General features: G+C 70.5%; 59 protein-coding genes and 1 tRNA gene (1 of these 60 running past the window's edge). 28 read left to right on the top strand and 32 right to left on the bottom strand.

What is annotated here, in order from left to right; genetic code table 11:
- Positions 1-226 carry the 5' end (the start) of a hypothetical protein gene (locus ACFHVL_RS13860; RefSeq protein ID WP_416628138.1) on the bottom strand. 686 nt of this gene lie to the left of the window's left edge, so only the first 226 of its 912 coding nucleotides appear in the window; the start codon lies at positions 224-226; its stop codon lies beyond the left edge, outside the window.
- A gap of 118 nt (positions 227-344) precedes the next feature.
- Between ACFHVL_RS13860 and ACFHVL_RS13855 the strand changes: the two genes are divergently transcribed.
- On the top strand, positions 345-557 hold the full coding sequence (locus ACFHVL_RS13855; RefSeq protein WP_416628136.1) for a hypothetical protein: 213 nt from the start codon (positions 345-347) through the stop codon (positions 555-557).
- On the opposite strand, the gene ACFHVL_RS13850 is transcribed toward ACFHVL_RS13855, so the two are convergent.
- The 4 genes from ACFHVL_RS13850 to ACFHVL_RS13835 all read right to left on the bottom strand — a co-directional run bounded on the left by ACFHVL_RS13850 (position 558) and on the right by ACFHVL_RS13835 (position 4,033).
- Entirely contained in the window at positions 558-1,001 is a 444-nt protein-coding gene (locus ACFHVL_RS13850; protein WP_416628135.1) for a DUF3263 domain-containing protein, read from the bottom strand. It abuts the gene before it with no gap.
- A gap of 142 nt (positions 1,002-1,143) precedes the next feature.
- A complete protein-coding gene (locus ACFHVL_RS13845) occupies positions 1,144-2,154 on the bottom strand; it encodes an ABC transporter permease subunit (RefSeq protein ID WP_416628134.1) in 1,011 nt (336 codons plus the stop codon).
- The gene (locus ACFHVL_RS13840) at positions 2,151-3,122 is read right to left on the bottom strand and encodes an ABC transporter ATP-binding protein (RefSeq protein ID WP_416628133.1); all 972 of its coding nucleotides are present in this window, start codon (positions 3,120-3,122) and stop codon (positions 2,151-2,153) included. The genes ACFHVL_RS13845 and ACFHVL_RS13840 overlap by 4 nt, the downstream gene beginning before the upstream one ends.
- Before the next feature lie 125 nt (positions 3,123-3,247).
- Positions 3,248-4,033 (bottom strand): DeoR/GlpR family DNA-binding transcription regulator, encoded by a 786-nt coding sequence (locus ACFHVL_RS13835; RefSeq protein WP_416628131.1) that lies wholly within the window; start codon positions 4,031-4,033, stop codon positions 3,248-3,250.
- Positions 4,034-4,250: 217 nt separating this feature from the next.
- Between ACFHVL_RS13835 and ACFHVL_RS13830 the strand changes: the two genes are divergently transcribed.
- Genes ACFHVL_RS13830 through nagA form a run of 3 tightly spaced genes read left to right on the top strand, consistent with a single transcriptional unit; the run spans position 4,251 to position 7,287 of the window.
- On the top strand, positions 4,251-5,180 hold the full coding sequence (locus ACFHVL_RS13830; RefSeq protein WP_416628130.1) for an SIS domain-containing protein: 930 nt from the start codon (positions 4,251-4,253) through the stop codon (positions 5,178-5,180).
- The gene (locus tag ACFHVL_RS13825; protein ID WP_416628129.1) at positions 5,177-6,166 is read left to right on the top strand and encodes an ROK family protein; all 990 of its coding nucleotides are present in this window, start codon (positions 5,177-5,179) and stop codon (positions 6,164-6,166) included. Before ACFHVL_RS13830 ends, ACFHVL_RS13825 begins: the two co-directional genes overlap by 4 nt.
- Positions 6,160-7,287 carry an N-acetylglucosamine-6-phosphate deacetylase gene (gene nagA / locus ACFHVL_RS13820; protein WP_416628128.1) on the top strand — a complete coding sequence of 376 codons (1,128 nt, stop codon included), beginning with the start codon at positions 6,160-6,162 and terminating at the stop codon, positions 7,285-7,287. Before ACFHVL_RS13825 ends, nagA begins: the two co-directional genes overlap by 7 nt.
- A gap of 27 nt (positions 7,288-7,314) precedes the next feature.
- Here nagA and ACFHVL_RS13815 read toward each other — a convergent pair whose 3' ends face one another.
- Positions 7,315-8,112: a phosphatase PAP2 family protein gene (locus ACFHVL_RS13815; RefSeq protein ID WP_416628127.1), complete on the bottom strand. Its 798-nt coding sequence runs from the start codon at positions 8,110-8,112 to the stop codon at positions 7,315-7,317.
- A 164-nt stretch (positions 8,113-8,276) separates the two neighbouring features.
- On the opposite strand from ACFHVL_RS13815, the gene ACFHVL_RS13810 reads away from it, so the two are divergent.
- The gene (locus ACFHVL_RS13810; RefSeq protein ID WP_416628126.1) at positions 8,277-9,497 is read left to right on the top strand and encodes a DUF4032 domain-containing protein; all 1,221 of its coding nucleotides are present in this window, start codon (positions 8,277-8,279) and stop codon (positions 9,495-9,497) included.
- 9 nt (positions 9,498-9,506) lie between these two features.
- Here the strand turns inward: ACFHVL_RS13810 and ACFHVL_RS13805 are convergent, their stop codons facing one another.
- Positions 9,507-11,246, bottom strand: a complete 1,740-nt coding sequence (locus ACFHVL_RS13805) for an NAD-binding protein (RefSeq protein ID WP_416628125.1) — start codon at positions 11,244-11,246, stop codon at positions 9,507-9,509.
- A 128-nt stretch (positions 11,247-11,374) separates the two neighbouring features.
- Between ACFHVL_RS13805 and ACFHVL_RS13800 the strand changes: the two genes are divergently transcribed.
- The gene (locus tag ACFHVL_RS13800) at positions 11,375-12,913 is read left to right on the top strand and encodes an FAD-dependent oxidoreductase (RefSeq protein WP_416628123.1); all 1,539 of its coding nucleotides are present in this window, start codon (positions 11,375-11,377) and stop codon (positions 12,911-12,913) included.
- A 31-nt stretch (positions 12,914-12,944) separates the two neighbouring features.
- Here ACFHVL_RS13800 and ACFHVL_RS13795 read toward each other — a convergent pair whose 3' ends face one another.
- The 3 genes from ACFHVL_RS13795 to ACFHVL_RS13785 form a co-directional block, all read right to left on the bottom strand.
- Positions 12,945-13,649: a hypothetical protein gene (locus ACFHVL_RS13795; RefSeq protein WP_416628121.1), complete on the bottom strand. Its 705-nt coding sequence runs from the start codon at positions 13,647-13,649 to the stop codon at positions 12,945-12,947.
- Between the two features lie 224 nt (positions 13,650-13,873).
- A complete protein-coding gene (locus ACFHVL_RS13790; RefSeq protein ID WP_281551357.1) occupies positions 13,874-14,092 on the bottom strand; it encodes a winged helix-turn-helix domain-containing protein in 219 nt (72 codons plus the stop codon).
- Between the two features lie 138 nt (positions 14,093-14,230).
- Positions 14,231-14,506, bottom strand: a complete 276-nt coding sequence (locus tag ACFHVL_RS13785; protein ID WP_416628119.1) for a winged helix-turn-helix domain-containing protein — start codon at positions 14,504-14,506, stop codon at positions 14,231-14,233.
- Positions 14,507-14,859: 353 nt separating this feature from the next.
- Here ACFHVL_RS13785 and ACFHVL_RS13780 point away from each other — a divergent pair, with 353 nt between their 5' ends.
- From ACFHVL_RS13780 to ACFHVL_RS13770, 3 genes are all read left to right on the top strand, one after another.
- On the top strand, positions 14,860-15,264 hold the full coding sequence (locus ACFHVL_RS13780; protein WP_416628117.1) for a DivIVA domain-containing protein: 405 nt from the start codon (positions 14,860-14,862) through the stop codon (positions 15,262-15,264).
- Entirely contained in the window at positions 15,261-16,466 is a 1,206-nt protein-coding gene (locus ACFHVL_RS13775) for a hypothetical protein (RefSeq protein ID WP_416628116.1), read from the top strand. Before ACFHVL_RS13780 ends, ACFHVL_RS13775 begins: the two co-directional genes overlap by 4 nt.
- Before the next feature lie 141 nt (positions 16,467-16,607).
- Entirely contained in the window at positions 16,608-17,309 is a 702-nt protein-coding gene (locus ACFHVL_RS13770) for a hypothetical protein (protein ID WP_416628115.1), read from the top strand.
- Between the two features lie 65 nt (positions 17,310-17,374).
- On the opposite strand, the gene ACFHVL_RS13765 is transcribed toward ACFHVL_RS13770, so the two are convergent.
- Positions 17,375-17,451: transfer RNA gene (locus ACFHVL_RS13765), tRNA-Thr, on the bottom strand.
- A 330-nt stretch (positions 17,452-17,781) separates the two neighbouring features.
- On the opposite strand from ACFHVL_RS13765, the gene ACFHVL_RS13760 reads away from it, so the two are divergent.
- Entirely contained in the window at positions 17,782-18,873 is a 1,092-nt protein-coding gene (locus tag ACFHVL_RS13760) for an ABC transporter ATP-binding protein (protein WP_416628114.1), read from the top strand.
- A gap of 99 nt (positions 18,874-18,972) precedes the next feature.
- Here ACFHVL_RS13760 and ACFHVL_RS13755 read toward each other — a convergent pair whose 3' ends face one another.
- The 7 genes from ACFHVL_RS13755 to ACFHVL_RS13725 all read right to left on the bottom strand — a co-directional run bounded on the left by ACFHVL_RS13755 (position 18,973) and on the right by ACFHVL_RS13725 (position 29,196).
- A complete protein-coding gene (locus ACFHVL_RS13755; RefSeq protein ID WP_416628112.1) occupies positions 18,973-20,541 on the bottom strand; it encodes a pectate lyase family protein in 1,569 nt (522 codons plus the stop codon).
- A 171-nt stretch (positions 20,542-20,712) separates the two neighbouring features.
- Positions 20,713-22,056: a pectate lyase family protein gene (locus ACFHVL_RS13750; protein WP_416628111.1), complete on the bottom strand. Its 1,344-nt coding sequence runs from the start codon at positions 22,054-22,056 to the stop codon at positions 20,713-20,715.
- A 238-nt stretch (positions 22,057-22,294) separates the two neighbouring features.
- Positions 22,295-23,482: a Gfo/Idh/MocA family protein gene (locus ACFHVL_RS13745; RefSeq protein ID WP_416628109.1), complete on the bottom strand. Its 1,188-nt coding sequence runs from the start codon at positions 23,480-23,482 to the stop codon at positions 22,295-22,297.
- Between the two features lie 28 nt (positions 23,483-23,510).
- Positions 23,511-25,004: a mannitol dehydrogenase family protein gene (locus ACFHVL_RS13740; RefSeq protein WP_416628108.1), complete on the bottom strand. Its 1,494-nt coding sequence runs from the start codon at positions 25,002-25,004 to the stop codon at positions 23,511-23,513.
- Entirely contained in the window at positions 24,995-26,305 is a 1,311-nt protein-coding gene (locus ACFHVL_RS13735) for an enolase C-terminal domain-like protein (protein WP_416628107.1), read from the bottom strand. Before ACFHVL_RS13735 ends, ACFHVL_RS13740 begins: the two co-directional genes overlap by 10 nt.
- Entirely contained in the window at positions 26,302-27,753 is a 1,452-nt protein-coding gene (gene uxaC, locus ACFHVL_RS13730) for a glucuronate isomerase (protein ID WP_416628181.1), read from the bottom strand. The genes ACFHVL_RS13735 and uxaC overlap by 4 nt, the downstream gene beginning before the upstream one ends.
- 114 nt (positions 27,754-27,867) lie before the next feature.
- Positions 27,868-29,196 (bottom strand): Gfo/Idh/MocA family protein, encoded by a 1,329-nt coding sequence (locus tag ACFHVL_RS13725; RefSeq protein ID WP_416628106.1) that lies wholly within the window; start codon positions 29,194-29,196, stop codon positions 27,868-27,870.
- A gap of 279 nt (positions 29,197-29,475) precedes the next feature.
- On the opposite strand from ACFHVL_RS13725, the gene ACFHVL_RS13720 reads away from it, so the two are divergent.
- From ACFHVL_RS13720 to ACFHVL_RS13700, 5 genes are all read left to right on the top strand, one after another.
- Complete coding sequence (locus ACFHVL_RS13720; RefSeq protein ID WP_416628180.1) at positions 29,476-30,510, top strand: LacI family DNA-binding transcriptional regulator; 1,035 nt, start codon at positions 29,476-29,478, stop codon at positions 30,508-30,510.
- A gap of 78 nt (positions 30,511-30,588) precedes the next feature.
- Positions 30,589-31,878: an ABC transporter substrate-binding protein gene (locus tag ACFHVL_RS13715; RefSeq protein ID WP_416628104.1), complete on the top strand. Its 1,290-nt coding sequence runs from the start codon at positions 30,589-30,591 to the stop codon at positions 31,876-31,878.
- A gap of 88 nt (positions 31,879-31,966) precedes the next feature.
- Positions 31,967-32,956: a carbohydrate ABC transporter permease gene (locus ACFHVL_RS13710; RefSeq protein ID WP_416628102.1), complete on the top strand. Its 990-nt coding sequence runs from the start codon at positions 31,967-31,969 to the stop codon at positions 32,954-32,956.
- A 47-nt stretch (positions 32,957-33,003) separates the two neighbouring features.
- Complete coding sequence (locus ACFHVL_RS13705; protein WP_416628178.1) at positions 33,004-33,828, top strand: carbohydrate ABC transporter permease; 825 nt, start codon at positions 33,004-33,006, stop codon at positions 33,826-33,828.
- Positions 33,829-33,830: 2 nt separating this feature from the next.
- Positions 33,831-34,478, top strand: coding sequence for a hypothetical protein (locus ACFHVL_RS13700; RefSeq protein ID WP_416628101.1), 648 nt, complete (start codon positions 33,831-33,833; stop codon positions 34,476-34,478).
- A 174-nt stretch (positions 34,479-34,652) separates the two neighbouring features.
- On the opposite strand, the gene ACFHVL_RS13695 is transcribed toward ACFHVL_RS13700, so the two are convergent.
- From ACFHVL_RS13695 to cysS, 3 genes are all read right to left on the bottom strand, one after another.
- On the bottom strand, positions 34,653-37,304 hold the full coding sequence (locus ACFHVL_RS13695; protein ID WP_416628099.1) for an Hsp70 family protein: 2,652 nt from the start codon (positions 37,302-37,304) through the stop codon (positions 34,653-34,655).
- 74 nt (positions 37,305-37,378) lie between these two features.
- On the bottom strand, positions 37,379-38,500 hold the full coding sequence (gene rlmB, locus ACFHVL_RS13690) for a 23S rRNA (guanosine(2251)-2'-O)-methyltransferase RlmB (protein WP_416628098.1): 1,122 nt from the start codon (positions 38,498-38,500) through the stop codon (positions 37,379-37,381).
- On the bottom strand, positions 38,500-39,927 hold the full coding sequence (gene cysS / locus ACFHVL_RS13685) for a cysteine--tRNA ligase (RefSeq protein WP_416628097.1): 1,428 nt from the start codon (positions 39,925-39,927) through the stop codon (positions 38,500-38,502). The genes rlmB and cysS overlap by 1 nt, the downstream gene beginning before the upstream one ends.
- A 42-nt stretch (positions 39,928-39,969) precedes the next feature.
- On the opposite strand from cysS, the gene ACFHVL_RS13680 reads away from it, so the two are divergent.
- A complete protein-coding gene (locus tag ACFHVL_RS13680; RefSeq protein ID WP_416628095.1) occupies positions 39,970-40,659 on the top strand; it encodes a helix-turn-helix domain-containing protein in 690 nt (229 codons plus the stop codon).
- Positions 40,660-40,668: 9 nt separating this feature from the next.
- Here the strand turns inward: ACFHVL_RS13680 and ACFHVL_RS13675 are convergent, their stop codons facing one another.
- From ACFHVL_RS13675 to ACFHVL_RS13665, 3 genes are read right to left on the bottom strand one after another with little or no spacing between them, the layout of a single operon-like run.
- Positions 40,669-41,346 carry an HAD family hydrolase gene (locus tag ACFHVL_RS13675; protein WP_416628094.1) on the bottom strand — a complete coding sequence of 226 codons (678 nt, stop codon included), beginning with the start codon at positions 41,344-41,346 and terminating at the stop codon, positions 40,669-40,671.
- Between the two features lie 19 nt (positions 41,347-41,365).
- A complete protein-coding gene (locus ACFHVL_RS13670; protein ID WP_416628092.1) occupies positions 41,366-42,769 on the bottom strand; it encodes a class II fumarate hydratase in 1,404 nt (467 codons plus the stop codon).
- A complete protein-coding gene (locus ACFHVL_RS13665) occupies positions 42,753-43,001 on the bottom strand; it encodes a hypothetical protein (protein ID WP_416628090.1) in 249 nt (82 codons plus the stop codon). The genes ACFHVL_RS13670 and ACFHVL_RS13665 overlap by 17 nt, the downstream gene beginning before the upstream one ends.
- On the opposite strand from ACFHVL_RS13665, the gene ACFHVL_RS13660 reads away from it, so the two are divergent.
- Both ACFHVL_RS13660 and ACFHVL_RS13655 read left to right on the top strand, forming a co-directional pair.
- Positions 43,000-43,239 (top strand): hypothetical protein, encoded by a 240-nt coding sequence (locus tag ACFHVL_RS13660; RefSeq protein ID WP_416628089.1) that lies wholly within the window; start codon positions 43,000-43,002, stop codon positions 43,237-43,239. The genes ACFHVL_RS13665 and ACFHVL_RS13660 overlap by 2 nt on opposite strands.
- 173 nt (positions 43,240-43,412) lie before the next feature.
- Positions 43,413-44,426, top strand: a complete 1,014-nt coding sequence (locus tag ACFHVL_RS13655) for a helix-turn-helix transcriptional regulator (protein ID WP_416628088.1) — start codon at positions 43,413-43,415, stop codon at positions 44,424-44,426.
- A gap of 12 nt (positions 44,427-44,438) precedes the next feature.
- Here ACFHVL_RS13655 and ACFHVL_RS13650 read toward each other — a convergent pair whose 3' ends face one another.
- Complete coding sequence (locus ACFHVL_RS13650; RefSeq protein WP_416628087.1) at positions 44,439-45,137, bottom strand: cation diffusion facilitator family transporter; 699 nt, start codon at positions 45,135-45,137, stop codon at positions 44,439-44,441.
- Complete coding sequence (locus tag ACFHVL_RS13645; protein WP_416628086.1) at positions 45,134-45,514, bottom strand: ArsR/SmtB family transcription factor; 381 nt, start codon at positions 45,512-45,514, stop codon at positions 45,134-45,136. The genes ACFHVL_RS13650 and ACFHVL_RS13645 overlap by 4 nt, the downstream gene beginning before the upstream one ends.
- A gap of 68 nt (positions 45,515-45,582) precedes the next feature.
- Here ACFHVL_RS13645 and ACFHVL_RS13640 point away from each other — a divergent pair, with 68 nt between their 5' ends.
- Complete coding sequence (locus tag ACFHVL_RS13640) at positions 45,583-45,906, top strand: hypothetical protein (protein ID WP_416628084.1); 324 nt, start codon at positions 45,583-45,585, stop codon at positions 45,904-45,906.
- 175 nt (positions 45,907-46,081) lie between these two features.
- Here ACFHVL_RS13640 and ACFHVL_RS13635 read toward each other — a convergent pair whose 3' ends face one another.
- The gene (locus tag ACFHVL_RS13635) at positions 46,082-46,519 is read right to left on the bottom strand and encodes a nucleotide triphosphate diphosphatase NUDT15 (protein ID WP_416628083.1); all 438 of its coding nucleotides are present in this window, start codon (positions 46,517-46,519) and stop codon (positions 46,082-46,084) included.
- A 176-nt stretch (positions 46,520-46,695) separates the two neighbouring features.
- Here ACFHVL_RS13635 and ACFHVL_RS13630 point away from each other — a divergent pair, with 176 nt between their 5' ends.
- On the top strand, positions 46,696-48,171 hold the full coding sequence (locus tag ACFHVL_RS13630; protein ID WP_416628082.1) for an RICIN domain-containing protein: 1,476 nt from the start codon (positions 46,696-46,698) through the stop codon (positions 48,169-48,171).
- Between the two features lie 45 nt (positions 48,172-48,216).
- On the opposite strand, the gene ACFHVL_RS13625 is transcribed toward ACFHVL_RS13630, so the two are convergent.
- From ACFHVL_RS13625 to ACFHVL_RS13605, 5 genes are all read right to left on the bottom strand, one after another.
- Positions 48,217-48,612, bottom strand: a complete 396-nt coding sequence (locus ACFHVL_RS13625) for a type II toxin-antitoxin system VapC family toxin (RefSeq protein WP_416628081.1) — start codon at positions 48,610-48,612, stop codon at positions 48,217-48,219.
- Entirely contained in the window at positions 48,609-48,896 is a 288-nt protein-coding gene (locus ACFHVL_RS13620; protein ID WP_416628079.1) for a FitA-like ribbon-helix-helix domain-containing protein, read from the bottom strand. Before ACFHVL_RS13620 ends, ACFHVL_RS13625 begins: the two co-directional genes overlap by 4 nt.
- A gap of 37 nt (positions 48,897-48,933) precedes the next feature.
- The gene (locus ACFHVL_RS13615; protein ID WP_416628078.1) at positions 48,934-50,724 is read right to left on the bottom strand and encodes a hypothetical protein; all 1,791 of its coding nucleotides are present in this window, start codon (positions 50,722-50,724) and stop codon (positions 48,934-48,936) included.
- Positions 50,721-51,131, bottom strand: coding sequence for a DivIVA domain-containing protein (locus ACFHVL_RS13610; protein WP_416628077.1), 411 nt, complete (start codon positions 51,129-51,131; stop codon positions 50,721-50,723). Before ACFHVL_RS13610 ends, ACFHVL_RS13615 begins: the two co-directional genes overlap by 4 nt.
- A gap of 79 nt (positions 51,132-51,210) precedes the next feature.
- Positions 51,211-51,393 (bottom strand): hypothetical protein, encoded by a 183-nt coding sequence (locus ACFHVL_RS13605; RefSeq protein WP_416628076.1) that lies wholly within the window; start codon positions 51,391-51,393, stop codon positions 51,211-51,213.
- A gap of 478 nt (positions 51,394-51,871) precedes the next feature.
- Between ACFHVL_RS13605 and ACFHVL_RS13600 the strand changes: the two genes are divergently transcribed.
- The 8 genes from ACFHVL_RS13600 to ACFHVL_RS13565 all read left to right on the top strand — a co-directional run bounded on the left by ACFHVL_RS13600 (position 51,872) and on the right by ACFHVL_RS13565 (position 55,824).
- Positions 51,872-52,771: a helix-turn-helix domain-containing protein gene (locus ACFHVL_RS13600; RefSeq protein WP_416628074.1), complete on the top strand. Its 900-nt coding sequence runs from the start codon at positions 51,872-51,874 to the stop codon at positions 52,769-52,771.
- Positions 52,768-52,974 (top strand): DUF397 domain-containing protein, encoded by a 207-nt coding sequence (locus ACFHVL_RS13595; protein WP_416628073.1) that lies wholly within the window; start codon positions 52,768-52,770, stop codon positions 52,972-52,974. Before ACFHVL_RS13600 ends, ACFHVL_RS13595 begins: the two co-directional genes overlap by 4 nt.
- Before the next feature lie 11 nt (positions 52,975-52,985).
- On the top strand, positions 52,986-53,369 hold the full coding sequence (locus ACFHVL_RS13590; protein ID WP_416628071.1) for a hypothetical protein: 384 nt from the start codon (positions 52,986-52,988) through the stop codon (positions 53,367-53,369).
- Positions 53,370-53,610: 241 nt separating this feature from the next.
- Complete coding sequence (locus ACFHVL_RS13585; RefSeq protein ID WP_416628070.1) at positions 53,611-53,868, top strand: hypothetical protein; 258 nt, start codon at positions 53,611-53,613, stop codon at positions 53,866-53,868.
- Entirely contained in the window at positions 53,868-54,548 is a 681-nt protein-coding gene (locus tag ACFHVL_RS13580) for a hypothetical protein (protein WP_416628068.1), read from the top strand. The genes ACFHVL_RS13585 and ACFHVL_RS13580 overlap by 1 nt, the downstream gene beginning before the upstream one ends.
- Positions 54,532-54,963 (top strand): hypothetical protein, encoded by a 432-nt coding sequence (locus ACFHVL_RS13575; RefSeq protein ID WP_416628067.1) that lies wholly within the window; start codon positions 54,532-54,534, stop codon positions 54,961-54,963. The genes ACFHVL_RS13580 and ACFHVL_RS13575 overlap by 17 nt, the downstream gene beginning before the upstream one ends.
- 67 nt (positions 54,964-55,030) lie before the next feature.
- On the top strand, positions 55,031-55,531 hold the full coding sequence (locus ACFHVL_RS13570) for a hypothetical protein (protein ID WP_416628066.1): 501 nt from the start codon (positions 55,031-55,033) through the stop codon (positions 55,529-55,531).
- Positions 55,495-55,824 carry a hypothetical protein gene (locus ACFHVL_RS13565; protein ID WP_416628064.1) on the top strand — a complete coding sequence of 110 codons (330 nt, stop codon included), beginning with the start codon at positions 55,495-55,497 and terminating at the stop codon, positions 55,822-55,824. Before ACFHVL_RS13570 ends, ACFHVL_RS13565 begins: the two co-directional genes overlap by 37 nt.
- The last annotated feature ends 5 nt before the right edge of the window (positions 55,825-55,829 follow it).

Raw genomic sequence — 55,829 nt, 5'->3', positions numbered from 1 at the left:
AGGCCGGCCCGTGGACGCAGCCGCTGTCGAATCCGACGGGTGCGGTGGCGCCGTCGAGGACGCCGACGAGGTTCCCGTACTGGAAGACCTGGTCTTCGTTGTCCGATTGGCCGGGTGCGGCTACCGAACAGCCGTCGACCCGCATGGTCGGCGGGGTGGGCAGCGCTGCCGCCGACTCGGTCGTCGGGGGCTGGTCGTCCAGGCCGTCGGGAATCACCCTGAGCATCTCTCACTAACTCTCGGAATCAGGTCCGTCACCGAAGGTAGCTTGACCGGTAGGTAGGTGTCGAGAGTCTTCAGCCGCGCGGCGCGCGTCGACACCAGGACACAGGGGGTCAGTCAAAATGTTGCAGCAACTGCACGAGAAGGGTCTCCGGGCCGAACACATGTACGCCGCCGGCATGGTCAGCATCGCGCTGTCGTTGACCAGCTGGGTGCTGTCCAAGAAGCTCGAAAAGGCGGGGACCGAGCGGGCCGACCGGTGGGGGATCTTCGTCGGCGAGTGGGCACCGACGTTCATCGCGCTCGGCAACGGCCTGAAGATGTACGAAAAGTAGTCAGCGACGGCGGGCCCGCGACCGCGTGGCCCGCAGCCGACGCAGCCGGGCCACCAGCACCGGCTCGACGGCCAGCGCCGCCGGGTTGTCCAACAGTTGGTTGAGCAACTGGTAGTAACGGGTCGCGGAGAGTCCGAAGGTGTCTCGGACCGACTGTTCCTTGGCGCCGGCGTGCTTCCACCACTGGCGTTCGAAGTCGAGGATCCGCTGCTCGCGCTCGGTCAGGGTGGCACTGGCCGGCTCGACCGCCGGCCTGGTCGAGTCGCTGTCGGCCGGCGGATCGACGTCGGCGTGTTGGCCGGCATCGAGATCAGCCCCGGCGCTGGCCGGATCGTCGCTGTCGGCCGGCGGATCGGCGGCGAACCGTTGCCGGGGTACGCCGGTCGACGCGCGAGGCTCCGCACCCCGGCCGGGCCCGGTCCGGGGTTCGTCAGCAGCCGGCACCTCACCAGCGTAATCGCCGTCCAGCCGGGACGCATCAGCCAGCTTGCCCACCACTGGCCGTGTCGGGCGACCTTCGTCACCCGCACGGCCGGGCTGCGCTCGCGCGGCAGCGCCCGGCGGGGTGCCGGCTCGGCGTGCCGGCTCAGCTGATGTCGCGGCGGCGCATCGACCACGCCGCCACCCCGAGGACCAGTGCCAACGCCACGACCAGCAACGCACCGGTGTGGAGCCAGGTCAACTCCGACGTCGGCGGTACGCAGCCCGCCCGCCAGTCGCAGGCCCGCCAGTCGGTGACCTCGACCGACGAGTCCATCCAGGCGATCCAGTAGGTCGGCAGCAGCCACAACTCGATGTACCGCACCTGGAGCGCGTCGGCGATGGCGGCGAGACCGGACTGGCCGACCACCAGAACGCCGAGCACACCGCCGAGCGCCAATGCGGTGTGCCGGCCGATCGAGGCCAGGCCGAACCCGGCGGCGGCCGCGGCGACGACCAGCGCCACCGACCGTAGGTCGGTCAACGCGAACGAGCGCCAGGCACCTACGGTCACCCCTTCGGCGCTGCCGCGCAGCAGCGCCGTCAGCCAGTACGCCACGGTCCACAGCACCACGGCGGGCACCGACACGGCCAGTACCCCGGTGAGCAGGGCAGCGAGTTTGGTGAACAGCACCCGCAGCCGCTGCGGTCGCCACAGCAGCAGATTCATCATCGCGCCGGAGGTCCACTCGGCTCCCACGAACGAGGCGCCGGCCACGAAGAACACCAGGACCAGCAGACCGGTGAACGTGTACAGGGTGGCGGGGAAATCGTCGCGGAACACGAAGGTCGGCGGCAGGTAGTACTCGGCCGGGAACATGTCACGGGTGGGCGGGGGAATGTCGGCACAGTTCGGCGGGAACTGGTTGAGGTCGGGCTCGCCGGAGGCATGGCTGCGCTCACATTCGGCCTGCCAGCGTGCAGCCGACTCGACGGCGAGGTCGAACTCGCGCTCGGCGGTGCGCTCGGCCTGTGCCACCGCGTCCGCGTCTACCTTCTCGTTGGACAGGAACGCCCCGGCGACGACTGCGACCAGCACCAGCAGGGCGGCGAGCACCAGGTAGCGCACGAAGCGACGCTTGCCGAGCCGCCGCAGCTCCGCCCGGTAGAGGTTCATCGCCCGGCTCCCGTCTCGTCGCCGCCGGTCAGCTCCAGGAAGACGTCTTCCAGGTCCACTGTGACCGGGGACAGCTCGCTGACGTATAGGTCGGCGGCGGCCAGGGTGCGGGTCACCCAGGCGGGCTGGGCGACGCCGTGCACCAGCAGATGGTCGGCGTGCCGGTGCACGGTGACCGCGGTTTCGGCCGACGGGTCCAGCGTGGTTTCTGCCGCCCGGACCAGCGCCGTCTCGGCAGCAGGCAGGTCGGCGACCGCTTCCAGGCGTACCCGCAGTCCACCGCCGGAATGGGCGGCCATCACCTCGGCGACCGGCCCGGCGGTGATCCGCCGGCCCCGCGCGATGATCGTGACCGAGTCGCAGATCAGCTGGATCTCACCGAGGATGTGGCTGGACAGCACCACGGTGGTGCCGCTGGCGACGAGATCGCGCATCAGGGTGCGCATCTCGCGGATGCCGGCCGGGTCGAGCCCGTTGGCCGGCTCGTCGAGGATCAGCAGCTCGGGTTCCTTGAGCAGCGCCGACGCCACAGCGAGGCGTTGACGCATGCCAAGGGAGTAGGTCCGGACCCGGTCGCCGGCCCGGTCGGTGAGCCCGACGAGGTCCAGCACGGCGGGCACCCGGTGCGGTGCCACCCCGCCGGCCTGCGCGAGCAGGGACAGCGTCTCCGTGGCGCTGAAGTGTGGAAAGAACTGTGGACTTTCCACGATGGCGCCGACCCGGCGGATCACCTCCGGCAGCTGCTCGGGAACCGGCTGGCCGAGAATCGCCATCCGGCCGCCGTTCGGGGCGACCAGGCCGAGCAGGGTACGCAGCGTGGTGGTCTTGCCGGAGCCGTTCGGGCCGAGGAAACCGTGCACCTGCCCGGCCTCCACCCGCATGTCGAAGCCGTCGAGGGCGTGTCGGACCCCGCCCCGGCGGCTGCGGTACGTCTTGCGCAGCCCGGAAATCTCCAGTACGGCCGCCATCCGCCGCCCTCCCCCGCGTATCTGCTGTCAGGACAGCGCACACCATACGCGGGCTCGCCCCTGCGGCGGTGACCGCCGACACCCGCCGGGACCAGCCGAGCCGATGGACCGACCAGGCCGGCTGATCAGGCTGTGACGACGGTCAGGCCGAGTTCGCGGAACGCTTCGACGGTCCGTGGGTCCGCGCCGGAGTCGGTGACCAGTGTGTCGACCCGGTCGATGGGACAGATGCGGGCGAAGGCGTGCCCGCCGAGCTTCGACGCGTCGGCGATGATCACCACCCGTTTGGCCCGGGCCACCATCAGCGCGTTCATCGACGCCTCGCCCTCGTGGTGGGCGGCGGCGCCGAGCTGCGGGTCGATCGCGTCGACGCCGAGCAGGGCGATGTCCAGGGTGACTTCCCGCAGCAGCGCCCCGCCGAGCGGCCCGACCAGCTCGAACGACTGCGGGCGGACCACGCCACCGGCGACGACGATCTTCATCCGGGAGCGGACCAGCAGCTCGTTGGCGATGTTCAGCGCGTTGGTCACCACGGTCAGTTGGGCACCGTCCGCGCTGGTGTTCAGATCCGGCCGTACGGCGAGCGCCCGGGCGACCTCGGTGGTGGTGGTGCCGCCGTTTAGCCCGACGACCGTGCCGGGTGTGACGAGGGCGGCGGCCGCCGCGCCGATGCGCTGCTTCTCCGCCGAGTTCTTGGCGGTCTTGTACCGCAGGGGCAGGTCGTAGGAGACGCCGTTGGCGACCGCGCCGCCCCTGGTCCGGGTGATCATCTGCTGCTGGGAAAGTTGGTCGAAGTCACGGCGGATGGTGGCCTGGGACACCTTGAGGCGGTCGGCGGCGTCTTCGACGGTGATCCGGCCGCTGTCGGTGAGCAGTTCCAGCAGCGCGTTCCAGCGCGCGTACCGGTCCATTCCGCCCCCTTTTCCCGCCTTCTCGCGCGTCGCTGCGCAGACGGTGACTATTTTGCTGCACACTAGTGCGCGAAACGCCGTTGCGCAAAACCTCTGTTTGCGCGATCTGACCAGGTTGTTGCCAGTTGATCGACCCCGCGAGCACAATGGCGCTCGAAAAGCTGTCGGTTCAAGCTGGAACGCGCAGCGGTTCCAGGGGTCAGCGAGGAGGATGGCGATGACGTTCGTCGACGCCGAGATCGCCAGCCAACCGGACTGCTGGCGCCACGCCGCCGACCAGGCGACCGGCGCGGGCACCGCCCTGCCCCGGCCCGGCGAGCGGGTCGCCGCCGTCGGCTGCGGCACCTCCTGGTTCATGGCGATGGCGTACGCCGGACTGCGGGAGCGGGCCGGCCACGGTGAGACCGACGCCTTCCAGGCCTCCGAGTTCCCGGCCGGGCGGTCCTACGACCGGGTGATCGCGATCAGCCGCTCCGGCACCACGACCGAGATCACCGACCTGCTCGGCGCCATCGACGACCGGCGGCGGACCACGGTGCTGGTCGGCGACCCGGGTTCGCCCGCCGCCCAACTCGCCGGGCACGTCGTCGCCCTGCCGTACGCCGACGAGCGCTCCGTCGTCCAGACCCGCTTCGCCACCAGCGTGCTGGCGTTGCTCCGCGCCCACCTGGGCGAGGAGATCGCGGCGATCGCCGCCGACGCCGAGGTGGCCGTCCGGGCACCACTGCCGATCAACCCGGCGATGATCGACCAGGCCACCTTCCTCGGCCGGGGATGGACCGTCGGGCTCGCCCACGAGGCCGCGCTGAAGTGCCGGGAAGCGGCGACGTTCTGGTCCGAGGCGTACCCGGCGATGGACTACCGGCACGGCCCGATCGCGATCGCCGGACCGCACCGGATGGTCTGGGCCTTCGGCGACATCCCGGACCACCTCGCCGACGACGTCGCGGCCACCGGCGCGGCCTTCGTACACAGCCGGACCAACGGGGTGTACGCGGTACTCGACCGGTGGGCCGCCGGCCGCCGCCCACTCGACCCGATGGCCGACCTGGTCCTCGCCCAGCGGTTCGCGGTCGCCCTCGCCGCCAGCCGAGGGCTCGACCCGGACAATCCCCGGCACCTGACCCGCTCGGTCGTCCGCACGTGACCCCAGCGGGGCCAGCGTCCACCGCCCGGCCGGACGGGCGGCACGCCGCACCGCCGGACGAGGTCGTCGTCGCATTGGACGTCGGCGGCACCAGCATCAAGGCTGCGCTGGTCGGGCGGGGCGACCGGGCGGTACGGCACCCGCGACGGCAGATCACCGGGGCTGCCCGGGGGCCGGCCGCCGTCATCGACACGATCTGCGACCTCGCCGGCCGGCTCGCCGACACCGCACGGGCCGACGGGCTCACCCCCGTCGCCGTCGGCATCGCCGTACCCGGCGTGGTCGACGAGACAGCCGGAGTGGCGGTCTGGTCGGCCAACCTCGGCCTGCGCGACGTACCGCTGCGGGATCTGGTGGCCGCGCGGACCGGCCTGCCGACGGCGCTCGGCCACGACGTACGCGCCGGTGGGGTGGCCGAGGCCCGGGTCGGCGCCGGACAGGGCAGCCGGCATGTGCTGTTCGTCGCGATCGGCACCGGCATCGCCGCCGCGGCCGTCGTCGACGGTGCCAGCTTCGCCGGTGCGCACGGCGCCGCCGGTGAACTCGGACACGTGGTGGTACGGCCCGGCGGAGCCCGGTGCGGCTGCCGACAGTCCGGCTGCCTGGAAGCCGTCGCCTCGGCTGCCGCCGTGGCCCGTCGGTACGCCGAACAGTCCGGCCGGACCCCGGACGGTGCCGCCGAAGTGGCCCGGCTGGCGGCGGCGGGCGATCCGCTCGCCGCCCAGGTGTGGCGCGAGACGGTCGACGCGCTCGCCGACGGTCTGCTGATCGGGCAGGCGATGTTCGACCCGGCGGTGGTGGTGCTCGGCGGTGGCCTGGCCGAGGCCGGCGACCAACTGCTCGGCCCGCTGGACGAGACGCTGCGGCAACGGGTCACCTTCCACCGGCTGCCCCGGCTGGTGGCGGCTGCGCTCGGCGACGAGGCCGGCTGCGTCGGTGCCGCGCTGCTCGCCTCGGATCTGGTCGAGAGGGGCACCCGGTGCTGATCCACGGCCGGCTGGTCACGCCGGACGGGGTGCTGGAGCACGGCCGGCTGACCATCGACCGCGACACGATCACCGCCGTCGAAGCTGTCCGGGACACGGATACGGATACCGAGGCGGGCACCGCAGCCGCGACCGGCTGGATCGTGCCGGGCTTCGTCGACATCCACCACCATGGCGGCGGCGGCCACACCGTCACCACCGGTGACGCCGACGCGACCCGCCGGGCGGCCGCCTTCCACCTGGCGCACGGCACCACCACCCTGCTGGCCAGCCTGGTCAGCTCACCGGTGGAGCTGATGCGCCACGCCGTCACCGCGTACGCCCCGCTGGTCGGTGACGGCACCCTCGCCGGCCTGCACTTCGAAGGACCGTATCTGTCCACTGTGCGGTGCGGGGCGCAGAATCCTGCGTACCTGCGCGACCCGGATCCGGCCGAGTTGGCCGCGCTGCTCGACCTGGGTGCCGGCAGTATCCGGATGGTGACCCTCGCACCGGAGCGCACCGGAGCGCTCGCCGCCATCGCGCGCCTGGTCGACGCCGGGGTGGTGGCCGCGATCGGCCACACCGACGCCAGCTACGACCAGACCCGGGCGGCGATCGACGCCGGCGCGAGCGTCGGTACGCACGTCTTCAACGGCATGCGGCCACCGCACCACCGCGAGCCAGGCCCGGTGTTCGCCCTGCTCGGCAATGCCCGGGTGGTCTGCGAACTGGTCGCCGACGGGGTGCACCTGCATGACGGCACCCTCGCGTTCGCCGCGTCGGTCACCGGCCCGCACCGGGCCGCGCTGATCACCGACGCGATGGCCGCCGCCGGCATGCCCGACGGCGGGTACGAGCTCGGCGGCCAGCCGGTGGTGGTCGCCGACTCGGTGGCCCGGCTGGCCCGGGACTCCTCGATCGCCGGCAGCACGCTCACCATGGACGCGGCGCTGCGCCGGGCCGTCGCCGCCGGTATCGACATCGTCGCCGCCGCCGCGATGGCGGCCACCACGCCGGCGGCGGCGATCGGGCTGGCCGGCACGGTCGGCGCGCTCGCCCCCGGTCTGCGGGCAGACCTGGTCGAGCTCGACGACGACCTGCGGGTCCGCCGGGTGCTGCGGGCCGGCGCCTGGGTGTAGGCCCGCCAGCGCCGACGACCTGCTGAGTCAGTCCAGGCCGGCGGGGCGGTCCAGGCCTGCGGGGCGGTCCAGGCCGGCGGGCAACCGCGACGGCAGCGGTACGGTGTCCCACGGCACCCGCTGCAGCAGACGCAGCAGCAGCCAGCCGAGCAGCAGGCCGGCGACCGAGTCGGTCAGCCAGTGATAGCCGAGGTAGACCGTGCTGCAGAAGAGGACCACCACCGGCAGGTACCGCAGCGCCAGGTAGCCGGGGAACGGCCGCCGGGCCGGGACCGGCCGCCCGTACGCCCGCCGCAGCGCGGTGATCAGCAGGGCGATCACCGCGTACCAGACGATCGTGTTGACGACGTGCCCGGACGGGTACGCCATGGCCGGGGTCGCCTCGGTGAACAGCCGCTCCGGGAACGGGTCGTCGAAATTGTGCGGGTAGGCCCTTGGCAGCAGCACCTTCATCGCGCCGACGCTGAGGTAGGTCACCACCACCGCCACGAGCACCGGCAACACCGGACGCACCGAGCGGACCCGCCGGGCCAGCCAGATCGCCAGCACGCCGGCGACCGGAATCAGCACCTGGCCGCCCTGGCCGAGGTAGTTCAAGACCCGGGCGACCCAGTACGCCGCCGTCGGCCGGTGTGCGTCGACCCAGTCCCGCACCGCCAGGTCGGTGTCGAGGAACACACCGGCGGCCAACGCAGCGGTCAGCCCGGCCAGAGCGGCGAGCAGCAGTACGTCGAACCACCAGCCGGCCGGCGTCGGGCCAGGTCGGCGAGGTGTGCCGGTGCCGGCTGCGGCGTGCGGTGGCGGGGCGGTGGTCGACTCGGGCACGTCGGCCAGGCTACCCAAGACCAGGCTGGCTGAGACCAGGCGTGAATATGTTGTGTCGCGGCGACGACAGGATGACGGCAGTACCACCCTATAAGTTGCAAATCACGATGAAGCGACAGTGTTAGCCAAGCCACGGTAGGCGGCATGCGGGCGGCGTACCCGTCATGCTTGACCCCGTGCGGATCACCTCGGCCCTTGTGGATCCGGCGTTGCTCGACCTGCCCTGGTCGACACCGCTGGAGCAGTGGCCTGCCGATCACCTGGTGGCGCTGCCGCAGGGCATCTCCCGGCACATCGTCCGGTTCGTGAGACTCGCCGGCACCGTCTACGCGGTCAAGGAGACCGGCGAGCGGGTCGCCGAACGCGAATACGACCTGCTCCGCGCCCTGGAACGGATCGACTTCCCATCGGTGGAGGCGGTCGCCATCGTCGCCGACCGCACCGACGCCGACGGTGAACCACTCGACCCGGTGCTGATCACCCGGCACCTGCAGTTCTCCCTGCCGTACCGGGCGCTGTTCTCCAACCAGCTCCGCCCGGAGACCCTGGCCAGGCTGCTCGACGCGCTCGCCGCGCTGATCGTCCGGATGCACCTGACCGGCTTCTTCTGGGGCGACTGCTCCCTGTCGAACACCCTGTTCCGCCGGGACGCTGGCGCGTTCGCCGCCTACCTGGTCGACGCCGAGACCGGGGCGCTGCGCCCCGCGCTGTCCAACGGCCAGCGCGGCGAGGACCTGGAGATCGCCCGGGTCAACATCTTCGGCGAGGCGCTCGACCTGCAGGCCGCCGGCCTGCTGCACGAGTCGATCGACCCGGAGACGGTCGCCGACGAGGTCGTCGCCCGCTACGAACGCCTCTGGCACGAGATCACCTACGAGCAGCACGTCGAGCGCGAGTCGCGGCACGACATCGAACGGCGGATCCGCCGACTCAACGAGCTCGGCTTCGACGTCGCCGAGGTCGCCATGTCGCTCGTCGACCGCGGCTCATACCTGGTCCGGCCGAAGGTCGTCGACGCCGGCTACCACAGCCGGCGGTTGCTGCGGCTGACCGGGCTGGACGCCGAGGAGAACCAGGCCCGCCGGCTGCTCAACGACCTCGACGCGTACCGGGCGGAGAGCGATCTCACCGACGAACAGCAGGCCGCGCACCGCTGGCTGACCGAGGTGTTCGAGCCGGTGGTCCGGGCGGTGCCGGCCCACCTGCGCCGCAAGGTCGAGCCGTCGGAGCTGTTCGCCCAGGTCATCGAGCACCGGTGGCGGCTGTCCGAGCAGGCCGGGCGCGACGTCGGACTGGCCCCGGCGGTCCAGTCGTTCCTCGCCGACGTGCTGGTGCACTACCCCGACGAGCAGGCCGTACTCGGCGCCGAGGTGCCGGCCGCCTGACCGCCGAGGTCACGCCGCCTGCTCCGGGTCGGCCGCCTGCTTGAGCAGCCAACTCAGCCCGGACCGCCGGGCCACCACCGTGATCCGGTCCCGGGCGTGCAGCCGGAAACCCGAATTCGGCAGCCAGATCGGCCCCGGCTCGCCGAAGTGGGCGAACGCGATGACCCGTACGCCCGGATTTGTCCCGGCGGCGGCGAGCGTCCGACCGTCCAGGGCCGATCCGGCGGCGACGATCACCTCGGCGACCAGCAGGACGTGCCGGCCGACCGGGATCGTCGCGATCACCTCCCGGTCCATCAGCGCGGCGGCGAACGCCGGCGCCGCGAGGTAGGAGACACTGCGTGAGATGCCGATGTTGAAGGTCCGCTGGATCCGGCCGGCGAACTCGCCGTCGAACAACCGCAGCACGACGTGCACCTCGCTGTTGAGCTCCCGGGCGTAGAGAGCGGCCTGCAGGTTCGTCACGTCGTCGGTGGAGACGATCACCAACGCCCGGCAGGTCGCCACCGAGGCACTGCGCAGGATCTCCTCCTGCGAGCCGTCACCGATGATCAAGGAGATGCCCAGGTCCCGGGCGATCGACGCGCCGCGCGCCTGCGGATCCTTGTCCACCCCGACCACCTCGACACCCAGGTCGTGCAGCTGCCACATCACCCGGGTACCGACGTTGCCCAACCCGACCACGACCACATGACCGCCGCGTTCCGCCCGGGTCCGTTGGTCGGTATACGCCAGCCGGGCGTTCACCACCGCGTCCACCACCGCAGCGGTCAGCAACGGGATCAACGCCAGCCCGGCCAGACTCAGCACCACCTGCATGATCTGCACGGGCGCCGACTTGCCCAGGTCCGGATCGGCGCCGCTGAGCGTCATCACCACGGTCAGATAGACCGCCTCGGCGACGCTGACCCCCTCCGCGCGGGACAGCAGCATCCCGAATAGCACCACCACGGCAAGTACGCCGATCGTCGCGATGCCGATCTTGCGGGTCGCGAAGGAGCGCAGCGCCCGCGCCGGTTCCCGCCACACCCGGGCGCGCTGGCGGGCCCGGGAGATGCGCCGCGCCGCCCGGACCGGCCCGGCCTGTGCCCCAGCCGCCTCTGCCAACACCAGATCGGCGCTGGCGGAGTCGGCCGGCAGCACCCGGGGACCGTGGGCGTCGCGTAGGTCCGCCAACCCGCAGATGACGTGCTCGGCCCGCACCTCGTCCCGGGCGGCCACGTGCAGGGTGCGGCCGCCGTGGCGGAAATGGGTCGGTGACACCACCCCGAGCGCCGCCGCGACGAAGGCCGGGGCCGCCATCGACGCGTCGGAGAGCACCTCGCAGTCGACGAACAACCGCTTCACCCGGCTGCCCAACCGGGTGTTGAACATCCGCATCACCACCCGCAGGTTCGGCTCCACCTCCTGCGCGCAGAGCGCCGAGTTGATGTTGCCGACGTCGTCCTGGGCCAGCAACGCCAGACCCCGCGCACCAACCAACCCGGCCGACCGGAACGTGTGTTCGGTGAGCCGGTCGGCCCGCAGCAGCCGAATCCCCTTGATCGACCGCATGTCGGGTCCGTCGGGCCGCAGCCGGGTCGGCACGATCACCGTGACCGCTGCGGACGCGGCGACCAACTCGTTGACCACACGGAACGCCAGTGGATCCTGCCCGCAGACGACGTAGTGCGGGCGGTTGTCACCATTGCTCCGCAGCCGTCCGCCGACGACTCGACGGGCACGATCACGCCAAGGGTCGGCAGCCATGCCCCGGATGGTAGCCATCGACGGCACGCGCGAGGTGTCCCAAAGCCGCCTGCGGCACCCGACTGCCCGGCACACTGGACCAGTGCCGACCGGCACACTGGACCGGTCACGCGGCGGAAGGAGAAACGTTGGGACTGTCCCGAGCGGTCGGCCGGCTCCTCGGCGTACGGTCCGAACTGGTGCCGGCCGACCAGGCCGGCACCGACCACGTCGCCGCCGGCACCGACGCGTTGGTGGTCGGAGGCGGCATCGCCGGCATGTCCGCGGCGATCGTCCTGGCCGAACGCGGCGTACGGGTGACAGTGCTCGAACGCGCCGCCCAACTCGGTGGCCGGCTGGCCAGCTGGCCGGAAACGCTCGACGACGGCACCGTCCAACCCGTCGACCACGGTTTCCACGCCTTCTTCCGTCAGTACTACAACTGGCGGGCGATCCTGCGGCGGGCCGACCCGGCGCTGCGGATGCTGCATCCGGTCGACGGCTACCCGGTGTGGTCGGCGCGATGGCCGACGGAGGAGTTCGGCCGGCTGCCGACCACCCCGCCGCTGAGCCTGCTCGCGCTGCTGCTGCGCAGCCCGAGCCTGCGGCTACGCGAGCTGCGCACGATGGACCGGCAGGCCGCGCTGCAGCTGCTGGCCTACCATCCTGACCGGACGTACGCGGAGCTCGACCGGCGCACCGCCGCCGACCTGCTGGACTCGCTGCGCCTGCCGGACCGGGCCCGCGCGATGCTGTTCGAGGTCTTCTCCCACTCGTTCTTCAACCACGAGCGGGACATGTCGGCCGCCGAGCTGGTGGCCAACTTCCACTTCTACTTCCTGGGCAACCCGGAGGGGCTCGGTTTCGACGCACCGGATCTCGACTACGACACCGCCATCTGGCAGCCGCTGCTGGAGCAGCTGCGCCGGCACGGCGGCCGGGTGGTCACCGGCGACGAGGCCCGGACGATCACGCCCCGGCGGGCCAACGGCTGGCAGGTACGGTGCGCCTCCGGTGCCGCGCACACCGCCCGGTACGTGGTGCTGGCCGTCGACCCGCCGGCGCTACGGACCTTGCTGACCGACTCGCCCCGGTTGGCCGAGTCGGCGCCGACCCTGGCCGACCAGATCGACGGGCTGGGCGTCGGACCGCCGTACGCGGTCGCCCGGCTCTGGCTCGGTGGGGACGTCGCGCCCGACCGGCCGGTGTTCAGCGGGGTGTCGCGCCAGCCGACCCTGGACTCGGTCACCCTCTACCACCGGCTGGAGCAGCAGGCCCGCCGGTGGGCGCAACGCAGTCGGGGCGCGGTGCTGGAGTTGCATGCGTACGCCTGCCCGGAGCAGACGCCGGCCGAGGTGCTCGCCGAGCGGATGCGCACCGAGCTGGCGGCGCTCTGGCCGGAGGTGGCCGACCTGCCGGTGGTACGGACGCAGGCGCGGGTGCAGGCGCAGGCACCGGCGTTCGCACCGGGGGCGGCAGCGAGCCGGCCCGGGGTGACGACCGACGCGGACGGGCTGTTCCTGGCCGGCGACGGGATCGGCACCGATCTGCCGAGCGCGTTGATGGAACGGGCCGCGGTGACCGGCATCCTCGCTGCGAACCACATCCTGCGCCGGGAAGGTGCCGCCACCGAGCCGCTGCGGACCATCCGACGGTACGGCCTACTCGCCCACAGATCGGGCGAGTAGGCCGTGTTCAGCAGTAGTCGGTGCTCCAGGCTCAGCTGGTCTGCTCGACCGCGTCCCGGATCTCGACGAGCGCGGCGCCGGCTTCCGCACCGGTGCTGAAGTAGAACACGTACAGCACCAGGGCTCCGCGGCTCGACCAGACGCAGACCCCACCGGGGACGCCTTCGAGGTCGGCGTCGCCGCACCGCGCGGTGCCGCCCTTCGGACCGGCGTCGACGTCGGTGATGTTGGTCATCCCGAGGCCCATCGCGTCGCCTTCGGTGGCGTCGGCCAGCTCCTGCTCCGGGTCGGCCATCACGCCGGAGACACCGGCGATCATCACCAGGTTCTCCTGCTCGACGTCGCCGTAGAACGCACCGATGGAGCTGGTCGACTCGGGCACGTCGGCCGCCAGCCCGGCGCCCATCTCCTCGGCGAGGCTCTGGAACTCGGCGTCGGCGTTGAGGTCGCGGCCGGCGATGGTGTCCGGGGTGACCAGGCGGGTCTGGGTCGCCTCGAGGACTTCACCGACGGTGTCCTTGACCGCGAAGTAGGTGATGGCCGACCCGCCGATGCAGAGCAGCAGCACGGCGGCGAGCACGATCAGGATGATCTTGCCGGCCTTGGACTTCTTGGGCGGTGCGGCCATCGGCGCAACCGGCTGGCCGGGGTACGCCGGGCCCGGGGCGGCGCCAGCCGGCGGCACCGGCTGCCCGTCAGGCGCACCCGGATACTGCGGCGTTGAGGGGTCAGACATGTTCTACCTACTCCTTGAAGAGGGCCCCCGTGGGCGCCTGTCGAAACAGGCAGCTTGGAGCGGGCTGGCAACCTGCTGTACGCAGGGCCGGCTGATGCTATCGGAGCCAGGCGACAAGAGGTCTGCCCCGGAAGGACGATCGGGCTCGGATCACCATCGAACCGTGACCTTGTAGGCCGGCAGAGCCCAGCCAATTGGTTGCGACACGGCGAAGTCGTCTACCCCTACTTCGGTTCGGCCACGAAGACGCCGACTCCTTCGAGGGTCTCGGTCAGCCCGGTGGCACGCAGGATCATCATCGCCTTGCCGACGACGGTGTCCGACACGTCGTACTCGCGACAGAGCTGGGACCGACTGGGCAGCTTGGTGCCCGGTGGCCACTCGCCAGACTCAATCTTCGCTCGGAGTTCGTCGGCAAGAACTTGGTACTGCTGCTTGGGCATACACACCCCCCGGATGGCATGCCCATTTGATCACGCCCTGGTTGCCGACCACGTCGATCTGCTCGGGGAAGCCTCGCCGACGAACGATCTCCACAGTCCTCGTCCGTGACACGCCCCCGAGCATCGTGGCGAGTCCTGTCAGATTTCGAACTCCGGCTCGTCATCGTCGTCGTCACTGTCGGGCAGCAGCCACCGGTCGCGGGGCTCGACAAAGGTGCCCTTGCCCTGGTGGCGCCGGACCAGCCGACGTGCTTCCAGCCGCACGAGCACCATTTTGATGGTCGTGGCACCGACCGTGTAGCGCTTGCTCATTTCGGCAATCGAGGGCAGCTTCTCCCCCGGCTTGAGCCGGCCGCTGACGATCGCGGCGGCGTAGGCATCCGAAATCCGGACATAGTCGGGCTGCGTGGGCAATTGAGTCTCCTTGCACGGCAACCCGATTCGATCACGAAACACGTGACTGCGACAAGGACTCGTTGACATAGGCGACTTAGCCGCCTATGTTTCTGGCGAGCACTCCTTGCACGGCAGCTTGGGGCGCTCACCTCCGGTCGGGGCGTGCAGCGAGTCATGCCGTTGGGCGTCCCGGCCCCGAAAGTTTGCCCTGGTCGCCGTACCGCCAAGGAAGGCTGCGGCGATTGGCGGCAGGGGTGGCCCCGCCGGCAACGGCAAGCGGCAGGGCCACCCCATCCACCCGTACCCGGCACCGGGCACTACCCGCACCACAAACGAGCGAGGCAGACCACAGCCAAGGGGAGGAACACGTGATGCGAGAGCTCTGGCGACGCTGGCAACTGCGCTGGCAACGACGCAAGATGGCGACCACACCGCCGGCCACCTGGCCGAACGGCGGCGGCAACGGCGTCTACCGGGCACCCGGCAGCACCGCTGGCCGCAACCAGCGGGCGGCGGCGTACCGGCCGATCCGACCCTGGCAGATCCGCAGCCAGCGCTTCCCGACGGTCAGCCGACGCGGCGGCGGCCGCGGCCTGGACCCCGCCGAAGTCGCCGCGTTCCTCGACCGCGTCGCCCACGACCTCGGCATCCTGTACGCCGAGCTGGACCGCACGTGGGAGCAGAACGACCGGATCAAGGACGCGCTGCGCCGCTGGCAGTCCACCCAGGCAACCCTGAGCCAGTCCAGCGCCTACCCGGCGGGCGTGCACCGGTGACCGGGCCGACACCACCAGCGGGCGGGGCAGTCACCATCGTCAACTGCCCCGCCTGCACCACCAAAGCCCCCGGTGCCGCGGACTGTCGCCGCTGCGGCGGCCACGGCAAACGGCGCGCACAGCTCGTCCTAACCGTCGCGAACATCGACACCGGAGCCGTCACCTCCGCCAACGTGACGCCCGGCTCGATCTTGCCGACCCGCGACGCCGACAACCTCTTCTGGTGCCTCGATCTGACCCCGGTCGTCGCCGACCTCGCCGACCAAGTCGGCGCCACTCACATCTACGAGCCGGACCAGCCCGACGACCCGGTCTTCGCCCCGTGGACCGACCTGCCGGATGGTTGGCAGCCCGACCTGCCCGCCGCGCAACGTCTCGCCTACGAAACCGAGGCGATCGTCGACGAGGCCCGCGACCCGTGGCAGATCTGGCTCGGACGTAGCACCGAACCGCCACCTGCCGACCCGGCACGCCGGCTCGCCAACCTCTGCGAAGTCGCCGAACTACTCTGCCTCGACCTGGTCATCGAAGCCCGCCGAACCACACCCGACAGTGACAGGCTCGGCTGGGACGTACGCTTCGAACTGCCCGGCAGCCCGGCCGGTGACCGCCTTGCCCCCTGGTCCGACCTGGCCGAAGCCACCGTCATGACCACCGTGACCCGGGCCGCCGCGAACCTGGCCGAGCACGGCCGGCACGCCCCCGCCCACTACATCGCCCCCCGCACCGGCAACGCCCACGGCGGCCCCGGCACCAGGGACATCACGAGCCTCGGCCCGCCCAAGGTCGACGTCGACCAGCTCGAACGCCGCATTCTCGCCGACTGCACCACCCTGCTGACCGGCGAGCCGACACCCGGCGCGCACGCCATCTGGCGCGACGGTCGCTGGTGGCACACCACGCTGCGGCTTGCAGGCAAGGCCGCACACCGGGCCTGGCAGCCGCCTCCGCCCTCATGGCAGGGCCCACCGATCCCGTACGCCCCGTGCCCGAGCTGCCCGCCCACCCCTGACCTGAGCCTCTGCCAGTGCCCCCGGATCGGCGGCTGCCTCACCTGCCACGGCACCCACCGGATTTTCCACGGCACTGCCATCTCCATCTTCGACGGTGGCCGCCGGGTCCGACACCTCACCTGGCCAACCCCACACCACCCCACCGAGTACGCCGCCCTACCCGTCGTCACCCCGCCGGTCGACACCTAGTCCAGTAGTCAACTCGTCCGCCAACTGCCGCCGGAGTACCAACTCCGGCCTCAGCTCACCGCACTGGGCCTCGACCCGGACGGCATCGCACCACTGATCGACGCCAGCTACCTGCCGGAGCACGATCTACTCGACGGCCGTGTGTGCCTGCCCGACGCCGACGCCGATCCGCTGGAGACCTACCTGCGGCAAGTCACCACTGGGCAGCCCGGCGGCCGGATCCTCTTACAGGCCGCCCCGCCGGCCGCCCCGTCGCTGGCCACCATGGTCAGGCTCGTGCACGTTCTCGGCTTGGTCGTTGCGCTGTCCGTCGCCGACCACCGCGCCAATGCAGGTGCGCCCCACCTCGTACAAGGGCTTCGTTGGGGTGCCCGCGTCGCACCACCCGAAGCCACCACCGACCTACTCCGCTGGGTGCCGGGCGCGCATCACCGCACCGTCTCCCGTGCCGTCGACCGTGCCCTGCGCGATCTCCGCAACGCCAGCGACCGCGCTGTGCCCACCGACCCGTACACCGCGATCCTGACACCCACCAACAACAACACCGTCGGTGTTGATGTTGGTCACCCCCGTGACGTGCTCGCTGGCCAGGACGATCCGGTGCTCCTACTCACCACGCTTGCCGCCAAGTACCCCGGTGTGACGCTCACCGTGCTCCTCACCCCGGACCGTTGCAAAGTACAGCTACCGCGAGAATCGCGGCCATCTGCCGAAACCAACGCGGGCCCTCGCAAGGTCGTCTTCACCGCCCCGACGCTCGCCGAAGCAGTCGCCGCCGCTGGCTCCGCGCCCCTTGAACCCGCCGACGTACCCGCAGCGCAGGGCAGAAACGACGACAGCTGAGACTGGAACCGAGACGACGCGGGTCACCGGGGTTGCCGGTGGCCCGCGTTGGTGCTCTTGGGGAATGGAGCCCCCGGCCGGGATCGAACCGGCGACATCTCGCTTACAAGGCGAGTGCTCTGGCCATCTGAGCTACAGGGGCAGTGTCGTACAGGGTCAGCATAGCCACTGACGTGGCGTTACCGCCGCATCGGCCGGTCCGTCCTATCGATCTTTCCCGCTGCCGGCCGGCCCGTGGCGACCGAGACCTCGACGGAGGGTAGCGATTCCCACCCTGGGTTACGTTATGTCCTGAATCTGCGGTACCGGCAGGCCGCTCCGGTCTTGGCAGCCGACCAAATCCCGTTTACCGTGGCGTGACACGAACGACACGTGGCCTCCAGCCAGGTGCGTCGTGGGCCGGCGGACACGCCGGTCGCTCCTTCACTCGGATCGTCCGGCACGTTCCTGCCGGTGGAGAGGAAGCATCACCATGGCTACGGTCACCTACGACCAGGCGTCCCGGATCTACGCGGGCACCGAACGCCCCGCCGTCAACAACCTGAACCTCGAGATCGGTGACGGCGAGTTCCTGGTACTGGTCGGTCCCTCCGGCTGCGGCAAGTCCACCAGCCTGCGGATGCTCGCCGGCCTGGAGGACGTCGACGACGGTCGCATCCTGATCGACGACCGCGACGTCACGCACCTGCCGCCCAAGGCTCGCGACATCGCGATGGTCTTCCAGAACTACGCGCTCTACCCGCACATGACTGTGTACGAGAACATGGCCTTCGCGCTGAAGCTGCGCCGGACCTCTAAGTCGGAGATCGACCAGCGGGTCAAGAAGGCCGCCGCCCTGCTGCAGTTGGAGGAGTACCTCAACCGCAAGCCGAAGGCGCTCTCCGGTGGTCAGCGCCAGCGGGTCGCGATGGGCCGGGCGATCGTCCGGGAGCCGCAGGTCTTCCTGATGGACGAGCCGCTGTCGAACCTCGACGCGAAGCTGCGGGTGCAGACCCGTACCCAGATCGCCTCGCTGCAGGCCAACCTTGGCGTCACCACCGTCTACGTCACGCACGACCAGGTCGAGGCGATGACGATGGGCCACCGGGTGGCGGTGCTGCTCGACGGCGTGCTGCAGCAGGTCGACACCCCGCGGAACCTGTACGACGTACCGGCGAACGTCTTCGTCGCCGGCTTCATGGGCTCGCCTGCGATGAACATCAAGACGGTCCCGCTGACCGACCAGGGTGCGCTCTTCGCCGATCTGACCCTGCAGCTCAGCCGCCAGCAGGTCGAGGCGGCCAGGGCCGACGGCGGCGCCAACCAGGTGACCGTCGGTTTCCGCCCGGAGGACTGCGACCTGGTCAGCCCGACCGAGGGCGGCATGCCGCTGGTGGTCGAGTTGGTCGAGGACCTCGGTTCGGACGCCAACGTCTACGGCCATGCCACGCTCGACGGCGCCTCGGAGCGGTTCGTGGTGCGCACCGACCGGCGGCACATGCCGGCCATGAACGACACCGTGTTCGTCCGGCCGCGTCCGGGCCAGCACCACGTCTTCCACGCCGAGCACGGCCGGCGGCTCTGACCCACGCCGCTGACAGCTGACGCTGTCCGGTAACTGCTACGTCGAACGGCCGGCCTCCCGATCGGGAGGCCGGCCGTCTCGGCTGTCACATTGGACGGATCAGAGACCGATCTTGCCGGTGCCGGCGCCGTTGGTGACCACCGACTTGATCTGACTTGCGGTGGTCAGCGAGTACGAGTACGGGATGCTCGCAACGCTGCCCGACGACTCTGGGCTGCCTGAGCCAACGAAGTGGTTGTTGCGCTGCACCAGGCTGCCCGGGCCCGAGGAGGCGTAGCCGACCAGGGTCGGATCGTCGACCTTCTCGAAGTAGTTGCCCTCCACGAGTACGCCGGCACCCATGGTGGACGCGACACCGTACTCGTTGTCGTAGTAGTAGTTGTTGAACACGTGCACCGGGTTACCGAAGCGGACCCGCGGGTGCCGGGTGTCGGAGCCGTCGAACCAGTTGTGGTGGTACGACACCCGCAGATGGCCGCGATCCTGGCTGGCGTTGTCGTCGGAGTGGCCGAGCAGCATCGACTTCCCGTGGCTGAAGACGCGGTTCCAGGAGACGGTGACGAAGTCCGAGCCGCGCTTGATGTCCACCGCGCCGTCGTAGCCGTTGGTGAAGCTGTTGTGGTCGACCCAGACGTTGGTCGCGCCGCTCTCGACATTGATCGCGTCGTCATTCCAGTTGCGGAAATTGATGTTGCGGATGATGACGTTGCGGTTGCCGTTGATGGTGAAACCACAGCCGGAGATGGTTGCCGAGGAGCCGACTCCCAGAATCGACTTGTTGTCCCGCACCCGCAGCATCCCGGAGCAGGAGATCGTGCCGGAGACCCGGATCACTGCCGCGCCGGAGGAGCCGACTGCCGACTCCAGCGCCGAGGCGCTGGTAACGGTGATCGCGGACGCGTTGCCGCCACCGGTGGTTCCGCCGTTCTGGGTGGCCCAGCCGACCAGTCCGGTCGGGACCGGTCCCGGCGGTGGGGTGGTCGGGTTCGGTCCCGGCGTGGTCGGGTTCGGTCCCGGCGTGGTCGGGTTCGGTCCGGAACCGATGGTGTCCACGCTGACGTCGTCGTAGCTGGCCCCGGCGTACCCGGTGACCAGGGCAATCTGGCCGGAGCCGTAGGAGCCGTCGCTGCCGGAGCCGATCTGGCTGCCGTTGACGAAGCCCCGGATGTTGCTGCCGCTCGACTCGATCCGCAGGGTGTACCAGGTGCCGGTGGACACCGTCAGCGAGGCTGAGCCGAGCACGTCGACCGAGCTTCCGTTGACCACCTGCAGTTCGGCACGATTGCTGTTGGTCAGCGCCAGCCGGTACATCTTGGTGTTGCTGGCGACCCGGGTGGCGATGCCGACGAAGCGGTCGGAACCGTTGAACGACAACGGCTTGACCCGGGCCTGCAGCTGGTAGTCGGTCCAGCTGGTGCTGCCGGCGAAGAACCGTGCCAGGTTGCTACCGGTGTTGTCCTGCCGCAGCACCCGGCTGCCGTCGGAGACGACCTCCCAGCTGCCACCGGACTTGGACCAGTCGCTGGTTCCGCCGCTCTCGAAGTCATCCGAGAACAATGTCGCTGCCTGGGCGTTGGTGGTCACCCCGACGATCAGCGCCGCGGTGATGGCGCTCGCACCGAGCGCAGCTAACAGACCACGCCGGAGACTTCTTCCTCTGCTCTGCACAAGCACTCCTTCGGTTGGCACCACGACGTCGTGGTGCGCCTAACTGGTGCCGACCGGTGCCTGAGTGCGGGAAACCCGGGCTGTAGTCGCCCGTACCCTGGTCCTGGTCGGTTGTGGACCCGCGGGCAGCGGGGCCGCCACTGCCCGCGGGGGTCATGTGGGTCGGCAGCCTCAGACCGGCAGCTTGCCGGCGCCGGCGGTGAGCCTGGTGTAGAGCGGGACGGCGACGGCCGGCAGGACCGGGCCGTGCCGCAGGGTCGGCGTCCAGCCGGCGTCGGCGCCGAGGTCCGGTTCGTTCACCGCGTTGTAGGCGTCGAGCAGGCTGGCCGGGCGCAGTGGCCGGCGGCCTTCGGCTACCCAGTTCCCCTGCTCGGTGACGACGGTGCCGCCCCAGTCGTAGAGCAGGTCGGCGGTGGCGATGCCGGGAGCCAGGTGAAACGCGTTGTTCTGCAGGTACGGCGCACCCTGCACGCCGACACCGACGGCGTACTCGAAATCGTCGCCGGACAGTTTGTAGTGGTTGTTGTAGACGTCCACCTGGCCGAACCGGATCCGGGGCAGCCGCTGCAGACTGCCGTCGAAGATGTTGTGGTGCAGGGTGACGTTGAGCCGGCCGACGTCCGGGCCGACGGTGTTCGACGAGCCGATCAGCATGACCTTGTCGCGCCCGTCGAACTTGTTGTAGGAAACGGTGACCAGGCTCGCGGTGTGGGTGATGTCCAGCGCACCGTCGTGCACCTGCAACGGACGACCGAAGTGGACCGGTTGGGCGCTGTCCGGGTTGTCGCCGTCGGTGAAGGTGTTGTGGTCGACCCAGACGTTCTCCGAGCGTCGCACCGACATCAGGTCGTACTGCGAGTTCCAGTTGCCGGCGTCGCCGTCGTTGGGCGACCAGGCGGGAAAGCAGTCGTACGCGTCGTCGAATAGTAGGTTGCGGACGATGACGTTGTTGGCGCTGTCCACCATCAGGGTGAGGTTCTCGAAGGTCGCTCCCCGCAGGCCGATGATGGTGGTGTTGGGGCCGACGTTGATCTGCGTCTGCGCGGTCTGGTTGGTCACCGACCGACGCCGAGCGTCCTCCAGCGGCCCGCTGGGATTCACCCGACCCCATACCGCCGGGTCGTAGGTGGCCAGGAACTCGTCGAAGTCGTATTCGGGGTCGGCCAGGTCGGCGCAGGTGAGTCGGGTGCCGTCGGGGTCGTCGAAGCCGTTGACGGTGCCCTTGACGTAAATGATCTTCGGGGTGGCGTTGGTCCGGTTGGTGGCGTTGTCGCCGCCGAGCGCGTCGACCAGCTCGGTACGGCTGCCGACGACGTACACCTGGTCGGCGCTGGCGGCCGCGCCGCCGGTGGTGCCGGGGCCGGCTGCGGCCCAGCCGTCGTTGGTCGGCAGCACCTGCCGGCCCAGCGACCGGGCCACCCAGGACAGCCGGTCGGAGTTCTTGTCGTTGCCCCCGGCCAGCGCCGCCCCCGGCAGCACCGCCACGAGGGCCACTCCGACCACGACGGCAGTCATTTTCCTCAGTCGCATTGCCATACTCCGCACTATCGTTAGGGGTGGATCACGCAACACTCACGCAATCTTCCTGATCCCAAACGATAAAATATTACAAAGAAGTAAGTCAATGGGCTTTGTTTGCAGGTTGTTTGCAGATCAATCAGGCACAAATTGTTTACCCGGCGAAGATTTGCCGAGGTCGGTGACACTTCGTCCGATTTTCTCAATACTGATACGGCTGTCGATTTGCAGGGGCTCAGCCGCCGGCCGTCACCTCCCGATCCAGTCGGGTCCGCCGCGGGCGTACCGCCCATGCCACGTCGAGCTCGGAGAACAGTGACAACTCGGCGGCGGCCCGCCGCAACACCGCGTTGATCCCCTTGATCGTCACCACCCGGTCGGTGCCGGCCGCTCCGGTCGCCGCCACGTGCTCCGTTGCGACCAGCTGCGGCTCGGGTGCCGTCTGCACCACTTCCAGCAGAGCGGTGAACGGCTCGGTGCGGGCCAGCGGGGCGATCAACGGCACGTCGGCCGGGTCCCGCAGGTGGGCCAGCAGGTTCTCCAGCAGGCCGGTCCGTTCCGGCACCCGCCGCATCACCCGCTCCCCGGGCAGCCGCAACCGGTCCGTCGGATACTCCAGCACGCCGGTGCCAGCCGTGCCGTGCACCAGCACCTCACCGGGAACGAACTCCTCTCCGGCCAGGGTCACCGCCACCACGATCGCCAGGCCGGATTCCAGGGTGACCCGCATCGACGCGGTGTCGTCCACCTCGATCGGGCGGACCCGGTAGCGTTCCAGCTCCACCAGCACCGGCGGGCCGCCGTCCACCACGCCGGCCACCGCCAGGCACTGCATGGTGGCGTGCGCCAGCGGATTTGCCAGCGCACCGTCCAGCGACGGCCGGCCGTCGACGGTGCGCCGCCCGGCCCACGGCGACCGCTGGTAGTAGGCGTCGTCGCGCTGCCAGGACGCCACCGTCGAGATGCCGGTGACCGTGCCGAGCCGGCCGTCGGTCGCCGCGGCGGTCAGTTCGGCCAACGCCGCCGACCCGAGCGCCTGGAAGCCGACCTGACACACCCGGCCGTGCCGGGCCAGGGCGGCGGCGAGCCGTCGGTGCTCGTCGAGCGAGAGCACCGGCGGCTTCTCCAGCAGCAGGTCCGCACCGGCGGCCAGGGCGTCGAGGGCGATCGGCAGGTGGGTGTACGGCGGGGTGCAGATCACCACCACGTCCGGCCGGGTCCGCGCCAGCAGCTGCCGATGGTCGGTGAAGACCCCGACCCCAGCCGGGATCGGCGCGCCCGGGGCCGGCCGGACCGGGCGTACGTCGACCAGGCCGACCAGCCGCAGCACGCCGCTGTCGTGCAGCGGGGCGATCTGCCGCCGGTGCCACAGCCCGTGCCCGTTGGCGCCGATCAGGGCCACCCGGGGCGGCTCGGTCGTCACGTCGCAAACCTCCTATGTGCAAAGCCGGTCAGGGCGCGGCCTTGGCCAACGCATCGACCGCGCCGTGCCCGTGCAGCGCGGTCAGCCAGCCGACGATGCTCTCCCGGACCACCGGGTCGGCGGCCAGTTCCGGTGGAAAGACCTCGGTCAGCCCGAGCAACGCGTCGACCACCGACGCGGGGGTGCCGGCGCTGCCGGCCAGCGCCGCCCGGATCGGCCCGGCCAACGGGTCGTTCAACGGCAGCTCGGTGCCGTCGTCGGCGCGGCCCTGGACGAACCGCATCCAGGCCGCGACCACCAGTGCCGACCAGTACGCCGGCTGCCCGGCCGCCCGCCGGTCCATCATCGTGTGCAGCACCCGCTGCGGCAGCTTCTGGCTGCCGTCCATCGCCACCTGGATGGTGCGGTGCCGGATCGCCGGGTTGGCGAACCGCTCCAGCACCGATTCGCCGTAGTCGACCACCGATACCCCACCCGGCGGGGTGAAGCTGGTGGCGACGTCCTCGGCGACGATGCACCGCAGCACGTCGGCCAGCCCCGGAATCCGCAGCGCCTCGGCGATCGTCTCCCGGCCGGCCAACGCCCCCAGGTACGCGATCGCCGAGTGCACGCCGTTGAGCCCGCGCAGCTTGAGCCGCTCCCACGGCCCGGCGTCGTCGGTCAGCACCGCGCCGGCCCGATCCCAGGCCGGCCGACCACCGGGGAAGTCATCCTCGATCACCCACTGCGAGTACGGCTCGCCGCCGATCGCCGCCAGGTCGGTCACGCCCAGCGCCTGCCGGGCGGTGGCCAGCGTCTGCGCGGTGGCGGCCGGGACGATCCGGTCGACCATGGTGCTGGGGAAGGTGACGTTGGCGCGCACCCAGTCGGCCGCCCCGGCGGGGACCTTCGCGTACGCCAGGGCCTCGGTGACCAGGCCGTGCAGTCGCCGGCCGTTCGACGGCAGGTTGTCGCAGCTGACCAGGGCCAGCGGCCCGGCGTCGGCGGCGGCGCGGGCGAGCAGCCCGCGCAGCAGCAGCCCCGGCACGGTGACCGGGGCGCGGTCGGTGCTCAGGTCTGCGGCGACGTCGTCGTCCGGGCGCAGCCGTCCGGTGACCGGGTCCAGCTGGTACGCCTTCTCCGTCACGGTGAGCGTGACCACCCGGATCGCCGGGTCGGCGAGCAGCGTCACGATCGCCGCGGGGTCGCTGGCCGCGTGCCGTACGCCGGCGAGGGCCCCGACCACCTGGGCCTGCGCCCCGGCGGCGGACAGCGTGGTGACGCTGAACAGACCGTCCTGGTCGGCGAGGTTGCGCACCACGTCGAGGCTGCGCGGCGCGACGCCGATGATTCCCCAGGCACCGCCGGCCCGCGCGATCGCCTGCTCGGTGTAGACCGCCTGGTGGGCGCGGTGGAACGCACCTAGTCCTAGGTGGACGATTCCGGCGCCGACGTCGCCGGGGCGGACCAGTGGCCGGCTGGCCGCCGGCACCCGGTCGAGGGTGCCGAGGCCGAGCAGCGGGATGTCACCGTTCACCGCCATACCGGCCCGTCCGGGAACGAGTACTCGGCGATCGAGGCCGGCTTCATCGTGGCGCTGTAGCCGGGCTGGTCGGGCACCAGGTAGCGCCCGCCACGGGTACGGACCGGGTCGACGAAGTGTTCGTGCAGGTGGTCGACGTACTCGACCATCCGCCCGTCCAGCGAGGTGCCGACCCGCAGGTAGTCGAAGATCGCCAGGTGCTGCACGTACTCACAGAGGCCGACGCCACCGGAGTGCGGGCAGATCGGCACGCCGAACTTGGCCGCCATCAGGATCACCGACAGCACCTCGTTGACCCCGGCGATGCGGCACGCGTCGATCTGGCAGACCCGGATCGCCTCGGCCTGCATCAACTGCTTGAAGATCACCCGGTTGGCGGCGACCTCGCCGGTGGCCACCCGGCAGCGCCCGTCGGACAGGTCGGTGACTGCGGCGGCGATCCGGGCGTGGCCGAGCACGTCGTCGGCGTGCGTCGGCTCCTCGATCCAGTACGGGTCGGCCTCGACCAACCGGGCCATGTTGGCGATCGCCTCGTCGACGTCCCACACCTGGTTGGCGTCCATCATCAGCAGCGCGTCCGGGCCGATCTCGGCGCGGATGATCCGCGCCCGGCGGACGTCGTCGTCGATCGGGCCGCCGACCTTCATCTTCATCGCCCGCCAACCGTCGGCGTACGCCGCCCGGGTCAACGCCCGCACCTTGTCGTCGGGGTAGCCGAGCCAGCCGACCGAGGTGGTGTACGACGGGAACCCGTCGCGCTCCAGCTCGGCGAGGCGCTCGGCCTGGCCGGTCAGCCCCTTGTCCAGGATCGCGGCGGCCTCGTCGGGGGTGATGGCGTCGGTGATGTGGTGGAAGTCGATGTTGGCGACGAGTTCCTCGGTCGGCAGCTCGGCGAGCAGCCGCCACAGCGGTTTGCCCTCCAGCTTGGCCCGCAGGTCCCAGACGGCGTTGACCAGGGCACCGGACGCCATGTGGATGACGCCCTTCTCCGGGCCGAGCCAGCGCAGTTGCACGTCGGCGGTGAGCGAACGCCAGAAGGCGACCGGTTCGGCGAAGATCTCGGCGACGGTACGGCCGGTGACGTGGTGCGCCAACGCGCGTACCGCCGCGCAGGTGATCTCGTTGCCCCGGCCGTTGGTGAAGGTGAAGCCGGCGCCGAAGACCCCGTGGGGTGAGTCGGTGCGCAGCTCGACGTAGGTCGCCGAGTAGTCGCCCCGGTTGATGGCGTCCGAGCCGTCGCCGGCCGCCGCGGTCGGGAACCGGACGTCGTGCACGTCCACGCCGGTGATGGTGACGCTCATGTCAGCTTCTCCCCGATCTTGAAGACCCGCTTGGGCAGCCGGTACGCCAGGTCGACAATGGTTTCGGCGGCCTCGTCGAGGCTGAGCCGGTGCTCGGCGACGAGCCGGGCCAGGTAGCCGGCGTCGACGCGGCGGGCCACGTCGTGGCGGGCCGGGATGGAGCAGAACGCCCGGGTGTCGTCGACGAACCCGGCGGTGTTGTAGAAGCCGGCGGTCTCGGTGACCGCCTCACGGAAGCGCCGCAGCACCTCCGGGGAGTCCAGGAACCACCACGGGGCACCGAGGTAGAGGGCGGCGTACCCGCCGGCCAGCGGGGCCAGCTCGCGGGTGAAGGTGTACTCGTCGAGGGTGTAGACGACCAGCCGCAGCCTCGGGTCGTTGCCGTAGGAGTCGAGCAGCGCCGTAAGGGCGTGCAGGTACTCGGTGGCTTGCGGGATGTCGCCGCCGACGTCGCGGCCGTGGGTGGCGTACAGCCATTTGTTGTGGTTGCGCACCGAGCCGGGGTGCAGCTGCATCACCAGACCGTCCTCGATGGACATCCTGGCGAACTCGACCAGCATCTGCGCCCGGAACGCCTCGGCGTCGGCGGCGGTGGCGTCGCCGCGCAGTCCGCGGTCGTACAGTTCGGCGGCCTCGCGTCGGTCCAGGTTCAGGGTGAGCGCGGTCAGGTGGCCGTGGTCGGAGCTGGTCGCCCCGGCGGCGATGAAGGCCTGCCGGCGCGAACGCAGCGCGGCGAGGAACCCGGCGTACGTCTCGGTGTCCTCGCCGGTGATGGTGCCGAGGGTCGTGACGTTGTCACGCCAGTCGTCGAACTCGAAGTCGACGACGTTGTCCGGCCGGAACGTGGTGATCACCCGCCCGCCGGGGCCACCCCAGCCGTCGGCGGCCAGCTTGGCGTGCCGGCCCAGGTCGTCCAGCGGGGATTCGGTGGTGGCCAGCACCTCGATGTTGAAGCGTTCGAACAGGGCCCGGGGCCGGTACGCCGGCTCGGCCAGCTTCGCCGCGATCGCGTCGTAGATCTCGTCGGCGGTCGCCGGGCTCAGCGCGGCGGTCACCCCGAACACCTCGGCGAAGGTCTTCTCCAGCCACACCCGCGACGGGGTACCCCGGAACAGGTGCCAGTTGGCGGCGAGTCGGTGCCAGATGGCCCGCCCGTCGGTCTCAATGGTGTAGTCGCCGTCGCCGGCCGGCGGGCGGGCCTGGACGCCGGGCCGGGTCGGTACGCCCAGCTCGCCGGGGGGGACGCCCTGACTGAGCAGCATGCGGGTCACGTAGTGGTCCGGCACCACGAGCAGCCGCGCCGGGTCCGGGAACGGTTCGTCGTCGGCCAGCAGCGCCGGGTCGACGTGGCCGTGCGGGGAGATGATCGGCAACGGCCGGGCGTACGCGTACAGCTCTTGGGCGATCGCCCGGTGGCGCGGCTCGGCCGGGAACAGCTGGTCGGCCAGCGGTCGGCCTGGGTCGACGGTCGCGGCCAGATCGGTGCTGTCGGGTGCCGGATCGGGTTGAGGGGACACGGAAGCAGGCTCCTCGCGGGTACGGGGGGTCGGGGTGGTCGCCGGTCAGTCGACGGTGAGCAGGTCGGCGACCTGCACGGGTTGGCCGGTTTCGAAGGACCGGTTGGCGGCCAGGCCGGTGAGCAGCGCGAGGGCGCCGTCGCGGGCGGTGGCGGCGCGGCCCATCGGGTCGGTCTCGCCGCCGAACAGCACGGCGGTCATCTTGGCGTCGGCACCGCCGTGGCCGGACCGGGTGTAGCCGGTGACCGGCACCTGACGGGGCTGTTCCCAGAACGGCCGGACGGTGATCTTCGCCCAGCCTTCCTCGACCGCCGCCTGGACGCCGTGCAACGCGGCGCCTTTGAGTTCACCGGCGGCGTACGGGCTGACGAAGTCGCTCTCCACCACCTCCAGCTCGAGCCGACCCCTGCTGCCGTTGAACATCACCCGGTAGCCCTCCCACGGCGCGTACGCGGTGAGGTGGTAGGTCATCGTGGCGCCGGTCGAGTAGGTGGCCAGCACCGACATGTCGTCCTCGATGGTCACGCCGGGGGCGAAGACGTTCTGGTCGCGGTGGTAGCCGTCCTCGGCCTCGGCTTCCAGGTAGAGCGCGCGCAGCCGGGGGTGGGCGGCGAGTTGCAGGGCGAACGGGTCTCCGGCGGCGACGACGGCGCCGTGCGCCCGGTCGTAGTCGCGGGCGTAGCCGTGCCGGCGGCCGTGCTCGCCGTAGAAGAACAGCCGGCCGGCCGCGTAGACCTGCACCGGGACCGCGTCGAGCCACCAGTTGACCAGATCGAAGTGGTGGCCGGCCTTGTGCACCATCAGCCCGCCGGAGTTGGCCTTGTCGCGGTGCCAACGGCGGAAGTAGTCGGCGCCGTGGCGCACGTCGAGCAGCCATTCGAAGTGCACCGAGCCGACGTCGCCGATCTCGCCGTCGGCGAGCACCTGGCGGACGCGTTCGTGTAGCGGGTTGTAGCGGTAGTTGAACGCGACCCGCACGCCGCGACCGGTCTGCGCCACCGCGTCGAGGATGCGCCGGCAGCCCGGCACGTCGACGGTCATCGGCTTCTCGGTGATCACGTCGCAGCCGGCGTGCAGGGCGGCGACGATGTACTCGTCGTGGGTGCGGTCGACGGTGGTGACCAGGACGACGTCGACCCGCTCCTTGCCCAGCATCGTGACGAACTCACTGGCCGGGTAGGTCGCGACCGCGTCGCGACCGAGCTCTTCGAGCCAGGAGTTGTGGGCGTCCATCCGGGCCTGGTTGCTGTCGGCGAAGGCGACGAGCTCGGCGGCGTCCCGGTGGTCGAGCACCAGGGCACGGACGAACATCTCGGCACGGGCGCCGGTGCCGACGAGCGCGTAGCGCAGCCGCCGTTCGGGTTCTGGGGACATCGCTGCTCCGCCTCCGGTTGGCCGCAATGGTCGCTGCAAAGGTTTGCAGCGAAGTTGCCACGAGGCGGACACCCTCGTCAATGCAATCTGCCAAACCTGCACTTTTTGTCCCGAATTGCCCGTCTATGATTACCCACCAGGTCGCCAGCCGCAACAAATACGCAATCGAGGGCCGTTGACACGTGAGCAACCGTTTGCATTAATTGGCGGACCAACGTGACCCCAGCCACACTGGGCGCCGCCTACGCCGGCGGCAGCCATCCGACCGAAGGGCCATGCGTGCCAGCCACCATTCGAGACGTCGCACGGGCCTGCGGAGTGCACATCTCCACCGTGTCCCGCACGTTCTCGGCACCGCACCTGGTCAACCCGGAGACCCGCAGCCGGGTGCTGGCCTGTGCGGAGCACCTCGGCTACCGCCCCAACCGGGCGGCCCGCGCGCTGATCACCGGCCGGACCCACAACATCGGGCTGATCGTCGCCGACATCGCCAACCCGTTCTTCCCACCACTGATCAAGGCGGCGGAGAGCGCGGCCCGGCACCGCGACTACCACATCTTCGTCACCGACACCAACGAGGACCCGGCGGTCGAGGAGGAGCTGGTCCACGCCCTCGCGAAGCAGGTCGACGGGGTGCTGCTGTGCAGCCCCCGGATGAGCAACAGTCTGATCGAGCAGCTCAGCCGGGAAGTGCCGCTCGTGGTGATCAACCGGCAGGTGACCGGCCTGCCGAACGTCCTGATCGACGTCGGGCAGGGCGCCCGGCTCGCCGTGGAGCACCTGATCGGCCTCGGCCACCACCAGATCGCATTGCTCGGCGGGCCACGCGGATCGTGGACCAACCGGGAGATCCGCCGGACCGCCACCGCCGCGGCCCGCTCGGCCAACGTCACGTTGACCGTGATCGGACCCAACCCACCCACCGAGAACGGCGGCATCGCCGCGGCGGAACAGGTCCGCCGCGCCGAGGTCACCGCCGTGCTCGCCTACAACGACCTGCTGGCGATCGGCCTGATCGAGGGGCTCGACGCACAGGGGGTCGCAGTACCCCGCGACATCAGCGTGGTCGGCATCGACGACATCGCGCTGAGCCGGATCCTGCGCCCCAAACTGACGACGGTGGCCACACCGAACGCGGCTGCCGGCCGGGCGGCCGTCGACATGCTGCTCCAGCATGGCGACGACCGTCGCACCACTGCCCAGGTAACGCTCCAGACCGAATTGGTCATCCGCGACTCGACGGGCCCGGGGCCGCACAGCCATGCGGACCCGGGCGACGCGGCTGCCGCCGCACCGGCCGAAGTCGCCTCCTAACCCCAAGGAGTGAGCGCAATGCACCCCGCAACATCACCGACGGCGAACATGCCTGCCACGCGTGCTCACCGTACTCCCTTGCACCGACGCCGCCTGCTGCGCGGCATCGCCGCCACCGCCGTAGTGCCGCTGGTCCTCGGCGTCGCCGCATGCGGCGACGACGGCGCATCGACCGACCCGGACGCCCCGGTCACCGTCGAGTTCTTCTGGTGGGGCGGTGAAGCCCGCGCGGAATTCACCGAGCAGGCCCTCGACCTGTACGAGGAAAAGAACCCGAACGTCACCATCAACCCGACCTGGCAGGCGTTCACCGGCTACTACGACAAGTTGGCCACCATCTCGGCCGGCGGCAACGCGCCGGACATCTTCCAGATCGACGACAACGGCCTGGCCGAGTACGCCGGGCGCAACGTCACCCTGGACCTGACCCCGTTCGTCGAGTCCGGCGACATCGACCTGAGCGGCCACCCGGAGAGCCTGACCCAGTACGGGCAGATCGACGGCAAGCAGGTCGCGGTTGCCGCTGGCGAGAACACCCCGGCAATGGTCTACGACAAGACCAAGATCGCCGAGCTGGGAATGCCGGAGCCGGAGACCGGCTGGACCTACGACGAGTTCATCACCTGGGCAGGGGAGCTGAGCACCAAGGCCGGCGGCGACTACTGGGGCGCGATGGACCCGAGCGCCGACTACAAGGCGCTCTGGCTCTGGCTACGTTCGCAGGGCAAGGAGTTCTACGACGGGTCACAGCTGGCCTTCACCGAAGCCGACCTCGTCACCTGGTTCGAGCTGTGGCAGGATGCCCGCGAAAAGGGTGCCACCCCGCCGGCGGACGTCGTGCACGAGGCGGTCGGCGGCGGCGTCGCCGACCAGCTGGTGGTGACCGGCAAGGGTGCCACCTCGTTCATGTGGTCCAATCAGCTCGCCGAGCTGGGCAAGTCGACCGAGAACGAGCTGGGCATCGTCGCGTACCCGGGAGACCCGAAGGGCCAGTGGGCGCGTGCCTCCCTCTACTGGGCCGGATCGCGCTCGACCGAGCACCCGGAGGTCGTCGCCGACATCATCGACTTCCTGGCCAACGACCCGGAGGCCGCCGAGATCCTCGGCGTAGACCGCGGCCTTCCCTCCAACTTGGATAACCGTACGTCGGTCGAGTCCACCCTCGCCGACCCGTACATGACCGCGACCGTCACCTTTGAGAACGAGCTGATCCCGCAGATGGGCGAGGCGCCGGCGCCGCCGCCGCAGGGCCACGGCCCGCTGCGCTCCACTCTGGTCACCGTCGCCGAAAGCGTCACCTACGGCCAGGCCACCCCGGCCGACGCCGCCGCCGAGTTCTTCCGGCAGGCTGCGGCCACCCTCAAGTAGTCCGGGCCGGACCTGTGCGGTCGTGGTGCCCGTGGCGAGCTCTCGCCACGGGCACCACGACCCATGACCTGCAGAAAGGAGCCAGATCGTGGCCCTGACCACGAAACAAGTCCCGGCCACGAACCCTTCCGCACCGGCCGGCGCCGCCAGTCGGCGCAGCCGGGCCGCAAGCAACCGCCGCCGGCACGGCGAAGGACTGGCCGGATACGTCTTCCTGTCCCCGTGGCTGCTCGGGTTGATGGCGATCACCGCCTTCCCCATGCTGTTCTCGCTCTACCTGAGCTTCACCAACTACGACATCCTGTCGTCCTGGGAGTTCGTCGAGTGGGTGGGCTTCCAGAACTACTGGGACCTGTTCGTCAACGACCAGACGTTCCGCCACTCGGTGAAGGTGACGCTGATCTTCGCGTTCGTCGCCGTACCGTTGAAGTTGGCCGCCGCCCTCGGCGTCGCGCTGCTGCTCAATCGGGAGTCGCGCGGCGTCGGCCTGTTCCGCAGCCTGTTCTACCTGCCGTCGCTGCTCGGTGGCAGCGTCGCCCTGGCGCTGATCTGGCGGGCGATGTTCAGCGGTGACGGCGCGGTCAACGGCTTCCTCGGCCTGTTCGGCATCACCGGCCAGCCGTGGGTCAACGACCCGGCGTGGGCGTTGGAAACCCTGATGGTGCTGGCCATCTGGCAGTTCGGTGCCCCGATGGTGATCTTCCTGGCCGGACTCAAGCAGGTGCCGACCGAGCTGTACGAGGCAGCCTCGGTCGACGGCGCCGGCAAGGTCCGGCAGTTCTTCAACGTGACCCTGCCGATGCTCTCCCCGGTGATCTTCTTCAACCTGGTGCTGGAGACCATCAACGGCTTCCAGGGCTTCACCGCCGCGTTCGTGATCAGCAACGGCACCGGCGGCCCGGTCGACTCGACCATGCTCTACACGCTGTACCTCTACGAAAAGGGCTTCACCGAGTTCCAGATGGGGTACGCGTCCGCGCTCGCCTGGATCTTCCTGCTCGCGATCGGCCTGATCACGGTGCTGTTCTTCAGCACCGGGCGGTTCTGGGTGCACTACTCGGACGGAGACAACGACTGATGGCAACCCAAGCTGCTCCGATCTCCCGCCGCCGGGCCGGCACCGGCATGCGCGCCGTCGCCCGGGTGGCGATCCTGGTCGCCATCCTGGTCGTCGTCCTCTACCCGCTGATCTGGGTGGTCGGCTCGTCACTCAAGTCGCCGACCGAGGTGGCCAGCAACCTGTCGGTGATCCCACAGGATCCCACCTGGGCCAACTACCCGGACGGCTGGAACTACCTGAGCAACATCTCGTTCGGGCGGTTCTTCTGGAACAGCACGGTGATCGCGACCGCCACGGTGATCGCCAACGCGGTCTCCTGCCTGCTGGCCGCGTACGCCTTCGCCCGGCTGCGGTTCCGGGCCCGCAAGTTCTGGTTCGCCATCATGATCGGCACCCTGCTGCTGCCCAGCCATGTGCTGATCGTGCCGCAGTACATCATGTTCAACACCTTCGGCTGGATCGACACCCCACTGCCGTTGATCGTGCCGAAGCTGCTGGCAACCGAGGCGTTCTTCGTCTTCCTGATGGTCCAGTTCATGCGGGGCATCCCCCGCGACCTCGACGACGCGGCGAAGATCGACGGCTGCTCGCCGTTCGGCGTGTTCCGGTACGTGATCGTGCCGCTGGCCCGCCCGGCGCTGGTCACCACGGCGATCTTCTCGTTCATCTGGACCTGGAACGACTTCCTCACCCAGCTGATCTACCTGCCGAGCGTGGCGAGCTACACGGTGCCGATCGGCCTGCGGCTGTTCATCGACTCCAGTGGGCAGACCTCACTCGGCCCGATGTTCGCCATGTCCGTACTCTCGCTGTTGCCGGTCTTCCTCTTCTTCCTGGCGTTCCAGAAGATGTTGGTGCAGGGCATCAACACCAGCGGCCTCAAGGGGTGACGTTGCCGCAACCTGACTGGCCGGACAACCCGGTGGCGCCGCGCGCCGACTGGCGGGACACCCTGCGGGCAGCCACCGACCTGGCGCTGCTCGGCATCGTCACCACGCTCGCCTCGGCCGGCGTGCTGACCGCCGGCGCGGCGCTGGCCACCGCCAGCACCGCGATCCACCGGTGGACGGTGGACGGCTACTGGCCGAGCCTGCGGGAGCTGGCCGGCACCTTCTGGCAAGGGCTGCTGCCTGGCGCGGTGGCCAGCGCGGTCGCCCTGGTCGGCGCGGCGCTGCTCGGCGGCAACGCCGTGCTGATCTCGGCCGGCGTGGTGCCCGGCGGCACCGTGATGCTGGCCGGCACGCTGCTGCTGATCGCCCTGGTGGCCGGCCTCGCCGGCATCGTCGTCGTCCAGATCGGCCGCGCGGGCACCGACCCGCCAGCCGGCACCGACCCGCCAGCCGGCACCGGCTGGCGGGCGGCGGCCCGCGCCACCTGGCGGATCGCCGAACGCCGGCCGCTCGCACTACTGGCGGCGGCCGGCGTGGTCGGCCTGGCTGCCCTGCTCACCGCGCTCACCATGCCGATCCTGGCGCCGATCCTGCTCGGCTACACCCTGCACGCGCTGCACAGCGTGCTGCACCGCCTCGCCCCGCAGTGACCGCCGCTGGCCTTTCGGCAACTGACTGGCGCATACAGCCAGGTCGTTTTCATCGTGATCCCCCACCGGGATCAAAATCCCCCTGGGGGATCACGGTCAAAACGCCTTCCCCTCACCGGCTAGTTACACCGAGTGACCAACTGCTCAGTCGAGTTGGCATCAGCGGGGAGAGGCTCAGTCCGCGACGAAGCGGTGTACGACGAAGCCGTCGCCGGTCGGGCAGACGATCGAGGTCTGGTCCCAGGAGCAGGCACCAGCCCGCACGTCGGCCAGCACGCCGAGCTCGCGCAGATCGCCCGGGGCCGCAGCCGGCACGCCCGCCGCCACGGCGTCATCGGGGTAGCTGCTCGGATTCTCCCGGAACCACAGCAGGTTCGCCCGGTCGAGCCGGACCGCCACCCCGGTACGGCTCAACACCTCGTTGCCGTCGGCGTCGAGCAGCCGGGACAGATACTCACCGGACGTTCGGCGTAGCAGGATGTGCTCGCCGACCGGGACCACGACGGAGAAATTGGCGGCCTCGGTCCGCCACCGCACCCCGCCGGGCGCCAGGTCGATCACCACGAGCTCATTGGTCTCGGCGCTGAACCCGGCGGACTCCAGCAGGCACACCAGCTCGGCACCGCACGGCACCATGGCCTGCAACCGCCGCTGGTCGTCCTGTGGGGTGTAGAGGTTGACCGCCTCGCTGGTGGTCGACAGGTCGTAGGCTGCCAGCCGGAAATCCCCGCTGCTGGATGCGATCAACAGCTTCCCGCCGTAAACCAGGGCGTTGTCGGTCGGCGTCGCCACGTTGCCGCGTTCGCCGAGCAGTTCGCCGCTCTTGGCGTCGAAGACCCGCGCCTGGCGGTCCGCGGTGAGCTGCACGATCCGCTGGTCGTCGTCGCGGTCCGGCGCGGTGGACTGACCGTCGAACCCGGCTGGTCCGGTCAGGTCGGCCGAGGTGGCCGCCGCGTACACGGCGGCTGCGGTGTCGTCGTACTCGTCGGCCGGGTTGTCGTGCGCCCAGCGCTCAGTGCCGTCGCGCAGATCCAGCCCGACCAGCCGGGCACCTTCGCTGTCGGACCACACGAGCACGCCGGCGCAGACGAACATCTGGTCGTCGCGCAGCACGTCGAACGTCCACAGCTGGCTACCGTCGGCCGGGTCCAGCACCACGACCGGGTAACGGGTGCTGCCCGAGGCCTCGGCGACGGCGATCAACGCCTCCGGGGTGGCCAGCAGCCCGGCCCACCTGTCAGCTTCCGCGTCGGTCGCCGCGTCCCAGAGCTGGCCGCCGGTGACCGGGTCGATCGCGACCACGCCGAACCGGCCGTCGTCGCGGACATGGCCGCCGTACGCCCGGCCATCGACCAGCTGCGTGTAGTCGGCGCTCGTGTCGTCCGGCAACACGATCGCGTCGCCGACCTGGCTGAACGCTCGGAAATCGATCGGCCGGGCCGGGTCGCGCAACAGGTAGCCGGCTGCGGCGGCGACCACCGCGATCACGGCCAGTACCGCCCCGCCGACCAGCCACGGCAACCGCCCGGAGGCTTGCCCGGTGGCCAGCCCGATCGCGACCGGCGGCGGAGCAGGCGCCATCGTCGACGCGGGTGGCGTCAGCTGCGGCGGAGCCAGCCTCGGTGCGGGGGCGACCGCCGGCGCGACCGGGACCGGACCGACCGGGCCCACTGGGTTGACCGGGCCCACTGGGTTGACCGGGCCGGCGGGCAGCTCGGCCAGGGCTCCTTCGGCGACCGGCAGCTCCGGCTGCTCCAGCACGGTCGGCGCGACGCCGAGTTCGCTGTGCAGCAGCCGGGCCACCAGGGGCACCCGCGACGAGCCGCCGACCAGGAACAGGCCGGCGAGCTGGTCACGGCCGAGGCCGCAGGCATCGATCACCCGCGCCGCCTCCAGCACACCCCGGCGTACCAGCGGGGTGGCGACCTGCTCCAGCTCGTCGCGGGTCAGGTGCACCGCCCGGTCCATCCCGGGTACGACGACCGGCGCCGACGACGACCGGGACAACATTTCCTTGGCGCCGCGCACGTCGTCCCAGAACTGCCGCCGCTCGCGCAGCTGCGCCGGGGTGGTCGGTGCGGTGAGCTGCTGGAGCACCTGCGGGTCGAGCACCCCGCCGAGGTGTTCGACCAGCGCCGCGTCCAGGTCGAGCCCGCCGAGTTCGGCGACCCCGCCGGAGCCGATCACCTCGAACCGGGCCCGGCCGTCCGGCTCGGCCCCCTCGTTGCGGACCACCGCGATGTCCAGCGTTCCGCCGCCGAAGTCGAACACGGCCAGGGCCTGCCCGACCGGCACCGGCCGGCGTAGTACGTCGGCGAAGTAGCGGGCCGCGGCGACCGGCTCGGGCACCAGCCTGGTCCCGACCGGTCCGCCAGGGCCAGCAGGACCCTGCTGGGCCGTCGGCGGCCAGCCGGCGCGGGCTACCGCCTGCGCGAGGATGTCGCGCCGCCGGCCGCCCCAGGCAGCCGGGTAGGTCAACGCCGCCGGTGGCAGGAAGCCGACCGCTTCCACCGCTGCGCGGGCGACCGCAGCGAGTACGGCGGCGAGCAGGTCGACGGTCGGGACTTCCCGGTCACCGAGCAGCACCGCCGGCTCGTCGACCCGGCGTTTGGGATTCGGCTCGAACCGGGCCGGGTCGGTCTGGGCAAGCCGCAGGGCGTCCCGCCCGACGTACAGCCGGTCACCGAGGAACACCCCGGACGGCAGGATCGGCGCGCCGTCGAAGAGCAACGGTCGGGTCCGCCCGTCCGGCCAGCGCAGCACCGCCACCGTGTTGGAGGTGCCCAGGTCGACGCCGAGGGCGAAGCCCTCGTCCTGCCCTGCCATCAGCTGTTTCCTCCGCCACCCGAAACGACCCGACCCTGGGGCATGCTACGGGTGGCTGACCCGCCGATCAGCGATCAGCCGGTGACCCGGCGGCGGGCCACCTCGGCGAGGGTGACCGCGGCGGCGACACTGGCGTTGAGCGATTCGACATCGGAGTGCATCGGAATGCTCACCCGCAGGTCGCAGGTCTCCCCGACCAGCCGGGACAGGCCCCGGCCCTCAGAGCCGACGACCACCACCAGCGGGCCGACCGATGCTTCCAGGTCGTACAGGTCGACTTCGCCGTCGGCGTCGAGACCGACCACGACGAACCCTTCCGCCTGGCACTTCTTCACCGCCCGGGTCAGGTTCACGACCTGGCTGACCGGCATCCGGGCGGCGGCACCGGCGCTGGTCCGCCACGCGGTCGCGGTGATCCCGGCGGCCCGCCGCTCCGGCACGAACACGCCGTGCGCGCCGAACGCGGCCGCCGACCGGATCACCGCACCGAGGTTGCGCGGATCGGTCACCCCGTCCAACGCGACCAGCAGCGGCGCCGGCTGCTCGACCGCCGCCGCCAGCATGTCCTCGAACGACTCGTACGCGAACCCGGGCACCTGCAGGCCGACGCCCTGGTGCAGCACGCCGCCGGTCATCCGGTCCAGCTCGGCCCGGCTGATCTCCAGGATCGCGATGCCCCGGTCACCGGCGGCCCGGACCAGCTCGGTCACCCGCTCGTCGACGTCGATGCCCTGGGCGATGTAGAGCGCCGTGGCCGGCACGTTGGCGCGCAGCGCCTCGACCACCGGGTTACGCCCGACCAGCAGCTCGGGGGCGTCCTTCGGCGGATGCGACTTCCGGCCCGGGGAGACCCGCGGGCCGGACCTGCCACCGCCACCGCCCCGGGTCGCCTTGCCGGCGGCCGGACCGCCACGGGTGCGGCCCCCGCCGCCCCAGGTGGTGTCCTTGCTGCCGGGCTGGCCGATCTTCGGGGCCCGGCCCTCGGCCGCCGCTGCCCGGCGCTCCTTCTCCTGCTTCCAGGCTGTCTTGCTCGGCAGCTTCTCGGTGCCGGAGTAGCCCTTGTGCCAGGGCCGTTCATCGGCCGGCAGGGTGCGGCCCTTACCGGTCAGGCTGGAACGGTTCTTGCCGCCGGTGCCACCGACGGCCCCCTTCTTGGGGGTGACCCGCCGGCCACGTCGCTGCGAATTGCCGGGCATCAGGTCTGCTCTCCAATGGTCCATCGGGGTCCGTGCGGGGTGTCCTCGACCGCGATGCCGGCCTGCTTGAGCTGGTCACGCACCGCGTCAGCGGCGGCCCAGTCGCGGCGGGTCCGGGCCTGCGCCCGCTGGTCGAGGGCGAGAGCGATCAGGGCGTCGACCGCGCCGCGCAGCTCGTCGGCCGGGCCGGCGGCGCCCCACGCCGGGTCGAGCGGGTCCAGACCGAGCACGCCCAACATGGCGCGGACCCGTCCCAGGCTGGCCCGGATCGCCACGTCGTCGGTATCGGCGCTGGTGCCGGCCAGCAGGTTGTTGCCGTCGCGGACCTCGTCGTGCAGCACCGCGAAGGCCGCCGAGGTGTTCAGATCGTCGTCCATCGCCGCCGCGAACACCGCCGGGACCGCGTCCGGCGCGACCGCGCCGACCTGCTCGACGGCCCGGCGGACGAAGCCTTCGACCCGCCGGTACGCGGTGGCGCTCTCCCGCAGGGCGTCGTCGGAGTAGTCGATGCGCGACCGGTAGTGCGCGGCGGTCAGGTAGTAGCGCAGCTCGACCGGACGCACCCCGATCTCGGCGACGTGGCCGAGGTCGACGACGTTGCCCAGCGACTTGCTCATCTTCGCCGCGCCCAGGTTGAGCAGCCCGTGGTGCACCCAGTAGCGGGCGAACGGCAGGCCGGCCGCCTTGGACTGGGCGATCTCGTTCTCGTGGTGCGGGAAGGTCAGATCCAGCCCCCCGCCGTGGATGTCGAACTCGGCACCCAGGTAACGCTGGCACATCGCCGAGCATTCGATGTGCCAGCCGGGACGGCCCGGACCCCACGGTGACGGCCAGGCCGCGTCGGCGGGCTCGTCCGGCTTGACGCCCTTCCACAGTGCGAAGTCACGGGGATCCCGCTTGGCCCGCCCGACGCAGTCCTCTGCCGGCTGCATCGCGTCGAGCCGCTGCCCGGACAGCGCACCGTAGTCGGCGTACGAGGCGACGTCGAAGTAGACGTCACCGCTGCCGTCACCGGCCGGGTAGGCGTGGCCGCGCTCGATCAACTGACCGATCAGCTGGTGCATCTCCGGGATGTGCCCGGTGGCACGGGGCTCGTACGTCGGCGGTGACACGTTCAACGACCGGTACGCCCCGGCCAGCACCAACTCGTTGGCGTACGCGATCGACCAGAACGGCTGACCGGCGGCGGCCGCCTTGTCCAGCACCTTGTCGTCGACGTCGGTGATGTTGCGGATGAAGGTGACCCGCAGACCCCGGTGGGTCAGCCAGCGGCGCAGCACGTCGTAGTTGACGCCGGAGCGAAGGTGACCGATGTGCGGGGCGGACTGGACGGTGAGCCCACACAGGTAGATCGAGACCTCGCCGGGCTGGCGGGGCACGAAGTCCCGCACGGACCGGGTCGCGGTGTCGTACAAGCGGAGCGTCACGGTAGAAGGGTACCGACTGGCAGCCGTCCGTACGCTGTCGGTGTGGACGCAGCGGACCTGGCCGGAGCCGACGCCGCCGGAGCCGGCCCCCGGCCGGTCGAGACGGCGCAGACCCTGGACCGGGGGCTGCGCCTGCTGCGGCTGGTCGCCGAGGCCGCCGGCGGGGTCACCGTCACCGAGGCCGCCCATCAGCTCGACGTCGGTCGGGCAGCCGTCTACCGGCTGGCCACCACGTTGGCCGCGCACGGCATGCTGCGCCGTGACACCGCCGGCCGGCTGCGGCTGGGTGCCGGGCTGCTGCAGCTGGCCCGCCGCGCCCAGCCGCTGCTGGCCGACGCCGCCCTGCCGGCGCTGCGGGTACTCGCCGAGTCGTCCGGCGCCACCGCCCACCTGACCGTCGCCGAAGGCGCCGAGGCGGTGGCGCTCGCCGTCGTCGAGCCGAGCTGGACGGCGTTTCACGTCGCGTACCGGGCGGGGTCGCGGCACCCGGTGGGTCGCGGCGCCGCCGGCCGGGCCATCCAGGCCGGCCGCGACGGTACGCCCGGACCGGTGACCAGCAGCGGCGAGCTGCAGCCCGGCGCGTACGGGGTCGCCGCCCCGGTGCTCGGCGTGCCCGGCCTGGAGGCCAGCGTCGGGGTGGTGGCGATGGGCACGCTCGACGTGCCGGCGATCAGCGCACAGGTGCAGGCGACCGCCGAGACCGTCGCCCGGCTACTCGCTGGCGAGGCGTGAACTCTCGGCTCAGAACAGGTCGGCGAGGGCGGCGGGCAGCTGCGCCAGCGTGGTGACCTGGGCGTCCGGGCACACCTCGGGCGGGCAGGACTCGCCGCGCCGGTTCAGCCAGATCGCCCGCAGCCCGGCCGCCTGCGGGCCGACCACGTCGTGCGGGATCGAGTCGCCGACGTAGACGACCCGGTCGGCGCTCGCATCGGCGGCGGTCAGCACGGCGGCGTAGAACCGCCGGTCCGGCTTCTTCGGCAGGCCGTCGACGTGCGCGTACACCTCGAAGGAGAACTGGCCGCGCAGCCCGCACCGGTCGGCGCGGCTGTTGCCGTTGGTGGCCAGGCCGACCGCGTACCGGCGGCGCAGCTCGCCCAGGGCGGGCAGCGTGTCGGCGTACGGTCGGCTGAGCTCGAACCGGCGGGCGAAGAAGATCCCGGCGATCCGGTCCAGCTCGTGCGGCAGACCGACCCGGTCCAGCGATCGGGCCAGGGCGGCACGGCGGATCGACATCACCGGCGCGGACGGGTCGGCGGCGAACGCGGCGGCCCAGTCGTCGGCCATGTCACCGAGGGTCAGCTCGGCGGCGCGGGGGGTCAGCCGGCGCAGCTCGGCGAGGACGGTCCGCAGCGCGCCGGTGACCGCGGGCCGCAGGTCGACGAGGGTCTCGTCGGCGTCGAACACCACGGTGGTTATCACCCCACCAGGGTATGCCGGCTCAGCCGGGACGGGTCATCCGCAGAACGTCCAGCGCCGCGTCCAACTCGGCGGCGGTCAGCCGGCCGGCGTCGACATGGCCGCGTTCCAGCACGACCGCGCGGATCGACTTGTTCTCGGCGAGGGCCTGTTTGGCGATCGAGGCGGCCTCGTCGTAGCCGAGGTGCCGGTTGAGCGGGGTGACGATCGACGGCGACCCTTCGGCGTACGCCAGGCAGGTCTCCGGGTTGGCGGCCAGCTCGACCACGCAGCGGCGCGCGAGCAGCCGGCTGGCGGCGGCGATCAGCCGGACCGCTTCGAGCAGGTTGCTGCCCATCACCGGCAGCATCACGTTGAGCTCGAAGTCGCCCTGGCTGCCGGCGAACGCGATCGTCGCGTCGTTGCCGATCACCTGGGCGCAGACCTGGCGTACGGATTCGCAGACCACCGGGTTGACCTTGCCCGGCATGATCGACGAGCCGGGTTGCAGGTCGGGGATGCGCAGCTCACCGAGACCGGCGCGCGGGCCGGAACCCATCCACCGGATGTCGTTGGCGATCTTGTAGAGGCCGACGGCGATGGTGCGCAGCTGCCCGGAGGTCTCCACCAGGGCGTCGCGGGCCCCCTGTGCCTCGAAGTGGTTACGGGCCTCGGTCAGCGGCAGCCCGGTCGCCTCGGCCAGCTTGGCGATGACGGCGGCGGCGAACCCGGGCGGGGTGTTCACGCCGGTGCCGACGGCGGTGCCGCCCAGCGGCAGCTCGGCCAGCCGGGGCAGGATCGAACGCAGCCGTTCCTGACCGTAGCGGACCTGGGCGGCGTAGCCGGAGAACTCCTGGCCGAGGGTGACCGGGGTGGCGTCCATCAGGTGGGTCCGCCCGGCCTTGACCACGGTGGCGAACTCGTCGACCTTGCCTTCCAGCGCGGTCGCCAACTCGTCGAGGGCCGGAATCAGCTCGTGCACCACCTGGTGCGAGGCCGCTAGGTGGATCGAGGTCGGGAAGACGTCGTTGCTCGACTGCGAGGCGTTGACATGATCGTTGGGGTGCACCGGCCGGTCCAGTTCGCGGGCGGCGAGGGTGGCCAGCACCTCGTTGGTGTTCATGTTCGACGAGGTGCCCGACCCGGTCTGGAACACGTCCACTGGGAACTGGTCGTCGTATCCGCCGGAGGCGACGTGCGCGGCGGCGGTGACGATCGCCTCGGCGATGCCGGCCGGGATCACCCCGAGGTCGGCATTGACCTGTGCGGCGGCACCCTTGACCTGGGCGAGCGCGCGGATCTGGGCGGATTCGAGCGTACGGCCGGAGACCGGGAAGTTCTCCACCGCGCGCTGGGTCTGCGCCCGCCACAGCGCGTCGGCGGGCACCCGTACCTCGCCCATGGTGTCGCGTTCGATTCGGTAGCCCTCGTCAGTCACCCTTCCCATCCTGCCCCGAGTGGCCGCACTCCGCAGATGATGTCGGCGTGGTGCTCAGTCCGCCGCCGGAGCGGGTCGGGCCACCGTCGCGCAGCACCTCGGGGGGAGTCTGCACGTTGTTCGGCGGCGCGATGACGTCGTCCAGAACCTCCTGGCGGTACATCGTCCCCTGCTCCAGATCGTCGGCGAACGCCTGCCCCTCGTCGCCCTCGTGTCCGGTGTCGCCAGTGCGTCGCCCCATGTCGCCACTCCTCCCGTCGGCGGCGGGGTGCCCCGATCGGCGGCGGCAAAACCTGTGCCGGTCGCCGGGTCGGCTCAGCTCACCCGGCGTCGGCGGCGACCCGTACCCGGTGGTTTTCGCCGTCGGAGAGCAACGCCGCCACCTGCTCCCCCTGCTCGGCCACGGCGGCGCGGTCGGTGCGGGAGAGTCCGCGCAGCCCGGTGACGGTGACCGTGCCCGCGTCGACGCGGACTGGTAGAACTCCAACGCCGCCCGCGCCTCGCCGCGAAAGTTGAGATGAGTGGTGGTGGTGATCGACAAGGTCGGCCCCTTTTGGCTGTGCGATGCAGATCCGACGGGTGTCGGGTGCGGGGCAACACTCGCAGCGGTAGCGGCCAGGTTGTGTCCGCTACCGCGGGGAGAATAGGAAACATGCCGAAAACGTCGGAGCGGCTGCTGATGCTGCTGTCGCTACTGCAGGCCCGCCCCGAGTGGCCGGGCGGGCTGCTGGCCGATCGGTTGGCGGTCAGCCCGCGTACCGTCCGGCGCGACGTCGACCGGCTCCGCGCGCTCGGCTACCCGATCACGGCGGTCAAGGGGCCGGCCGGCGGCTACCGGTTGGACGCCGGTGCCCGCCTGCCGCCGCTGCTGTTCGACGACGAGCAGGCGGTCGCCCTCGCCATCGTGCTGCGGACCGCCGCCGCCAGTGGCGCCGGCATCGGGGAGGCGGCGGCCCGGGCGCTGCACACCGTCCGGCAGGTGCTGCCGCAGCGGCTGCGCCACCGCGTCGACGCGGTCGGGGCCATCGAGGCGATCGAAGCCGTCACGGCCGGACCTGCCGCCGGGCCGGCCACTTGGTCGCCCGCCGCCCGGCCGGTCGACAGCACGACGCTGATGGCGGTGAGCAACGCCGTACGGGCCCGCGAGGTGTTGCGCTTCGACTACCGGTCACCGTCGTCGAAGCCGGTGCCGCAGCCTGTCGGTGACCCGGTGCCGGCCGCGCCCTGGCGGATCTTCCGGGCTGACCGGATCACCTTACGCGCCCCCACCGGGCCACGCTTCGCCCCGCGAGAGCTGCCGGCCGACAGCGTCGCCGCGTTCGTCACCGCCAGGTTCCGGGGCGCGGGGAGCACCAGCGGCGCGGCCGGCGCGGCGGGCTCGACCGGCTCAGGCTCCGGCTCCACTGGCTCCGGTGACTGGCCCTGCCGGGGGCAGGTGATCCTGGACCTGCCGGCCGCCGAGGTGGCCCCGTATGCGTCCGGCGGTCTGGTCGAGGAGATCGATCCACGCCGTTGCCGGCTGACCCTGGGCTCCTGGTCATGGGTGGGTCTGGCAGGCACCGTCGGCCTGTTCGACGCCGACATCGAGGTCGTCGGCCCGCCGGAGCTGGCCGCCGCCTTCGCAACCCTTGCCCGCCGCTACGCCGCCGCCGGGACGCGTACCTGATCCGATCCGCGACTAACGGCAACCGTCATCGCCGCAGTGGCAGGACGGGTCTGCCGCGGCTTCAGCCGCAGCGGGGACGGCACAGTCGTCGCAGTGCTCGCCGCGCCAGGCCTGCACCCCTTCGCGGACCGCGACGGCGGCGATCACGAGACCGGCGATCGGGTCCGCCCATGCCCAGCCGAGCCAGGCGTTGAGGACCAGACCAACGAGCAGAATCGCGGACAGGTACGTGCACAGCAGTGTCTGTGTGGAGTCGGCGATCACGGTCGCCGAGCCGAGTTCCCGGCCGGTGCGCCGCTTGGCCCAGACCAGCAGCGGCATCACGATCACCGATGCGGCGGCGAGCCCGATGCCGACCGGGGACGGTGCCGCCTCGCCCTGCCCGAGCAGGGAGCGGAGCGCGTCGACGCTGACCCAGGCGGCGAGGGCGAAGAACGACACCGCGATCAGCCGCAGCGCAAGCTGTTCGCGGGCTTCGGGCACCCGGGAGCGGAACTGCCAGATCACCACCAGCGCGCTGGAGACCTCGATGAACGAGTCGAGCCCGAACCCGATCAGTGCGGTCGAGGAGGCGGCGGCACCGGCCGCCACCGCGACGATGCCTTCGAGCAGGTTGTAGCCGGCGGTCCCGTACGCGAGGTGCAGGCTGCGCCGGTTGAGCTGGCCGCGCCGCTGCGCGGTCGGCATTGTCGTCGGGCCGGCGGCGGTCATCCGACGACCGCCGCCGTGCCGGGGCTGCCGTACGTCGGGCAGAGCGCCACGGTCGCTCCGGTCGCGGTGAGCACGCCCTCGGCGGCCCGGAGCAGGTCCATCAGCTCGGGTCGGCTCAGTGCGTAGAACGACTGCCGGCCCTCGGTGCGGTAGTCGACCAGGCCGCAGTCGCGGAGGCAGGCCAGGTGCTTGGAGACCGTCGACTGGGCCAGCCCGAGCTCACCGGTCAGGTCCACCACCCGCGCCTCGCCGACCGCGAGCCGCTGCACGATCCGCAGCCGCGTCTCGTCGGCCAGCGACCGGAACAGGGCCACGGCCGGCGTCATGCCGGCCTCGATGTTCGCGGTCACGCACTCGCCAGCTTCTATCATCGCCATTCCGCGATGATAGCCGATCCTGACGATGCTTTGTCCAGCCTCCCTCGCGATGCCGGCTGCGCCGCGCGGTGCAGACGAAACGACCGGCCGCCGCAAGCGTCGTGACCGTCGCCGAGACGCTGTCCAGCGGCGACTTCTACCCAGAGGAGGCGATCGCGGCGTACGCCTGGCCGCTGCTCGTCCAGGCCGGTGGCCTGGCCGAACTCGTCGGCGGCAAACTCCAGCTGACCGCCCGGGGCCGCACGGCACTGCGCAAACCGGCAGCGGACGTCGTCAAGGGTCTGTGGCGTTCCTGGGTGTCCAAGGCGATCACCGACGAGCTGATCCGGGTCGACAACTTCAAGGGCCAGCGCACCACCAACGTACTGACTCCGACGACCTCGACTACCTGAGCCGCCACGACGGGCTGCGCGCGGTGCGGCTGACCGGGCTCGGCGTGGAGATGGCCGGTGCGCCGAGGTAGGGCACACCATCCAGACGATTCGCGAGGATCTGGATCACGTCGAGGTGCAGCTCATACCGCGGCTGATGCCGTCGCGGAGCGCCCGGCGAAGCCGAAGGAACCGGTCAGAGATGCCGACCCTCGTCGGCTGACTGTCGCGGCAACAGCTGGGCTAGATCGTGTTGGCTCAGCAGATGCCGCATGGGGAGAAAGATCGGGCCGGGCAGCTTCGGCGGGGTGGCCCAGCAAAGGTCGACGAACTTGTCCGGCTCGCGGAGCTGTGGACTGCCCCGCAGGTGGTCGCTGACCATCCAGATCGTCACATAGTGCCGGGCCGCGTCGAACACGTCGTTGGTGACCGCACCGAAGCGTACGTCGGTGATCTCGACGCCGGTCTCCTCCGCGACCTCCCGCCGCGCGGCCTGCTCGAAGCTCTCCCCGTGTTCGAGGTGGCCGCCAGGCAGCGACCAGGTGCCGGCCCCGTGGGCTCCCTTGCGGAGACCCATCAGGAAGCGACCCTCGCTGAGCACGAAGACCGCCACACCGACCCGAGGTTGCTGCACGCCGGTCAGCTAACCCCGGGCCGCTCCGGGCCGTCAACCGCCGGCGGCGCGACGAGCTTCCCGCGACAACCTCCGATGCATTGACATCCCTGCATGCAATCGCCGACACTTGTCGGCAACACGCAGGTAACAACCTTGTTGTTAACGCTCACATCGAGGATCGCCCGGGAGGCGTCATGAGTCACCGCTGGTTGCGTCGCTTGCTGGTCGCCCTGGTGATCGCGATGACAGCGACCGTTGGCGGCGTCGCCGTCACGTCCTCCCCTGCGGCTGCCGCCACCAGCCACTTCCGCGGCATGAACTGGGCGGTGCTGGGTGACAACTTCAGCACCGGCCCCCTCGTCGTGCACGGCTTGAGCATGTCCGACAGCAACGCGACGGTGCGCGCCAAGGCCAACGCCATCTACGACGACATGGCGTCCACCATGGGAGTCAACACCGTCCGGCTGCCCATCAACACCCACACGGTGGGGACGGCGTGGTGGGAGGCCTACCGGGGCGCCATCGACGCCGCCACCGCCCGCGGCTTCAAGGTCATCCTGGCCTACTGGGAGGACGGCGCCGCCTCCGGCGGCCGGGTCACGAACCTCGCGGCGTGGAACGCGATGTGGTCCACAGTCACCAACACCTACGGCTCGAACTCCAACGTCTACTTCGAGCCGATGAACGAACCACACGGCTACAGCTCGACGGAGTGGCGCAACGTCGCGGCCAACTGGCTCAGCTACCACTACTCGGCGGTGCCCGGCCGGGTGCTCATCGGTGGCACCGGCTACAGCCAGGACCTGCGGGACGTCTGCAACGACAGCCGCTTCAACGCGACGCTGTTCTCCTTTCACCACTACGCCTTCTTCTACGGCGAGATGACCTACGACGCCTTCCGCAGCCACATCCAGACCCGCCTCGGCAACTGCGCCTCCCGCGCGGTCGCCACCGAGTTCGGCGCTCCTATGAACGACGGCCGCAACTACGCCAACGCGACCAGCACCGACAACTTCGTCCGCCACATCCGCGCCATGGCCCAGGTCATGCGCGACAGCCAGATGGGCGGCACCTACTGGCCCGCCCTCGGCGGCAAGCCCGGCAACATCGGGTACGACTGGTACTCGATGTTCTCGCTCAGCGGCAGCGGAACCAACCTGCACCTGACCGTCCGTAACCCCTCCGGCGCCGACCGGATCCGCTACGGGTGGGGCGACACCGTCAGCGACGACCCCACGACACCGCCGACGGGGACGTTCTACCGGATCGACGTGCGCCACAGCGGCAAGGCCATGGACGTCCAGTCACCGAACACCGACAACGGTGCGCGCGTCGGCCAGTACACCTACAACGGCAACGCGTGGCAGCACTGGCAGTTCCAGGACGCCGGCAGCGGCTACTGGCGCATCATCAGCCGGCACAGCGGAAAGTGCCTCGACGTGGTGAGCGTTTCCACCGCCGACGGTGCCGAGCTGATCCAGTACACCTGTGGCAGCGGCACGAACCAGCAGTTCCAGATGGTTGCCAACGGCGGCTACTTCCAGCTCCGGGCACGGCACAGCGGCAAGTGCGTGGATGTGCCGGCCGCCGCGACCGGAGACGGCGTGATCCTCAAGCAGTACCCGTGCAACACCGGTGCCAACCAGCAGTGGTCGCGTACGGCCGTCTGACGAACCGCCCGGTCGGGCCCCGGCCCATGGTGGTCGACGCAGGTGTCATGCGACGAGTTCGACCCGGCAGTAGGCGCTCGCGGCTCGGGCGAGTTTGCCGTCGGCGGTCACCAGCGTCAGTGCGCGGCGTTCCGCGAGGGCGACGTAGGGGGCGTCGTAGGCGCTGATGTTCGCCTTGACCTGCCACATCCGCGTGAACAGATCGTCAATCGGGACGGTTTCGACGCCCAGGCGGCTGATCCGGTCGACCGCCCGCGTCGCCATCTCATCGGTGAGCTTTCCGCCGAGCACGAGCCCGCGCATGACGGAGAAGACCTCGACCCTCCAGTGTTCCGGCGCCGCCCACTCGGGGTCCCGACCCAACACGGCACGGGCCTTGCGCCCTCGGTCGTCGCTGTACACGAGCATGCTCACGATGACCGAGGCGTCGACGACGATCACGCGACGTCCCGCCCGGAGGACGCGTCGTCGGGGAGGTCCCGTTCAGCGCGGGCACGGGCCAGCAGCTCGGCGGCGTCCGGCGCGGTCGGTCCGGCCCCGCCGCTGCCGCCGTCGAGTTCGTCGCTGAGCTCGGCGAGGAGTTGCCGGTTGCGGCAGAAGTCGGCCTGACGGTTGAGGACTGCCAGCAGGTACGCCTGCAGCGACTGGCCGCGTTCGCGGGCCTGCTGGGCCAGGAGGTCCCGGACTTCCTCCGGCACGTCACGGATGGTGAGCACGACAGACATGCCTGCATTTTGACTGCACAATGCTTGCAGAGTCAAGTCAACTCCTCGGGTGATCCGGGCTGGTGGTGTGGGTGCCGTCGGGGTGCAGCCGGATGGTGGCGGCGTGACCGGGGTGGGTGGCGGCGAGGCGGCGTACCTCGGTGATGAAGGCTGCGGTGTCGGGAGCTGGACCGGCCGACGCGGCCTGTTGTGGGACGGACATCGGCTTCTCGGGATCGGCGGGGATGGTGGCGCGCAGTGCGCCGTACAGGTAGCGGTGGCACAGTGCGACCGCTTCGGGCAGGGCGGCGCAGGTGGGCACCGGGTCGACGGCCATCGGGGCGGCCGGCTCGGCGACCTGGACCGACCAGCTGTAGCCCTGCAGCAACTCCGGGTGGCCGACGGTGTCGGCGTGGTCGACGACGGTGAGGTCCAGGGCGAGGCCGAGGCCGCGGACGAGTCGGGCCAGCTCGTCAAGGGTGGGGCCGGGCCAGTCGTTGGCCCGGACCAGGATGCGGGCGCCGTCGTGGGCGGCGGCGGCTTCGGCGAGGTACGCGGCGACCGGGTCCCCGCCCCAGTTGCCGACCTCGCTGACGCCGGTGCGGAAGTGCTGGTCGAGGACGTGTTCGCCGTCGAGGTCGGTCAGGTCGGTCGGCTCGACGCCGAAGCCGGCCGCCATCGGGCCGATCTGGTAGTGCTCGGGCAGTTGCCAGACGGTGGTGCCGGACTGTCGGTCGGTGAGCGCGCGTACCGGCGGGGTCGGGTCATCGTCGGGCCGCCAGTTGCGGTGCACCGTCCGGCCGCGCAGGTCGGTGACGGTGACCACGACGCCGCGCCGGACCTGGCGGGTGCCGTAGCAGTCGGTGCAGTACGGCGGATCGGCCACGTCGGCGCATCGGGTGCACGGGTGGGTGGGGATCGCCTCGCCCCAGTATTTCGGGGTCGGCGGCTCCCAGCCGCGCCGGAACCGGCCGCCGACCGGTGTCGACGACTCGGTGTCGTCGGGGCGCAGGCTGGTGTGCCACCAGTGCCGGTTACGCCAGATCGCCTGCGCGCCGCCGTGCTGGTCGGCATCACTGAGCATTCGGCGTTCGAGCTGGTCGAGGTCGTGGCCGCCGGGGTGGCCGGCCAGTCCGACCGGCACTGGGCGCGGGGTGAGGGCATCCTCGGTCAGGTAGTGGGCGGGGGTGTCCCGGTCGGCGACGGACAGCCCGGACGCGGCGCGTTCCGGGCTGATCCTGGCAAGTGCCGTCGGCAGGTCGGCCGCCCAGCGGTGCGCGTAGTCGGGGACTTTCCCGCCGGCGAGTTCGAACCGGATGTCCCAGCTGATCCCGCTGCGCGTCGATGCCGGCCGGGCTTCGATCACCAGGTCGACGTGCAGCTGATCGGCGACGGCGCAGAGCCGGCCGAGCAGCCGGGCGGGGTCGGGTGCCGGCGGCTCGGTTGCGCGGCCGATCAGGACCAGCCACGGTGTGCTGCGCCGGTCGGCGAGCGCGACGGCCTCCCACTTGTGGCGTTCCCCGGCTGGGCTGCCGGGCTGCCACTGGATCGGCAGCATCAGCCCGGACGACGGCTGCCGGCCGGGTTCGTCGGGGAAGTCCGGGTCGCGCAGCGTCGCCGCGGCCACCCCTGCGCGGGTGGCGAGGTCGGTGACGATCGGGGCGTACGGCAGCCACCAGGTGCCGCCCGGCGTCGGGATCGGCGTGAACGTGCCCGGCACCAGGCTGGTCGAGGCGACGGCCCCGGTGTCGAGGTTGGCGACGGTGAAGACGAGTTGCGCCCGCCGCCGCTCGGACCCGAACCCGACGACGCGGACCGAGCCGGCCGGGACTCCGTTGACCCCGGTCATGCCGCCACCCCCGCCCCGAACCGCTGGAACTGCTGGAACTGCTCCGACTGCCAGTCCCGCAACGCCTGCTTCACCCGCACGTTCTCGTCCTGAGTGGCGGCCAGCTCGGCGCGCAGGGCGGTCAACTCGTCGGCGACCACGTGCAGAAACGCGCGTACCTCGGTGGGGTCGCAGCCGCGCCGGACGCGGTCGCCGAACTGACGGTCGCGGACCAGGCCGGGGCTGATCGACGGCCGCACCGGTCGGCCGTAGTAGTGGGCGACGGCGTTCGGGGCGCGCCGCACCGGCGGGCGCGGCCCGGTCGCGTGCGTCGTGGGCCGGGTGTGCTGGGCAATCTCGGCGAGCAACCGCCGGGCCCGCCGGCTGCGCACCGGCGGCCGGCGGAACAGGTCAAGGATTCTGCGCATGGCAGGGACCACCTTTCGAGGTCAGGGCGGGTGGGTCGGTCACGAAAACTTCAGGGGGTACGGGTGGGGAGGTCGCGGTTCACGTCGTGGTGTTGCCGTTGCGGCGGCGGGCCGGGGTGGGTGCCGGTGTGGGCGCCCAGCGCAGACCGGCCCGCTGGACGAAGATCTCGCGGCGTTCACGGGCTCCGCCGTCGGGCCCGAGCACGTAGCCGGCGAGCCAGACCCAGCCCTGGTACGTCCAGCGCGCGTCCACAGTCGTCACCCGAAAGCGGAAGCCTCGGCCGGCCGCGAACTGCACACTCGCCCGAGCGTCGATGATCAATACGTCGCCGGGGCGGGGATCTGTCGGAGGCTGATCGGCCGGCACGTTACCGATGGGCCGCCGACACCGTCCATCGACCGCAGACGGGGCACCATCGCGATTTGATCTTGACACAGAAGAGCCCCACGAAGAACCCGAGCAGGACTCCGGAAGCCAATGCGCCAAACACCATGATCAACCCTTCCGATTGGGCTGGGGAGTGACCGGGCGGGTCGTTGCCGCGACCCGCCCGACCACCTGGGATTTCAGCGAAACGCAGCGGGAAAACGATCATGAAATCGCCGCTCCCCGCGATTCAGCAGCCGGCCAGTTGATCAACCGTCCACCTTCGATGCACCGCCTACGTTGGCACCAAAAATGTGATCTTGCAACTCATCACTTCGCAAAAATTTGCCGTAGATTTGGTACTCGCCAATAGGTGCGCGCATGGTGCACACTGTCCGCTGTGGCAGGAATCCAGACCATCCAGCGCCGTCGACTCGCAACGGAGCTCCGCGCACTTCGCGAAGCCGCCGATCTGACGCTCGACCAGGTCATTCAGAAGGTGAAGATCGGCAAGTCGACGCTGTCGCGCGTCGAGAATGCCCAGGTCTCGGTGACGACACGGAACGTCACGAAGTTGCTGCGCCTATACGGCGCTCCCGCCGAGAAGGCAGCCGAGATCCTCCAGCTCGCTGGCGAGGCCCGTCAGCACGGCTGGTGGCTCGACTACTCCAGCACGTTGCCGAGCTGGTTCGCCGAGTACGTTGCCTTCGAGCATGAGGCAACTCAGCTTCGCGCCTATGACGTCCAGCTCGTCAACGGTCTACTCCAGACCACGGACTATGCACGCGCCATCATCAGCGCCGAGTTCCCGGGCGCTCCGCCGGAGAAGATTGAGGACCGGATCGACGTCCGCCTCGCCCGGCAGCGAATCCTGGATCGCCCCGACCCGCCCCGGATGTGGTTCGTCCTGGACGAAGCAGCGCTCCACCGCCCGATCGGTGGCCCGCAAGTGATGGCAGCTCAACTGGAACACTTGATCACGGCAGCTCAGCGGCCGTCGATCACCGTCCAGGTGTTGCCGTTCCGGCAGGGCGCACACATGGGCATGGGCGTGTCCTTCGCGATGCTCGACTTCAGCGAGCATCCGACCGTGGTCTACCAGGAAAATCTCAGCAGTGCCGTGGTCCTCGAAAAGGACTACCATGTGGAGACGCACGGGCTGGCGTTCGACCACCTCCGTGCGACCGCGCTCTCACCCGCCGACTCGCTGGCCTTCCTGCGGATGAGGGTCGAGGCGCTGCTGGAGCAGGGAGCAAGGGAGAGCACCGAATGACTACCACCCCTCGTGGCCTGGATCAGGCGATCTGGCGCAAGAGCACCCGCAGCAACGGGCAGGGCGCATGCGTCGAGGTGGCCACCAACGTCCCCGCCACAGTCCTCGTACGCGACAGCAAAGACCCTGCCGGCCCGGCACTCACCTTCCCCCCCGCCGGCTGGACGTCCTTCCTCTCCACCCTCACCCCCGACACCCGCTGACCGAACAGCACGTGGATCCGAGCCTCACCGCCGAGCAGCTTGCCGAGGCCCTACCCGCCAAGCTGCTCCGCGCACACCGGGTCCAGATCCTCGATCACCGAGGCGAACGCCCAGCTCGCAAGCGGCGAAACCGCGATCGGCCGTCGCTACTCGCCGATGTCGTAGATGTTGACGCCCTGGAAGCGCTCGCAGCGGCGCTACGCCTCCAGCCCGAGTCCGGGCTGATGGACTGGATGTCCTCGCCCAACTACTGGCTCAAGATCACCGATAGCGACGACACCGAGCTGATCACGCTAGGCGTGATACCCGGCTGGCTGCGCTGGGAGCCGTACGACGACCTCCAGCTCCACCAGCCCGAACTGCTGACCAACTGGCTCAGGCGGAATCTCGGCTAATTCGGGCGTCGCGAGCAGCCTGTGCCCCGCCGAGTGGAGGGCTCAGGTACCTAATTCGCCTTGGATTACGTGTCTGAGCCCTCCACTCGGCGGCGTACCGAGATGTCCCAGAGGGATCTACGTGACAGGTGTCCGTCGCACAGGGTCGCCAGCCGGTAGCTTGTCGACTATGGTCGGACCCACCGAACGAACGTGAGCCGCCGTCCCGCAAGGCGGCTCCGCGACCGGGGAGGCCGGCTCGGTGAGCGTCGACGACGTCAAAGCCCAGCTGGGCAAGGGTCTGGAGAGCGCTCGCAGCAGCATGAACACGTTGCAGCAGGCAGCCGCAACAGCGGGCGAAGCACTGGACTTGGCCAATTACACCTGCCAGGGCAGCAACCACGAATCGGCGACTGCCGCCCTGAACAAGGCCAAGTGCGCGCTCCACGAGATCGAACTGACGATCGCCCGGCTAGACGCCGGGACCGAGCTGGTCGACACGTACCGCGCGAGCCTTTGATGAGTGGGACGGTCGCCGACGTCATCGCCCAGCTCACTCGGGCATCCACCGGCCTCAGCTCGGCCGCCGCGACGGCCCTCCGCGCCCAACAGGAAGCGGTCGAAGCGCATCAGACCCTCTCCGGAGCCAGCGTAGGCGCGACCGCACACGCGGTCACCAACGCCACCACCGAGTGGAAGACCGCCGCCGACAAGGCCACGAAGGTGGCCCGCCTGCTCATGGAGGCAGTCAGACACCTCAACGCCTACGCCAACCGCATCAGCCCCGGCTCGGCACCTGCCGAGGCCACGCTCACCGGCCCCACCGGTGAAGAACTCCTCGCCGACACCACCCGCCGCTCCGACGCCCGCCGAGGTGCCGGGAGCTTCCTGGATCGCTTCGCGCGACGCGCCGAGGACCTTCAGGACGCGGGCAAGACGACCGGGGATGTCGGCAAATCCAGTTTCGATATCCTGCGAGACTTAACCACTCCTCCATCAGGGACACAGTCGACCACTGGCACGTCGCCCCCTACAGTGGCCTTCACGGACACGAGATTGAAGTTCGACGCCGGCGATGCGGCGGGCCACCTGGTCGTAGCTGCTCTCATCGCCGGGCTAGCCGCCCGCCGGGCGGAACGACCCATCCGATACATCCGACAAGGTCTAGCGAGGTTGCGTAAACGTGGGCATTCCGACTGAACTCGGCGATCTCCTCCGAGCCATGGCTCGACGCGACTGGGGCACGATCGACCAGTTGACTGAGGCGCTTGACTCAACAAACTGGCAGGGCGCGATCCCCGTGATCGGAGCAGCATTTGCGATAGCAGTCGACCAGAACTTCGGGCCAGAACCGGATCTGAACAAGATTTCCTCTTTCGTCGCGAACCTCCGCAACCAGTACCAACGCGGAAAAGAGCTGCCTGCCCTCCAACTGGAGGGTCTGATCCGTGCCGCGCTCGGCGAAGCCGAACTCCTGGATGGCATCCCCACCGACGTTGCCTTCTCAGCTCAGATCGTGATCCTCGGAACGCTGTTGCAGGATGCGCAGTGGACCGAAGCCGAGCTGGAAGAGTTCATCCGCGAGGTCGAAGAGACCGCTGACCAGTACATGTAGCCGACGCGTCAGGTCTGACCACCAGTGACCAAGATCGCATGGAGACAGGAGGCAAGGTGCTTGAAAAGTGAGCGCCGACGAGAGCCTCAGTGACCTGATCCGTGTCATGGCTCGGGGTGACTGGGGTACCGCAGATCGGCTTCTCGTCGAGATTGGTGACGACGGGCTACGGGAAGGTCCACAGACCATCTCTGCAGCCTTTCTCCTCGCCGTGCAGCGTCGATTCGGCAAGGCACCCGACCTTCAGCAGATCGCCAACTTCGTCGCCGCTACCCGTCAGCGGTACGCGGACGGTCACGAACTGCCAGCCCTGGCGATGGAGGGCATGATCCGAGGAGCCCTCGGCCAAACAGACCTCCTCGACGGGATCGAGCCGGACGTCGCCTTCTCGACTCAAATCTTGCTCCTCGGCACGCTACTGCAGGACGAACAGTGGACCGAGACGGAGTTGGAAGACTTCATCAGCGAGGCTGAGGAAACCGCCGCCGAATACCGGCAACCACCACAGATTTTCCCAGGACGGTCGAGTTCGTGGACGAAGAGACGAAATTCCTCCGCACTATCTTAATTCGAGACTGGGAAGCATACGAATCCTTCATCCGACAGTTTGAGGAACAGAGCAAGGGCACGTCCGTTGCCATCATCGGCTACGCCTTCTTCGTCGCAGTCCAGCGGCGATTCGGCCAGAATTTCGACCCAGGCGAGGTCATGAGGTTAGTCGCCGATACGCGAGCGAACCTCGCCGAGGGACACGAACTACCAGCAAAGGAAGCCGAAGCTCTCATCTTCGCGATGCTCGGAGGGTCATTCAAAACCCGGTGCGGTGGTTCTGAAGACCTCCAGGGCGGTGACGGTGCGTAACACGT

This window comes from Micromonospora sp. LOL_023 (assembly GCF_048060115.1).
Lineage (GTDB): Bacteria > Actinomycetota > Actinomycetes > Mycobacteriales > Micromonosporaceae > Micromonospora_E.
Note: the sequence above shows the minus strand (reverse complement) of the source record. Positions and strands in the feature narration are given on the sequence as shown.

Bases quoted from the DNA above. Each gene is read 5' to 3' on its own strand.
- ACFHVL_RS13855 (WP_416628136.1), top strand. From the start codon at position 345: ATGTTGCAGCAACTGCACGAGAAGGGTCTCCGGGCCGAACACATGTAC.
- ACFHVL_RS13845 (WP_416628134.1), bottom strand. From the start codon at position 2,154: ATGAACCTCTACCGGGCGGAGCTGCGGCGGCTCGGCAAGCGTCGCTTC.
- ACFHVL_RS13840 (WP_416628133.1), bottom strand. From the start codon at position 3,122: ATGGCGGCCGTACTGGAGATTTCCGGGCTGCGCAAGACGTACCGCAGC.
- ACFHVL_RS13835 (WP_416628131.1), bottom strand. From the start codon at position 4,033: ATGGACCGGTACGCGCGCTGGAACGCGCTGCTGGAACTGCTCACCGAC.
- ACFHVL_RS13830 (WP_416628130.1), top strand. From the start codon at position 4,251: ATGACGTTCGTCGACGCCGAGATCGCCAGCCAACCGGACTGCTGGCGC.
- ACFHVL_RS13810 (WP_416628126.1), top strand. From the start codon at position 8,277: ATGCTTGACCCCGTGCGGATCACCTCGGCCCTTGTGGATCCGGCGTTG.
- ACFHVL_RS13805 (WP_416628125.1), bottom strand. From the start codon at position 11,246: ATGGCTGCCGACCCTTGGCGTGATCGTGCCCGTCGAGTCGTCGGCGGA.
- ACFHVL_RS13795 (WP_416628121.1), bottom strand. From the start codon at position 13,649: ATGTCTGACCCCTCAACGCCGCAGTATCCGGGTGCGCCTGACGGGCAG.
- ACFHVL_RS13790 (WP_281551357.1), bottom strand. From the start codon at position 14,092: ATGCCCAAGCAGCAGTACCAAGTTCTTGCCGACGAACTCCGAGCGAAG.
- ACFHVL_RS13780 (WP_416628117.1), top strand. From the start codon at position 14,860: ATGCGAGAGCTCTGGCGACGCTGGCAACTGCGCTGGCAACGACGCAAG.
- ACFHVL_RS13760 (WP_416628114.1), top strand. From the start codon at position 17,782: ATGGCTACGGTCACCTACGACCAGGCGTCCCGGATCTACGCGGGCACC.
- ACFHVL_RS13750 (WP_416628111.1), bottom strand. From the start codon at position 22,056: ATGACTGCCGTCGTGGTCGGAGTGGCCCTCGTGGCGGTGCTGCCGGGG.
- ACFHVL_RS13740 (WP_416628108.1), bottom strand. From the start codon at position 25,004: ATGGCGGTGAACGGTGACATCCCGCTGCTCGGCCTCGGCACCCTCGAC.
- ACFHVL_RS13735 (WP_416628107.1), bottom strand. From the start codon at position 26,305: ATGAGCGTCACCATCACCGGCGTGGACGTGCACGACGTCCGGTTCCCG.
- ACFHVL_RS13725 (WP_416628106.1), bottom strand. From the start codon at position 29,196: ATGTCCCCAGAACCCGAACGGCGGCTGCGCTACGCGCTCGTCGGCACC.
- ACFHVL_RS13705 (WP_416628178.1), top strand. From the start codon at position 33,004: ATGCGCGCCGTCGCCCGGGTGGCGATCCTGGTCGCCATCCTGGTCGTC.
- ACFHVL_RS13695 (WP_416628099.1), bottom strand. From the start codon at position 37,304: ATGGCAGGGCAGGACGAGGGCTTCGCCCTCGGCGTCGACCTGGGCACC.
- rlmB (WP_416628098.1), bottom strand. From the start codon at position 38,500: ATGCCCGGCAATTCGCAGCGACGTGGCCGGCGGGTCACCCCCAAGAAG.
- ACFHVL_RS13670 (WP_416628092.1), bottom strand. From the start codon at position 42,769: ATGGGAAGGGTGACTGACGAGGGCTACCGAATCGAACGCGACACCATG.
- ACFHVL_RS13660 (WP_416628089.1), top strand. From the start codon at position 43,000: ATGTCGCCACTCCTCCCGTCGGCGGCGGGGTGCCCCGATCGGCGGCGG.
- ACFHVL_RS13665 (WP_416628090.1), bottom strand. From the start codon at position 43,001: ATGGGGCGACGCACTGGCGACACCGGACACGAGGGCGACGAGGGGCAG.
- ACFHVL_RS13655 (WP_416628088.1), top strand. From the start codon at position 43,413: ATGCCGAAAACGTCGGAGCGGCTGCTGATGCTGCTGTCGCTACTGCAG.
- ACFHVL_RS13650 (WP_416628087.1), bottom strand. From the start codon at position 45,137: ATGACCGCCGCCGGCCCGACGACAATGCCGACCGCGCAGCGGCGCGGC.
- ACFHVL_RS13645 (WP_416628086.1), bottom strand. From the start codon at position 45,514: ATGGCGATGATAGAAGCTGGCGAGTGCGTGACCGCGAACATCGAGGCC.
- ACFHVL_RS13630 (WP_416628082.1), top strand. From the start codon at position 46,696: ATGAGTCACCGCTGGTTGCGTCGCTTGCTGGTCGCCCTGGTGATCGCG.
- ACFHVL_RS13620 (WP_416628079.1), bottom strand. From the start codon at position 48,896: ATGTCTGTCGTGCTCACCATCCGTGACGTGCCGGAGGAAGTCCGGGAC.
- ACFHVL_RS13615 (WP_416628078.1), bottom strand. From the start codon at position 50,724: ATGACCGGGGTCAACGGAGTCCCGGCCGGCTCGGTCCGCGTCGTCGGG.
- ACFHVL_RS13610 (WP_416628077.1), bottom strand. From the start codon at position 51,131: ATGCGCAGAATCCTTGACCTGTTCCGCCGGCCGCCGGTGCGCAGCCGG.
- ACFHVL_RS13595 (WP_416628073.1), top strand. From the start codon at position 52,768: ATGACTACCACCCCTCGTGGCCTGGATCAGGCGATCTGGCGCAAGAGC.
- ACFHVL_RS13580 (WP_416628068.1), top strand. From the start codon at position 53,868: ATGAGTGGGACGGTCGCCGACGTCATCGCCCAGCTCACTCGGGCATCC.